This window comes from Pantoea sp. MQR6, from assembly GCF_022761075.1.
GTDB classification, from domain to species: Bacteria; Pseudomonadota; Gammaproteobacteria; order Enterobacterales; family Enterobacteriaceae; genus Pantoea; species Pantoea phytostimulans.
The window spans coordinates 1-57671 of record NZ_JAKYXB010000003.1 but is presented as its reverse complement, the minus strand read 5'-3'; the positions used below and the strand labels follow the sequence as shown (position 1 = coordinate 57671).

The 57671-nt window shown below is 50.9% G+C and carries 51 protein-coding genes and 3 tRNA genes (1 of these 54 running past the window's edge); 24 read left to right on the top strand and 30 right to left on the bottom strand.

Annotation, left to right across the window (positions count from 1 at the left end; genetic code table 11):
- The 12 genes from nsrR to nnr all read right to left on the bottom strand — a co-directional run.
- Positions 1-395, bottom strand: partial view of a nitric oxide-sensing transcriptional repressor NsrR gene (nsrR, locus tag MUG06_RS13025; protein WP_215845479.1) — the 5' portion only. It extends 49 nt beyond the left edge of the window; 395 of the gene's 444 nt are visible here — the first part of the coding sequence; the start codon lies at positions 393-395; its stop codon lies beyond the left edge, outside the window.
- 224 nt (positions 396-619) lie between these two features.
- A complete protein-coding gene (locus MUG06_RS13020) occupies positions 620-1918 on the bottom strand; it encodes an adenylosuccinate synthase (RefSeq protein ID WP_215845478.1) in 1299 nt (432 codons plus the stop codon).
- Positions 1919-2084: 166 nt separating this feature from the next.
- Complete coding sequence (locus MUG06_RS13015) at positions 2085-2285, bottom strand: DUF2065 family protein (protein WP_243078843.1); 201 nt, start codon at positions 2283-2285, stop codon at positions 2085-2087.
- Between the two features lie 57 nt (positions 2286-2342).
- Positions 2343-3347, bottom strand: a complete 1005-nt coding sequence (hflC, locus tag MUG06_RS13010; RefSeq protein WP_215845476.1) for a protease modulator HflC — start codon at positions 3345-3347, stop codon at positions 2343-2345.
- Between the two features lie 3 nt (positions 3348-3350).
- A complete protein-coding gene (hflK, locus tag MUG06_RS13005) occupies positions 3351-4586 on the bottom strand; it encodes an FtsH protease activity modulator HflK (RefSeq protein WP_215845475.1) in 1236 nt (411 codons plus the stop codon).
- A 171-nt stretch (positions 4587-4757) separates the two neighbouring features.
- Entirely contained in the window at positions 4758-6038 is a 1281-nt protein-coding gene (gene hflX / locus MUG06_RS13000) for a ribosome rescue GTPase HflX (protein WP_215845474.1), read from the bottom strand.
- A 77-nt stretch (positions 6039-6115) separates the two neighbouring features.
- Positions 6116-6427 (bottom strand): RNA chaperone Hfq, encoded by a 312-nt coding sequence (gene hfq, locus MUG06_RS12995; protein WP_215845473.1) that lies wholly within the window; start codon positions 6425-6427, stop codon positions 6116-6118.
- Between the two features lie 103 nt (positions 6428-6530).
- Complete coding sequence (miaA, locus tag MUG06_RS12990; protein ID WP_243078842.1) at positions 6531-7481, bottom strand: tRNA (adenosine(37)-N6)-dimethylallyltransferase MiaA; 951 nt, start codon at positions 7479-7481, stop codon at positions 6531-6533.
- A complete protein-coding gene (gene mutL / locus MUG06_RS12985) occupies positions 7474-9327 on the bottom strand; it encodes a DNA mismatch repair endonuclease MutL (RefSeq protein WP_243078841.1) in 1854 nt (617 codons plus the stop codon). Before mutL ends, miaA begins: the two co-directional genes overlap by 8 nt.
- 49 nt (positions 9328-9376) lie before the next feature.
- Entirely contained in the window at positions 9377-11038 is a 1662-nt protein-coding gene (gene amiB, locus MUG06_RS12980; RefSeq protein WP_215845472.1) for an N-acetylmuramoyl-L-alanine amidase AmiB, read from the bottom strand.
- Positions 11035-11511 (bottom strand): tRNA (adenosine(37)-N6)-threonylcarbamoyltransferase complex ATPase subunit type 1 TsaE, encoded by a 477-nt coding sequence (gene tsaE, locus MUG06_RS12975; RefSeq protein ID WP_215845471.1) that lies wholly within the window; start codon positions 11509-11511, stop codon positions 11035-11037. Before tsaE ends, amiB begins: the two co-directional genes overlap by 4 nt.
- 6 nt (positions 11512-11517) lie before the next feature.
- Positions 11518-13032 (bottom strand): bifunctional ADP-dependent NAD(P)H-hydrate dehydratase/NAD(P)H-hydrate epimerase, encoded by a 1515-nt coding sequence (gene nnr, locus MUG06_RS12970; RefSeq protein ID WP_243078840.1) that lies wholly within the window; start codon positions 13030-13032, stop codon positions 11518-11520.
- Here nnr and queG point away from each other — a divergent pair.
- Positions 13031-14170: a tRNA epoxyqueuosine(34) reductase QueG gene (gene queG / locus MUG06_RS12965; protein WP_215845470.1), complete on the top strand. Its 1140-nt coding sequence runs from the start codon at positions 13031-13033 to the stop codon at positions 14168-14170. The genes nnr and queG overlap by 2 nt on opposite strands.
- A gap of 352 nt (positions 14171-14522) precedes the next feature.
- On the opposite strand, the gene MUG06_RS12960 is transcribed toward queG, so the two are convergent.
- The 4 genes from MUG06_RS12960 to orn all read right to left on the bottom strand — a co-directional run bounded on the left by MUG06_RS12960 (position 14523) and on the right by orn (position 15515).
- Positions 14523-14598 (bottom strand) — tRNA-Gly (locus tag MUG06_RS12960).
- Between the two features lie 32 nt (positions 14599-14630).
- A tRNA-Gly gene (locus tag MUG06_RS12955) sits at positions 14631-14706 on the bottom strand.
- Positions 14707-14736: 30 nt separating this feature from the next.
- A tRNA-Gly gene (locus MUG06_RS12950) sits at positions 14737-14812 on the bottom strand.
- 154 nt (positions 14813-14966) lie between these two features.
- Positions 14967-15515, bottom strand: coding sequence for an oligoribonuclease (orn, locus tag MUG06_RS12945; RefSeq protein ID WP_215845469.1), 549 nt, complete (start codon positions 15513-15515; stop codon positions 14967-14969).
- A gap of 103 nt (positions 15516-15618) precedes the next feature.
- On the opposite strand from orn, the gene rsgA reads away from it, so the two are divergent.
- The 3 genes from rsgA (at position 15619) to mscM (ending at position 21001) form a co-directional block, all read left to right on the top strand.
- Positions 15619-16665, top strand: a complete 1047-nt coding sequence (rsgA, locus tag MUG06_RS12940) for a small ribosomal subunit biogenesis GTPase RsgA (RefSeq protein WP_215845468.1) — start codon at positions 15619-15621, stop codon at positions 16663-16665.
- Between the two features lie 86 nt (positions 16666-16751).
- On the top strand, positions 16752-17651 hold the full coding sequence (asd, locus tag MUG06_RS12935) for an archaetidylserine decarboxylase (protein WP_243078839.1): 900 nt from the start codon (positions 16752-16754) through the stop codon (positions 17649-17651).
- Positions 17652-17665: 14 nt separating this feature from the next.
- Positions 17666-21001 (top strand): miniconductance mechanosensitive channel MscM, encoded by a 3336-nt coding sequence (mscM, locus tag MUG06_RS12930; RefSeq protein ID WP_243078838.1) that lies wholly within the window; start codon positions 17666-17668, stop codon positions 20999-21001.
- A gap of 78 nt (positions 21002-21079) precedes the next feature.
- Here the strand turns inward: mscM and mdh are convergent, their stop codons facing one another.
- Positions 21080-22018, bottom strand: a complete 939-nt coding sequence (gene mdh, locus MUG06_RS12925) for a malate dehydrogenase (RefSeq protein ID WP_215845465.1) — start codon at positions 22016-22018, stop codon at positions 21080-21082.
- A gap of 430 nt (positions 22019-22448) precedes the next feature.
- On the opposite strand from mdh, the gene argR reads away from it, so the two are divergent.
- The 4 genes from argR to yhcN (MUG06_RS12905) all read left to right on the top strand — a co-directional run bounded on the left by argR (position 22449) and on the right by yhcN (MUG06_RS12905) (position 24389).
- Positions 22449-22919, top strand: coding sequence for a transcriptional regulator ArgR (argR, locus tag MUG06_RS12920; protein ID WP_215845464.1), 471 nt, complete (start codon positions 22449-22451; stop codon positions 22917-22919).
- A 486-nt stretch (positions 22920-23405) separates the two neighbouring features.
- Positions 23406-23669, top strand: coding sequence for a peroxide/acid stress response protein YhcN (gene yhcN, locus MUG06_RS12915; protein ID WP_215845463.1), 264 nt, complete (start codon positions 23406-23408; stop codon positions 23667-23669).
- A gap of 92 nt (positions 23670-23761) precedes the next feature.
- Positions 23762-24028, top strand: a complete 267-nt coding sequence (locus MUG06_RS12910; RefSeq protein ID WP_215845462.1) for a YdgH/BhsA/McbA-like domain containing protein — start codon at positions 23762-23764, stop codon at positions 24026-24028.
- 97 nt (positions 24029-24125) lie between these two features.
- Positions 24126-24389 carry a peroxide/acid stress response protein YhcN gene (gene yhcN / locus MUG06_RS12905; protein WP_215845461.1) on the top strand — a complete coding sequence of 88 codons (264 nt, stop codon included), beginning with the start codon at positions 24126-24128 and terminating at the stop codon, positions 24387-24389.
- 59 nt (positions 24390-24448) lie between these two features.
- Here yhcN (MUG06_RS12905) and MUG06_RS12900 read toward each other — a convergent pair whose 3' ends face one another.
- The 5 genes from MUG06_RS12900 to aaeX form a co-directional block, all read right to left on the bottom strand.
- Positions 24449-24718, bottom strand: coding sequence for a hypothetical protein (locus tag MUG06_RS12900; RefSeq protein ID WP_215845460.1), 270 nt, complete (start codon positions 24716-24718; stop codon positions 24449-24451).
- A gap of 59 nt (positions 24719-24777) precedes the next feature.
- On the bottom strand, positions 24778-26232 hold the full coding sequence (locus MUG06_RS12895) for an NAD-dependent succinate-semialdehyde dehydrogenase (RefSeq protein WP_243078837.1): 1455 nt from the start codon (positions 26230-26232) through the stop codon (positions 24778-24780).
- Between the two features lie 112 nt (positions 26233-26344).
- On the bottom strand, positions 26345-28297 hold the full coding sequence (aaeB, locus tag MUG06_RS12890) for a p-hydroxybenzoic acid efflux pump subunit AaeB (protein WP_243078836.1): 1953 nt from the start codon (positions 28295-28297) through the stop codon (positions 26345-26347).
- A 5-nt stretch (positions 28298-28302) separates the two neighbouring features.
- A complete protein-coding gene (gene aaeA, locus MUG06_RS12885) occupies positions 28303-29235 on the bottom strand; it encodes a p-hydroxybenzoic acid efflux pump subunit AaeA (RefSeq protein ID WP_215845458.1) in 933 nt (310 codons plus the stop codon).
- A 7-nt stretch (positions 29236-29242) separates the two neighbouring features.
- Positions 29243-29446 (bottom strand): p-hydroxybenzoic acid efflux pump operon protein AaeX, encoded by a 204-nt coding sequence (gene aaeX / locus MUG06_RS12880; protein WP_031375118.1) that lies wholly within the window; start codon positions 29444-29446, stop codon positions 29243-29245.
- Positions 29447-29691: 245 nt separating this feature from the next.
- Between aaeX and aaeR the strand changes: the two genes are divergently transcribed.
- Positions 29692-30609, top strand: coding sequence for an HTH-type transcriptional activator AaeR (gene aaeR / locus MUG06_RS12875; RefSeq protein WP_215845457.1), 918 nt, complete (start codon positions 29692-29694; stop codon positions 30607-30609).
- A 33-nt stretch (positions 30610-30642) separates the two neighbouring features.
- Here the strand turns inward: aaeR and tldD are convergent, their stop codons facing one another.
- The 8 genes from tldD to csrD all read right to left on the bottom strand — a co-directional run bounded on the left by tldD (position 30643) and on the right by csrD (position 43159).
- Positions 30643-32088, bottom strand: a complete 1446-nt coding sequence (gene tldD / locus MUG06_RS12870; RefSeq protein ID WP_215845456.1) for a metalloprotease TldD — start codon at positions 32086-32088, stop codon at positions 30643-30645.
- A gap of 64 nt (positions 32089-32152) precedes the next feature.
- Positions 32153-35983 carry an AsmA2 domain-containing protein YhdP gene (gene yhdP / locus MUG06_RS12865; RefSeq protein WP_243078835.1) on the bottom strand — a complete coding sequence of 1277 codons (3831 nt, stop codon included), beginning with the start codon at positions 35981-35983 and terminating at the stop codon, positions 32153-32155.
- A gap of 154 nt (positions 35984-36137) precedes the next feature.
- Complete coding sequence (gene rng, locus MUG06_RS12860) at positions 36138-37607, bottom strand: ribonuclease G (protein WP_215845455.1); 1470 nt, start codon at positions 37605-37607, stop codon at positions 36138-36140.
- On the bottom strand, positions 37604-38191 hold the full coding sequence (locus MUG06_RS12855; RefSeq protein ID WP_215845454.1) for a Maf family protein: 588 nt from the start codon (positions 38189-38191) through the stop codon (positions 37604-37606). Before MUG06_RS12855 ends, rng begins: the two co-directional genes overlap by 4 nt.
- A gap of 8 nt (positions 38192-38199) precedes the next feature.
- Positions 38200-38688: a rod shape-determining protein MreD gene (gene mreD / locus MUG06_RS12850; protein WP_215845453.1), complete on the bottom strand. Its 489-nt coding sequence runs from the start codon at positions 38686-38688 to the stop codon at positions 38200-38202.
- The gene (mreC, locus tag MUG06_RS12845) at positions 38685-39707 is read right to left on the bottom strand and encodes a rod shape-determining protein MreC (protein ID WP_243078834.1); all 1023 of its coding nucleotides are present in this window, start codon (positions 39705-39707) and stop codon (positions 38685-38687) included. Before mreC ends, mreD begins: the two co-directional genes overlap by 4 nt.
- A gap of 148 nt (positions 39708-39855) precedes the next feature.
- On the bottom strand, positions 39856-40899 hold the full coding sequence (mreB, locus tag MUG06_RS12840; RefSeq protein ID WP_003855260.1) for a rod shape-determining protein MreB: 1044 nt from the start codon (positions 40897-40899) through the stop codon (positions 39856-39858).
- Positions 40900-41209: 310 nt separating this feature from the next.
- Positions 41210-43159 carry an RNase E specificity factor CsrD gene (gene csrD / locus MUG06_RS12835; protein WP_243078833.1) on the bottom strand — a complete coding sequence of 650 codons (1950 nt, stop codon included), beginning with the start codon at positions 43157-43159 and terminating at the stop codon, positions 41210-41212.
- Between the two features lie 288 nt (positions 43160-43447).
- Between csrD and msrP the strand changes: the two genes are divergently transcribed.
- From msrP to MUG06_RS12760, 15 genes are all read left to right on the top strand, one after another.
- Complete coding sequence (msrP, locus tag MUG06_RS12830) at positions 43448-44452, top strand: protein-methionine-sulfoxide reductase catalytic subunit MsrP (RefSeq protein ID WP_243078832.1); 1005 nt, start codon at positions 43448-43450, stop codon at positions 44450-44452.
- On the top strand, positions 44453-45055 hold the full coding sequence (gene msrQ / locus MUG06_RS12825) for a protein-methionine-sulfoxide reductase heme-binding subunit MsrQ (RefSeq protein ID WP_243078831.1): 603 nt from the start codon (positions 44453-44455) through the stop codon (positions 45053-45055).
- Positions 45056-45287: 232 nt separating this feature from the next.
- Positions 45288-45740: a type II 3-dehydroquinate dehydratase gene (gene aroQ, locus MUG06_RS12820; protein ID WP_215845450.1), complete on the top strand. Its 453-nt coding sequence runs from the start codon at positions 45288-45290 to the stop codon at positions 45738-45740.
- 25 nt (positions 45741-45765) lie between these two features.
- Entirely contained in the window at positions 45766-46227 is a 462-nt protein-coding gene (accB, locus tag MUG06_RS12815; protein WP_215845449.1) for an acetyl-CoA carboxylase biotin carboxyl carrier protein, read from the top strand.
- An 11-nt stretch (positions 46228-46238) separates the two neighbouring features.
- The gene (gene accC, locus MUG06_RS12810; protein WP_243078830.1) at positions 46239-47588 is read left to right on the top strand and encodes an acetyl-CoA carboxylase biotin carboxylase subunit; all 1350 of its coding nucleotides are present in this window, start codon (positions 46239-46241) and stop codon (positions 47586-47588) included.
- A 71-nt stretch (positions 47589-47659) separates the two neighbouring features.
- On the top strand, positions 47660-47902 hold the full coding sequence (locus tag MUG06_RS12805; protein ID WP_243079094.1) for a YhdT family protein: 243 nt from the start codon (positions 47660-47662) through the stop codon (positions 47900-47902).
- On the top strand, positions 47892-49337 hold the full coding sequence (gene panF / locus MUG06_RS12800) for a sodium/pantothenate symporter (RefSeq protein ID WP_243078829.1): 1446 nt from the start codon (positions 47892-47894) through the stop codon (positions 49335-49337). The genes MUG06_RS12805 and panF overlap by 11 nt, the downstream gene beginning before the upstream one ends.
- Before the next feature lie 16 nt (positions 49338-49353).
- Complete coding sequence (gene prmA / locus MUG06_RS12795; protein WP_243078828.1) at positions 49354-50241, top strand: 50S ribosomal protein L11 methyltransferase; 888 nt, start codon at positions 49354-49356, stop codon at positions 50239-50241.
- Positions 50242-50908: 667 nt separating this feature from the next.
- Positions 50909-51139 carry a carbonic anhydrase family protein gene (locus MUG06_RS12790; protein ID WP_243078827.1) on the top strand — a complete coding sequence of 77 codons (231 nt, stop codon included), beginning with the start codon at positions 50909-50911 and terminating at the stop codon, positions 51137-51139.
- A 327-nt stretch (positions 51140-51466) separates the two neighbouring features.
- On the top strand, positions 51467-52432 hold the full coding sequence (gene dusB, locus MUG06_RS12785; protein ID WP_215848212.1) for a tRNA dihydrouridine synthase DusB: 966 nt from the start codon (positions 51467-51469) through the stop codon (positions 52430-52432).
- Between the two features lie 23 nt (positions 52433-52455).
- Positions 52456-52752, top strand: a complete 297-nt coding sequence (gene fis / locus MUG06_RS12780) for a DNA-binding transcriptional regulator Fis (RefSeq protein WP_003855228.1) — start codon at positions 52456-52458, stop codon at positions 52750-52752.
- Positions 52753-53287: 535 nt separating this feature from the next.
- On the top strand, positions 53288-54313 hold the full coding sequence (locus MUG06_RS12775; RefSeq protein ID WP_215845444.1) for an amino acid ABC transporter substrate-binding protein: 1026 nt from the start codon (positions 53288-53290) through the stop codon (positions 54311-54313).
- Between the two features lie 69 nt (positions 54314-54382).
- The gene (locus tag MUG06_RS12770; RefSeq protein WP_215845443.1) at positions 54383-55561 is read left to right on the top strand and encodes an amino acid ABC transporter permease; all 1179 of its coding nucleotides are present in this window, start codon (positions 54383-54385) and stop codon (positions 55559-55561) included.
- Positions 55562-55576: 15 nt separating this feature from the next.
- Positions 55577-56677: an amino acid ABC transporter permease gene (locus MUG06_RS12765; protein ID WP_215845442.1), complete on the top strand. Its 1101-nt coding sequence runs from the start codon at positions 55577-55579 to the stop codon at positions 56675-56677.
- Positions 56678-56687: 10 nt separating this feature from the next.
- Entirely contained in the window at positions 56688-57449 is a 762-nt protein-coding gene (locus MUG06_RS12760; protein ID WP_279234001.1) for an amino acid ABC transporter ATP-binding protein, read from the top strand.
- The last annotated feature ends 222 nt before the right edge of the window (positions 57450-57671 follow it).

The following is a 57671-nucleotide window of genomic DNA, read 5'->3' as shown; positions in this document are numbered from 1 at the left end:
AAAGGTGTATTTCCTTCAACGAGATCCGCCAGGGTATAGCTATCCAGTTCCCGTAAGAATACCTGCACCGCAGCATGGAGTGCATTCCTTAAACGGCAAGCTGGCGTAATGGCACACGCGCTGCAATCTACTAATTGTAGCGGTTCCATCTTACGAACGACTTCACCAATGACGATTTGATTGGCTTTCATGCCTAAACGAATGCCGCCATTTTTACCGCGCGTAGCTGCCACAAACCCAGCACGGCTTAATTGATTGATGATTTTGACCATATGATTACGCGATACGCCATAGGTATTGGTTACTTCGGTAATGTTAGTCAACTTGCCTTCCGGCAAGGTAGCCATATATATCAAGGCCCGCAGACCATAATCAGTAAAACTTGTCAGCTGCACATTAACCTCGGTGAATCATCAAAAGTGGCATTGATTCGTGTGTTCGCCTTGCGATTAATTTCAATTGTTAACCGGTTCGCTTTTTAATTAAGTAAGATGATAAACCAGAGTCTGGGCAGCTGTGCGTTTTTTTAAGCCAGAGGGTGATTTGATAAGCGAAGGGATATTCAGGGGCGTCAAAGCGCGGAAAAACAAAGGCCGGAGATTGTCCGGCCTCAATGTGATTATGCGTCGAACGGATCGCGCAGAATCATCGTTTCACTACGATCAGGGCCAGTAGAGATGATATCAACCGGCACGCCAGTGATCTCTTCTACGCGTTTGATGTAGTTACGGGCAGCTTGTGGCAAGCCTTCCAGTGTTTTCACACCAAAAGTCGTTTCGCTCCAGCCTGGCATTGATTCGTAAATCGGCTCAATGCCTTCCCAGTTTTCTGCCGCCAGCGGTGTGGTGGTTGCTTCACTGCCATCTGGCATGCGATACGCTACGCAGATTTTCACTTCTTTCAGGCCATCCAGCACGTCCAGCTTGGTCATGCAGAAACCTGATAAAGAGTTGATCTGAACGGCACGACGAACAGCAACAGCGTCCAGCCAACCAGTACGACGACGACGACCCGTGGTAGCACCAAATTCGTTGCCTTGCTTACACAGGAACTCACCCGTTTCATCAAACAGTTCCGTTGGGAACGGGCCTGCACCTACGCGAGTAGAGTAAGCTTTAACGATGCCCAGCACATAATCAACGTAACGAGGACCAATACCTGAACCGGTGGCAACGCCGCCTGCGGTGGTGTTTGATGAGGTTACATACGGATAAGTACCGTGATCGATGTCCAACAACGTACCTTGTGCGCCTTCGAACATGATCAGGTCGCCACGCTTACGCGCGCCGTCCAATAGTTCAGACACATCAACAACCATGCTGGTCAGGATGTCGGCAACCGCCATCACATCACTCAGCACTTTGTCGAAATCGACAGCTTCTTCTTTGTAGTAATGCACCAGCTGGAAGTTGTAGTAATCGACCACTTCTTTCAGTTTGGCTGCGAAAGTTTCTTTGTTGAAGAGATCGCTAACACGCAGAGCACGGCGAGCCACTTTATCTTCATAAGCCGGGCCAATACCACGGCCGGTGGTGCCGATCGCTTTGGCACCACGCGCTTTTTCGCGCGCCATGTCCATCGCAACGTGATATTGCAGAATCAGCGGACAAGCTTCAGAAATCAGCAGACGTTCGCGTACCGGAATCCCACGCGCTTCCAGGCCTTTCATCTCTTTCATCAATGCTTCAGGAGAGAGAACCACGCCATTACCAATAATACTGGTAACGTTTTCGCGCAGAATGCCAGAAGGGATCAAGTGGAGAACGGTTTTTTCACCGTTGATGACAAGTGTGTGGCCCGCATTGTGGCCGCCTTGATAACGCACAACGTAATTCGCGCGTTCAGTCAGAAGGTCTACAATCTTACCTTTACCTTCGTCACCCCATTGGGTGCCCAGTACGACGACGTTCTTACCCATTTCTCAAAATCACCGATTGCTTAAAAATGGATTCTACCATCTGATCGGGTCGCTTTCAGCACTTTTAGCATACGATTGCGCGCTTTTTTGCCTGAGTTTTGATCACTACAACATGTGGGGGGAAACGCGCCTTAAAACCACAATTTAGGCTGTGAGCGATCGCGCATCAGATATTGCCGTGCATGCTTAACATGCAATAAATCACTACACCCGCGACCACTAAGCCGCCGCCAAAACGATGCAGCAGGCGATCGGGCAGTTGCGTCATGGTTTGAATTAACCGCCGCCAGGCACGTGGCATAAACATCGGTCCTAAGCCTTCCAGCACCAATACCAACGCTAATGCCATCCAGATACTCGTGTTCATTCCTGTAATCCAAAAAAAAGGCCGACAAAAGTGTCGGCCCGTAGGTTATATCAGTTCTTATCGCGTTGCGTTAGAGGGCGCTTTCATATATCGGAAGAAATCGCTGTCTGGACTCAACACCATGATGTCCTGATTTTCGTTGAAGCTATTTTCATAAGCGCGCAGGCTGCGGATGAAAGCATAGAAATCCGGGTCCTGACTAAACGCATTTGCAAATAACTTCGCCGTTTCAGCATCACCATCACCGCGGGTAATCAACGCTTCACGCTGTGCTTCTGCGATGGTACGTGTTACCTGATAATCGGCCTGAGCGCGCAATTTCTCCGCCTCTTCCTGACCTTGTGAACGCTGACTACGCGCTACCGCTTCACGTTCTGCACGCATACGGTTAAAGATGGCGTCAGACACTTCGGTCGGCAAGTTAATTTGCTTAATACGCACATCAACAACCTGAATACCTAACGCCGCCATGCTGTTCGGGTTTGGCGCAGGTTCACTGCTGTTGGTTTCACGCTCAACGCGCGCTGCCGCGTTAGCAATCGCATCATCAGCGGCGGGTGTCGCAATTTCGTCGTCGTTGCCCGCGCTACCGGTATTCAGTGCATCACGCACGTCAGTGGTTAAGCGGCCACGCGAATCCGTCACGATGTCTTTCACATCCAGACGACCCATTTCAGAACGCAAACGGTCACTGAACTTACGTTTCAGCAGCACTTCAGCCTGTGAAACGTCACCGCCGCCGGTTGCCAGGTAATAACGGCTAAAATCACTGATGCGCCATTTGATATAAGAGTCAACGATCAGGTCTTTTTTCTCTTTGGTTACAAAGCGATCGGCTTGGTTATCCATGGTCTGAATACGTGCATCCAACGATTTAACCGTTTCGATAAACGGAATCTTGAAATGCAGACCCGGTGAAAACACCTGTGGTTTGTTTTCATCATCGCGCAACACTTTACCGAAACGCAGCACAATGCCCCGCTGGCCTTCTTGCACAACAAACAGCGATGCGTAAAGCGCCACCAGCACAACAATAAGTAAAAAGATTATGGGCTTACGCATCGATTACTCTCTCCCTTCGCGCTGGGTATCGTTGCGCTGAGCATTCACTCGACGCTGATCCAGGACGCTGTCTGGACTGTATGACGAACTTTCACTGCGGCTGGTATTACGGTCTGAAAGGGGTGGCAGCGTTGATGAACTCGTGCCTTTTTTACCACTCTGACCGGAAGAATCCATGCCACGCATCAGTTGATCAAGCGGCAGCACCATCAGGCTATTACCACGATCATTAACCAGCACCTTACGAGTGTGACTCAACACGCGTTCCATGGTTTCGATATACAGACGCTCTTTGGTGATCTCTGGCGCGGCTTTATACTCCGGCAGAATCTTGGCAAAACGCGCTACTTCACCTTGTGCTTCCAGAACAGTACGCTCTTTATAAGCACGTGCTTCTTCAAGCAGACGTTGCGCCTGGCCATTGGCTCGCGGCTGAACTTCGTTGGCGTAAGCTTCCGCTTCACGTACGTATTGCTCGCGGTTTTCACGCGCTGCAATTGCATCATCAAACGCTGACTTCACCTCTTCCGGCGGACGTGCTGCCTGGAAGTTGACGTCAAGCACCGCAATACCCATGTTGTATGGACGAATGGTTTCATCGATTTCACGTTGGGTATCGCTACGCACCACGGTACGGCCTTCAGTCAGAATGCGGTCCATGGTTGAACGACCAATAACGCCACGCAGCGCACTGTCAGTTGCCTGACGCAGGCTGTCATCGGCGCTGGTCACTGCATAGAGATAGCGCTCTGGATCGGTCACGCGGTACTGCACGTTCATTTCTACGCGCACCACGTTCTCATCAGACGTTAACATCACGCCAGAAGCCGCCAGTTCACGTACCGCTTCAACGTTAACCGCGCGGACCTGATCGATAAATGTCGGCTTCCAGTTAAGGCCCGGCTCAACCAGATGGCTGAATTTACCGAAGCGTGTAACCACGCCGCGTTCCGCTTCTTTGATGGTGTAGAATCCGCTGGCGGCCCAGATGACCACAGCAGCAACAGCTACAATGCCAACAATTTTTCCACCGCTGCCGGAGCCGCGCTGACCGTTGTCACTCTGTTTGCCACCGCCCAGTCCACCGAGCTTCTTGCTCAGCTTACGGAAGATATCATCCAGATCAGGTGGCCCTTTATCTCGACCTCCTTTATTTCCCCCAGAGTTGCCGCCTTGATTATTGCTGCTTCCCCACGGGTCGCGGTCCTGTCCGTTATTTCCGGGCTGATTCCACGCCATGTCTCTACTCCATTTATTGTATTTGCGGCTTACCTTCATCTTTCATGCTGGCGCGACGTTAGCTGCTCTCGCTTACCCCAATGACTTACCGCAGTATGCTTTATGGGATTCGCTCAATGACTGCCTTGCTACAACCTGAAATCTATTGGGTAAGTTCGATTGGGCAACATGTCAAACAATGTAACTGGTTAGTGACGGCTCTTGTTTACATAAACGACGCCAGTCAACAATTGGCATCCTGATCTGTAAACCGACACTGCCGTCTTCTTCATTCCACTCTTTTTCAATCGCCTGCAACTGATAGAAACGGCTGCGCAAGCGCCCCGCATCTGGTGGCAGACGCAAATCATATTGGGCAATTTCACCCGACAGGCGCTCTGACAACGCTTGCCACAACAAAGGGATACCCACGCCAGTCTGGGCTGAAAGCCAGACACGAATCGGCAGGTTTTCTTCGTTGCGATCAATACGCGGTTCAAAATTATCGAGCATATCGATTTTATTCATGATCAGAAGCTTCGGTATTTCGTCCGCTTCAATCTCTTCAAGAACCGTATCTACGGCTTCGATATTCTCATTCAGTCGCACGTCTGCACCGTCAATGACGTGAAGCAGCAATGCTGCCTGACGCGTTTCTTGCAGTGTAGCTTTAAACGCAGCGACAAGGTCATGCGGGAGATGGCGAATAAACCCAACAGTATCCGCTAATACCACCTCGCCAACATCAGCCACATTCAAGCGACGTAAAGTAGGATCAAGGGTCGCAAAGAGTTGATCCGCAGCGTACACATTGGCAGAGGTAATGGCGTTAAACAGAGTGGATTTTCCGGCGTTGGTGTAGCCTACCAGAGAAACGGTGGGTACATCGGCTTTAGCGCGCGCCTGACGTCCCTGCTCGCGCTGTTTTTCAACACGCTCAAGACGGGAAAGAATCTGGCTTATGCGGCCACGTAATAAACGGCGGTCAGTCTCTAGCTGCGTTTCACCCGGGCCACGCAGGCCAATACCGCCTTTTTGGCGTTCAAGGTGCGTCCAACCACGCACAAGACGCGTAGCAAGATGACGTAGCTGAGCCAACTCGACCTGCAATTTACCTTCGTGGGTGCGGGCGCGCTGGGCAAAGATATCAAGGATTAAGCCTGTGCGATCAATCACACGGCATTCGCATAACCGCTCCAGGTTTCTTTCCTGAGCGGGCGTTAAGGCATGATCGAATAATACGACCGATGCTCCACTTGATTTTACCGCATCGGCAATTTCAACGGCCTTTCCTTCACCGACAAAATACTTCGGGTGTGGCGCTTTACGACTGCCGGTAATGACTTGCAGCGCTTCGACGCCAGCAGAAGAAACCAGGGTTTCAAATTCCTGTAGATCTTCTACCTCTTTGTCTTGGGAGAACCAGATGTGTACCAGTACGGCCTGCTCACCGGCATCATAACGGTCAAACAAGCTATAACCTCGCTAAAAATAAAAGACCAGGACGGAAAACGATTAACGTTCTCCAGTCCTGGCTGAACGGCGGCGCCTTATTCTGCGCTATCACCGTCTTGTTGTGGCTGCGGCTGCGCTGATGGCGTGCTGCCGCTATGATGGTAATTATTCGTGCTGCCGCCGGTATTATTGCTATGGTGAGAAACCGGACGTGAAGGCACTACGGTAGAAATGGCATGCTTGTACACCATCTGACTGACCGTGTTCTTCAACAAAATCACAAACTGATCAAATGACTCAATCTGACCTTGCAGCTTAATACCGTTAACCAAATAAATCGAAACCGGAACACGTTCACGACGCAATGCGTTCAAAAACGGGTCTTGTAATGATTGCCCCTTAGCCATTCTATCTTTTCCTTATATGCTTGTTGTTTGTTGCTTTTAGAACCTAGAGTTCTGAAAAAACTGCGTAAAAATTTGCGCACGATAACCAGCCAATTGTACACAATCACCCATGCTTCGCACTAAGAACCTGTAACACCGTTTCGCGGGCTAATTGGGGTTCGTCGCTGTCTAACCAGTGAACGTTTTCCCAACCACGTAGCCATGTCATTTGGCGCTTAGCGAGCTGCCGGGTCGCGCAAATTCCCCGATAAACCATCTCGTTGTAATCAATTTCGCCAGATAAGTAAGACCACATCTGACGATATCCCACACAACGAATGGAAGGCATGTCCGTATGCAAATCACCTCGTGCAAACAGGGCCCGAGACTCCGCTTCAAATCCTGACGCTAACATCTGTTCGAAACGTAAAGCGATGCGCTGGTGTATCAGCTCGCGGCTCGCGGGGGCGATGGCAAACTGGTACACGTCGTAGGGTAACGCTTCGCCGGACGTTTTTGTCAGTTCCGTTAAAGTTTTACCCGAAATAAAAAAAACTTCCAGTGCTCGCGAAATTCTCTGCGGATCATTCGGATGAATACGACTGCCGGCAACCGGATCGATTTCACACAGTTGGCGGTGTAAGGCTTCCCATCCATCATCACGCGCCATTTGCTCTATACGCTGACGAACCTCCGGATCGGCCGAGGGCAGCGGCGACAATCCTTCAAGTAACGCCTTGAAGTAGAGCATAGTTCCACCAACAAGCAACGGAATACGTCCGCTTCGGACAATATCCGCCATTTCTGCTAAAGCATCGCGACGAAATTCCGCAGCCGAATAGGCCTCTGCGGGATCGCGTATGTCTAACAAACGATGGGGTGCCAACGCTAACTCTTCAGCCGACGGTTTCGCCGTGCCAATATCCATCTGACGATAGATTAAGGCAGAATCCACGCTGATAAGTTCCACAGGCAACTGCTTGCGCAGCTCAATCGCTAAGGCGGTTTTGCCCGAAGCGGTGGGTCCCATCAAAAAAATAGCCTTGGGCCGGCCAGCCTGGTTTAGTTCACTCATGCTTCAACGCGTTGATCGCGCTCTCAGTTTCAAGGGCTTGTAATAAGCCTGAAGGCGGCGATTTTAATAGCTGTGGGCAAAGCCGTTCCAGCTCAGCCAACAATGTAATCGCCTGCGAGTGATTCCAGTTTTGAGACTCTGCATCTTCGCGTCGTGCCAGCCATTGAGCCAGCTGCGCGGCAGAATTCTCTTGCTGTCGGGCCAAATAGCCTAACAGCTCAGGAATCAAGATTTGTAAATTTTGTGTTCGTAACGGTAAAGGCACTGCGCGTAAGGTCACATGGTCGCCTTGTGGCTGCAAATCAATTGCCATCTGATTGAGTAAGCTGGCATTTTCTTGCGCCGCCTTGCGCTCAACCTGTGCAATTTTCAGCCGGACCGGAATCAACAATGGTTGCGGTTTCAATCCCGCTTCGCCAGGCTGAAGCTGGGCCTGTTTCAACCAGCGAGATGCAACCGGTAGCGCCATAAGCATCAGGGTTTCATTTTGTTCCAGCAGCGCATATTGGCCCTGTATTACCGTTAATACGCGACCAAAACTTTGTGCATGCGCTGCCAGCGGAGCTTCTTTTACCGCTGGACGAAGCGTGGTTTCTGGCGCGCTAACCTGCGGCGTTTTCAGCAATTGCTGATACACCGAGCCTTCACGCTTACTGTAACTGTTCTCTTTCGTTTGCCACGCGGGAACCTGAGCTGGAGCTGGAGCTGGAGCTGGAGCTGGAGCTGAGACACTTTCACTGCGGCGCGGCGCGGGCTGGGCAAAATGGTTGCCTCCCGCCGCCTGGCGGTTTTCGGGCTGCCAGCGCGGAGCCGGTTCTTCAGCTTGCAACGTAGGCAACGTTGGCGCGGCACTCGCCTGTAAAGCGCTGATTACGCCTTGATAAATAAAATCATGCACCAGTCGCGACTGATGAAAGCGCACTTCATGTTTTGCCGGATGAACGTTCACATCGACCTGATGTGGGTCGATCTCCAGATAAAGCACATAAGCGGGTTGTTGGTCGTCCTGCAGCTGCGTTTGAAAAGCCTGGCGAATGGCATGATTGATCAACTTGTCACGCATCATGCGGCCATTAACATAGCAATATTGCAGCTCGCTAACCTGACGTGAACCGGCGGGATCGGCGACCCATCCGCGTAAAGAGAGATCATCATGTTGCCAGTCAATACGCATCGCATGTTGCATAAAGGTGGTGCCGCAAATCGCGCCCAGACGGCGTTCGCGCTGCCCTTCATCAGTGACAGCACGATATTGGCGCATCAATTTGCCGTTGTGGCTAAGTGAAATAGCCACGTCAAAACGCGCCAGCGCAATGCGACGGACAACTTCATCGATATGCGTAAATTCGGTTTTTTCGGTACGCATAAACTTGCGGCGTGCAGGCGTGTTGTAGAACAGGTCGAGCACCTCAAGCGTGGTGCCGCAAGGATGTGCCGCCGGTTTGACTGTGACCGCCATATCGCGCCCTTCTGCATAGGCCTGCCAGGCTTCATTTTGCTCAGCAGTACGTGAAGTCAATGTCAGACGCGAAACGGAACTGATACTCGCCAGCGCTTCGCCACGAAAGCCCAGGCTCATAATGGCTTCAAGATCGTCAAGTGAGGCGATTTTACTGGTGGCATGACGTGCCAGCGCCATCGCCAGTTCTGCCTTGTTAATGCCGCAGCCATTATCGCGGATGCGGATCAGCTTGGCACCCCCCTTTTCAATATCCACATCAATGCGTGTCGCACCAGCGTCGAGGCTGTTTTCCACCAGCTCTTTTACAACCGATGCGGGACGCTCAACCACTTCGCCTGCGGCAATTTGATTAGCCAGCTGCGGCGGTAAAATTTGAATCGGCATGATGGATATCCTTTTAGCGGGTAGCCCGGCGCAGTGGCCGGGCAAACAATCAGGACGTTGGAATCTTCAGATTTTGACCTAGCATCACATTGGTCGATTTCAAATTATTCGCCTGCATAATCGCTTTCGGGCTAACACCGTAATGCGCAGCAATGCCCGTTAATGAATCACCTCGAACCACTTTATGACGTACCGGTTTTTGTGCGGCCGTCGTGCGGCTGGCTGCGGCGCTGGCGGGCACTTTTAAACGTTGGCCAACCCAAACTACATCACGCTTCAGGGTATTCATCTCACGCAACGTCGCCATGCTAACGCCATATTTTTCCGCAATCCCGGAAAGCGTTTCACCGCGTGTCACCGTATGACGCTGGGTAACGCCCGTGTACTGCGTTACGCCCGTGGCCGGATTACTGGCAACACTAATCGTCGGCTGCGAGCCGACTGGGCGGTTTTCCTCCTTTGGGACCGATTGTAGCGGGTGCGCCAGGAAATAAGTGCGCAGACCTTTATAGATCGACTGCGCAATTTTTTCCTGGTGTGCGCTACTGCCAAGCAGTCGCTCCTCCGAGGTATTACTGATAAAACCGGTTTCCACTAACAGTGAGGGAATATCCGGCGAACGCAGCACGCCAAGGCTGGCATGCTCAGGTAGACGCTTGTGAAGGGTTGCGACACCCCGCATCTGTTGCAATACTTTTACCGCGATGTCATATCCCACGCGTTGCGAATGACCAAATTGCAGATCAAGCACCGCCTGGCTGAGATAAGGATCGGCCTGACTGTTTGCCAGCAAATCGCCCGCGCCGCCGAGCAGTTCAGATTGCTTCTCTTTCTGTTCCAGCCAGTTCGCCATTTCGCTGTTAGCACGCCGATTCGACAACACCCAAACTGACGCACCGGTCGCCGCATGGCTTGGTGCCGCATCGGCGTGAATCGAAACCAGCACGTTAGCATTGGCTTTACGCGCTACATCCGAGCGCCCCATGACCGAAATAAAATAGTCACCGTCACGTGTCAGCACACCTTTGAACATCGGGTCATTGTTCAATAACACTTTCAGCTTGCGAGCGATCGCAATGGTGACATTCTTCTCTTTTAAGCCATTCTGCCCCATCGCGCCGGGATCCTGACCGCCATGCCCGGCATCAATCGCCACAATTACCGTATCGTTAAGACTGGATGCGGAGCCAGGCCGAACCGTGCTTGCAGTACTGGTTACAGCGGTCACCGGACTCGCATCGAAAGGATTGCGGGTTGAGGTGCTTTGTGTCGGAACGCGAGAAGGTGTTAGCGTGCGGGAAGGTGTGCTTCGTGTTGCAGGCCGCGTACCGTTGATGGTAAACACCACGTTGTAATTGTTGCCATTGCGCTGCGTCACTGCACGCGTTTTGCCTGGCTGCGTTAGCTCAAGCACCAACCGAACGCTTTGCTTATCTTTCGGCGTGCTGGTGCGGATGCGTTTAACGATGTTTTCGCCACTGAAATTCAGCGGTAAACCTTGAATAACGCCGCTTTGACGAATATCCAACACCACGCGATCGGGATTACGCAGCGGGAAGAAACCGTAAACCGGTTGGCCGGCAAAGCTAAGTGTCACCGTTGCCTGACTGTCGCCATTCGCCACTTTAATATCAGAAAGATTCGCGGCAAACAGCGGTGTGGCAACCAATAACAACAGTGTTACCAGCGCGATTTTCATCCGTGACATCATGCTTGATTCCTGCCTTGCTCAATCTCATCAATCCATGTTTGACCCAATGGCGATTGCGCCACCAGCTCAGCTTCACGTGCAGTGTCAACGTAGCGCAGCGTCAGTGCCAAATCGGGCGGCGGCAAAACGCCTGCGCCCTGCTGCGGCCATTCCACCAGGCAAATTGCGTCTCCCGTGAAATAATCACGAATTCCCATGAACTCAAGTTCCTCGGGATCGGCAAGACGATAAAGGTCGAAATGGTAAAGTGAGCGATCGCCCAAGATGTAAGGCTCAACCAGCGTATAGGTTGGACTTTTTACATTGCCTTGATGGCCTAACGCCTGCAGAAAACCACGGCTAAAGGTGGTTTTACCCGCCCCGAGATCGCCATACAAATAGATAACCGCCGCGCGGTGACATGCGCGAGCGAGTTGTGCACCCAATTCCAGCGTTGCCGCTTCGTCAGGCAGAGAAATAACACAGGTTTTCATGCTTTATTATTGATTCATCTCTGGATTAACAAACTGCCACAGCAGATCGAATAAGTCTGTCGCTAACATGCCGCGGGTGCCGCGTTTCGCTGCCACCGCATCGGCTGCAGCGCCATGCGCCACACAACCCGCACATGCCGCATCGAACAGCGCCAATTTTTGCCCCATCAGCGAGGCGATAATACCGCTCAGCACATCGCCCATTCCGCCTGAAGCCATCCCTGCGTTTCCTACATCGGCAAAAGCCATTTCACCCGCTTCGCTGGCGATAATCGTTCCCGCGCCTTTTAATACCACAACACCACCATAGCGATTTGCTAAAGCTTGCGCGGCATGTAAGCGGTCACTCTCAATTTCGCTGGTCTTTATTCCCAGCAGGCGAGCCGCTTCACCTGGATGTGGCGTAATGATGCGATTCTGACGTTTCTCCGCACTGATTGCCAGCAGGTTAAGAGCATCAGCATCCCAAAGCATCGGCTTTTCGCTTTCAGCGACGCTTTTCAGTGCCTTCTTACCCCAATCTCGCTGTCCTAAACCTGGGCCAATGGCAATCACATCTGCCCATTCCAGCGCCTCGCTCAACCGTTCATCGGTTAATTCATCTACCATAATTTCTGGCCGTGCAGTCAGAATCGGCGCGATGTTATCTTTGTGAGTGAGTACTCGCACTAAACCACTGCCGGTGCGCAGTGCAGCTTCTGAAGTCATGCGAATAGCGCCTGCGGTTCCTGCATCGCCACCCACGACCAGCAAACGTCCCTGATTGCCTTTATGTGAGGTAGGTTTACGTGGTTTCAACCAGTGTGACAAAAAGCAGGCGTCAAAACGTGCCATAGGTGCTGTTTCACCGGACAAATAGGCGCTCAAGCCTAAATCTGCATAATTCAGCTCGCCAATGTAATCGCGGGCTTTACCGGTGATTTGACCCGGTTTCAGCGCAATAAAGCTCAACGTATGGGTTGCATCAATGACATCGCCAGGCGCACTGCCGGTGGCGGCAGACAGACCGGACGGCATATCAATGGATAAAACCGGCGCAGCATGCCTGTTTGCCTGCTGAATCAAAGTGGCATAAGGTTCCGCTGGCGCCCGATTGATTCCAGTGCCCAATAGCGCATCAATAATGAGATCAACTTTTTCGGGCCAGCTCGCATCGGCCGCATGGATTTCTCCCCCCGCCTCAAGCCAGGCGTCACGCGCGGATTGTGCTTCTTCAGGAAGCGGCTTTTTCCCTTCACAGGCCAGCAGCGTAACCTGTTTTCCCGCCGCTTGTGCCAGCCGCGCCACCACATAACCATCACCACCATTGTTACCGTGACCGCACAAAATTAACCAGCTCTGCGCCTCAGGCCAATGGGTTTGACTGTGCTCATAGGCAGCCTGACCGGCGCGCAGCATCAGTTCATATAAGGTAATCCCGAGCGTATCGGCGCCTTCACGCTCTAGCTGCGCCAGTGCCTGCGCAGGCCAGACAGAATATGGTAAACTGCCCCTGTTTTTCTTCGAATCCTGGTTACTCATGTCATACCCTCTCGATCTTCATCAACTCGCTCAACACATTAAACAGTGGGGATTAGATCTCGGCTTTCAGCAGGTCGGCATTACCGATACCGATCTCAGCGCGGAAGAGCCGCGTCTGCAAGAGTGGCTGGATAAGCAATATCATGGCGAAATGGATTGGATGGCGCGCCACGGTATGATGCGTGCCCGGCCGCACGAGCTGTTGCCCGGGACACTGCGCGTCATCAGTGTTCGCATGAATTATCTTCCGGCAAAAGCCGCCTTTGCCAGTACGCTGAAAAATCCCCAACTGGGCTACGTCAGTCGTTATGCTTTGGGACGTGATTACCACAAAGTATTGCGCAATCGACTGAAAAAGCTCGGAGAAATGATCCAGGCACACTGCGGCGAGCTTAACTTCCGCCCGTTTGTTGATTCTGCGCCGCTGCTTGAACGCCCGCTCGCCGCCAAAGCGGGCTTGGGCTGGACCGGCAAACATTCACTGATTCTCAACCGGGAAGCGGGCTCATGGTTTTTCCTTGGCGAATTATTAATTGATCTGCCGTTGCCGATTGATGCGCCACAGGAAGAAAACTGCGGACGCTGCGTAGCCTGCATGACCATTTGCCCAACCAATGCGATTGTCGAACCCTACGTAGTGGATGCACGCCGCTGTATTTCCTATCTCACCATTGAGTTGGAAGGGGCGATCCCGGAAGAGTTCCGTCCGTTAATGGGCAACAGAATTTATGGCTGTGACGATTGCCAGCTGATCTGCCCATGGAATCGCTACGGGCAATTAAGTGATGAACCCGATTTTTCACCGCGAGCAGCGCTGCATGCGCCTGAGTTGATCGATCTTTTTGGCTGGGATGAAGCAAAATTTCTGCGTATTACCGAAGGTTCTGCCATTCGCCGGATTGGGCATTCCCGCTGGCTGCGTAATATTGCTGTCGCGTTAGGCAATGCACCCTGGTCAACGGAAGTGGTAGCAGCGTTACAACAGCGTCGGGGAGAACAGGCTTTGTTAGATGAGCATATTGAATGGGCATTACTACAGCAGCAGCAGAAACGTGAGCAGCTGGCTATTGAAGTGCAGCCGGCTCAACAAAAACGGCTGGTTCGTGCAGTGGAGAAAGGATTACCGCGTGATGCATGATTGAGCAACATGCTAGTCAAAAAAGTTTTTCCACACCTTGTGAATAAAAATAAAAAGCTGTTGTCATTCAAACGACATAACATTATCAAGTCGCTTAAATAACAAATTGAAATATTTTCATTAACTTATTATTCAATAGGTTACGCTGAAATTGTGTTTATTTAAGAATTGAGCTATCGCTTGGCTTGCTAATCAAAGCTGTGGATAACTCTGTTTAAAAGAGTTTTGTAGATCGCTGTGAATGGCATAGATGACGGCGTGTAGCGCTGTGGATAACCTTTAGAAAAGCATCGACAGCAATAACAATCAACGTGTTATATAACTGGCTGATTTTATGTCATCAAAAAAAATTTGGAGCGGGAAACGAGACTCGAACTCGCGACCCCGACCTTGGCAAGGTCGTGCTCTACCAACTGAGCTATTCCCGCATAGAAGGGTACTGCAACTGCTAAACACATTTTGGAGCGGGAAACGAGACTCGAACTCGCGACCCCGACCTTGGCAAGGTCGTGCTCTACCAACTGAGCTATTCCCGCAAAGAGGATACTGCTACTGCTAAAAAAATTTGGAGCGGGAAACGAGACTCGAACTCGCGACCCCGACCTTGGCAAGGTCGTGCTCTACCAACTGAGCTATTCCCGCGCCTTGTACCGTTAATAAATTCTTCACCGGTACGGGGTGCGCATTATACGAGAAATCGTTGCTGCTGCAAGTGCCTGAAAGCAAAATTTTTCGCTTTCGATGCGTTTGCTGATTAAATCAACAAACTGGCGATTTCCTGCGCACCGCCTGACGCTTAAAGCTGCAAAAAGTGCTCGCGGTAATAAACCAGCTCGGCAATGGATTCACGAATATCATCCAGCGCCTGATGCGTTCCGGTTTTTTTGAAGCCTGGCAAAATACCCGGCTTCCAGCGACGCGCTAACTCTTTCAGGGTGCTGACATCCAGATAGCGGTAATGGAAGTAGGCTTCCAGTTCCGGCATGTATTTGAACAGGAAGCGACGATCCTGCCCAATGCTGTTACCACAAATAGGCGAAGTATTGGCTGGCACCCATTTTTTCAAAAACTCAATGGTCGCCAACTCTGCCGACCGATCGTCAAATTCGCTGGCTTTTACGCGCTCAACCAAACCGCTGTTGGTATGGGTACGCACGTTCCACTCATCCATCAGCGCCAGTTGTGCATCAGACTGACGCACCGCCATCACCGGGCCTTCTGCCAGGATGTTCAAATCGGCATCGGTCACGATGGTCGCGATTTCAATAATACGATCGCGTTCCGGATCGAGGCCGGTCATCTCAAGATCAATCCAGATCAGATTGTTTTCATTTCCAGTAGCCATGCTGTTACCTGCCGTTGCTGTAGTCGTCATTAACTGTGATTAGGGTGTATCATAGACGTTTTGCCCAGCGGGGCGAAACCAGGCGAAAGCCGTGTGAGGGTTAGTGAGCAAAAATAAACTGTCGAAAGGTCAACAACGTCGCGTAAGTGCTAACCACGATCGTCGTCTTAATCAGCGGAAAGATCGCCCGGAAGCTGACGACAATCTGTTTGGTGAAGCTGCTGATGGCGTGGTGGTCAGCCGTTTCGGGATGCATGCCGACGTCGAAGACAGTGCGGGCATCGCCCATCGTTGTAACATTCGCCGCACCATCCGTTCATTAGTGACCGGCGATCGCGTTTTATGGCGTCCTGCCCACAGCGGTGGCAAAGGGATCGTCGAAGCGGTGCATGAACGCACCAGCGTATTGACCCGTCCCGATTTTTACGATGGCGTAAAACCCATCGCTGCCAATATCGATCAAATCATTATTGTTTCGGCGATTCTGCCAGAGCTGTCGCTTAACATTATCGATCGTTATCTGGTCGCCAGTGAAACGCTGGATATTGAGCCGCTGTTGGTGCTGAACAAAACCGACCTGCTGGACGAAAAGGCACGCGCCTTTGTTGATGAGCAGATGGATATCTATCGCCAGATTGGCTACCGCGTGTTGATGGTGTCCAGTCGGGCAAAAAACGGCCTTGATGAACTGCAGGAAGCGCTGAACGATCGCGTCAGCATTTTTGCCGGCCAATCGGGTGTGGGTAAATCCAGCCTGCTGAATGCGCTGCTCGGCCTTGATCGCGAAGAGCAAACGGCCATTCTGACCAAAGATGTTTCAGATGCCTCCGGCCTCGGCCAGCACACCACCACCGCTTCACGTATGTATCACTTTCCCAATGGCGGCGATGTGATCGATTCACCGGGCGTGCGCGAGTTTGGTTTATGGCATCTTGAGCCGGAACAAATCACCCGTGGGTTTGTCGAATTCCGTGAGTTTCTTGGCGATTGCAAATTCCGTGATTGCAAGCATGACACCGATCCGGGTTGCGCTATCCGCGAAGCGGTAGAAGCAGGTAAAATTAACATTTCCCGTTTCGAGAACTATCACCGCATTTTGGAAAGCATGGCGCAGGTAAAGACGCGTAAAAACTTCGCCAGCGAAGAATAACGGCCGGTATTCGCCATCTGACCGGGGCGCTGCTACAATCCGCCCCCATTTTTCTTAACGTCACGATAAATAGCCAGGAGGCTAAGGTGTTTGATCGTTTAAAACTCGGCTTGAATCATGTTCTCCCGAAAAAATGGCTGACTGAACTTGCCGGTTGGGGCGCCAGTCGCCGCGGTGGTTGGTTGACCAAACTGGTCATCGACATCTTCGTCTGGTTCTACAAAGTTGACATGGCGGAAGCGCGCAAAACTGATACCGCTAGCTACCGCACTTTCAACGATTTCTTTGTTCGCCCGTTGAAAGATGACGCGCGCCCGATTGACCTTGATGCAAACCTGATCGCCCTGCCCGCCGATGGCGCAATTAGCCAGCTTGGCCATATTGATGGCAATCAGATTTTTCAGGCTAAAGGCCATCATTACACCCTCGAAGCACTGCTGGCCGGTAATGAGCAGATGGCGGCGAAGTTCCGCGATGGCGAGTTTGTAACGACTTATCTGGCACCGCGTGATTATCACCGTGTACATATGCCGTGCAATGGCATCCTGCGCGAAATGATTTACGTGCCAGGCGATCTCTATTCAGTAAACCCGCTTACCGCGCGCAACATTACCAATCTTTTTGCTCGCAACGAGCGCGTCATCTGCTATTTCGAGACGGATATTGGCCCAATGGTGCAGATCCTGGTGGGTGCCACCATTGTCGGCAGCATTGAAACTGTGTGGGCAGGTACCATTACGCCGCCGCGTGAAGGTGTGATTAAACGTTGGCACTATCCTGCGGCTGATGATGAAGGCGCAGTGGTGTTATTGAAAGGTCAGGAAATGGGCCGCTTCAAGCTGGGCTCGACGGTCATTAACTTGTTCGCACCAGGCCGCATAAAACTGGCAGAAAGCCTGGAAGCTGAAAGTAAAACACGTTTGGGCCAACCGCTGGCGATGACGCTACCGATGGCGCCCCACGTTTCTGACGTTATCGTCGACTAAATTGAGTGTTCCCTTTGCGTTCGATCCTCTTCTTGCTGCTGAGCCTGTGGCTCAGCACCTCAGCCTTGGCGGCCAGCGTTCCGGAAGCCAGTTCTTTAAAACAGCAGCTGGAAGAGGCGAAAGCCGCTAAAAGCTCTCCGGCACAGGCGGAACAGATTCAGTCGCTTGAAGCTGCGCTAAATTCCCTTTCTGAACGTGATGAATCACTGGAACGGGCCCGGCAGTATCAGCAAGTTATTGATGACTTCCCGCGCCTTTCCCGTGAAATACGCCAGCAAATTGCCTCGCTAAACGACAGTCCTAAAACTCTTCGAACGACGATGAGCAGCGCTGAATTGGATCAAGAGATCCTGCAGGTCAGCAGCCAGTTGCTGGAAGAGGGACGGCAAGCTCAGCAGGAGCAAGATCGCGCGCGTGAAATCAGTGACTCCCTCTCTCAACTGCCGCAGGATCAGACAGAAGCGCGTCGCGCCATGACTGAAAGTGAGCGTCGTTTGCAAAGCGCAGGCAACGGCGGCACCACGCCGCAATCACAGACGCAATTGGCCGCACGTCAGGCAGAAAATGCCGCGAACAAAGCGCGCGTTGATGAGATAGAGCTGGCACAGCTGTCAGCCAATAATCGCCAGGAGCTGGCACGCATGCGCGCGGATGCGCATCAACGCAAAGCCGCGCAGTTAGATAACTATCTTCAGTTACTGCGTAATCAGCTCAACGACCAGCGCCAGCGCGAAGCTGAACTGGCGTTAGCGCGGACAGAGCAGTTGGCGGAAAACAGTGGCGATCTCCCGCCATCAATCAGCGATCAGTTCCGGGTTAACCGCGATCTTTCCGGTGCGCTGAATCAGCAGGCGCAGCGTATGGATTTGGTGGCTTCGCAACAGCGACTGGCTACCAATCAAATTATTCAGGTGCGTCAGGCGCTCACCACGTTACGCGAGCAGTCGCAATGGCTGGGTGCATCGAGCTTACTGGGCGAAGCGTTGCGGGCTCAGGTTGCCCGCTTACCGGAGATGCCGAAGTCTCAACAGATTGATAACGAGATGGCGCAGCTGCGGGTGCAGCGCCTCTATTATGAAGATTTGCTGGAACGTCAGGATGCGTTGCGTAAAGCGCATCAGGCCGATGGACAGCCTTTCACCAATGATCAAAAACGTATTCTTGATGCGCAGCTGAAAACCCAGCGCGAACTGCTGAATTCGCTGATCTCCGGCTGCGATACCTTGATCCTTGAAATCACCAAGCTGAAGGTCGCTAACACGCAGCTTCAGGATGCGTTAACAGAAGTCAAAGACGCGACACATCGCTACCTTTTCTGGACTGCCGACGTCAGCCCCATTAGTTTGAGTTATCCGCTGGAGCTGGCTAAGGATCTGTCGCGTCTGCTGTCGCTCGACACCTTAGGCCAGCTCGGCAAAGCGCTGGCGATGATGTTTACCAGCCGTGCCACGGTGCTGCCTATTATCGGCGCGTTTTTATTGGTGGGTTTCAGTATTAGTTCACGCCGTCATTTCAACGGCTTCCTTGATCGCTCTGCCAGCAAAGTCGGCAAGGTAACGCAGGATCGTTTTCGCCTGACGATTCGCACCGTGTTTTGGTCGATTCTGGTGGCGTTACCGCTGCCGGTATTATGGGGCGCGCTGGGATATGGTTTGCAAAATGCCTGGCCTTATCCGATCGCAGTTGCGATTGGCGATGGCATTACCGCCACACTGCCGCTGCTGTGGGCGTTTATGATCAGCGCTGCGTTTGCACGTAAAAACGGTTTGTTTATTGTGCACTTCCGCTGGCCCCAGAGCCGCGTGGCGCGCGCAATGCGTTATTACTCGCTGAGTATCGGCCTGATTGTGCCGCTGATTATGCTGCTGATCGCCTTTAGCAACCTCGAGGATCGCCAGTTCTCCTCCTCGCTAGGCCGCCTCTGTTTTATCCTGATCTGTGGTGCAATCAGCCTGGTTACCGTTAGCCTGAAACGCGCCGGTATTCCGTTACATCTGGATAAAGAAGGCAACGGCGAAAACATCATTAACCGCGTGTTGTGGAATTTGATGATTGCGATCCCCCTGCTCGCTGCCCTCGCCTCGGCGATTGGTTATCTGGCGACCGCGCAGGCGCTGTTGGCACGTCTGGAAACCTCAGTAGCGATCTGGTTCCTGTTGCTGATCATTTACCACATTATTCGTCGCTGGATGTTGATTCAGCGCCGTCGCCTCGGCTTTGATCGTGCCCGCGCACGCCGTGCCGATATACTGGCAAACCGCGCGCGCAGCGAAGAAGAGAAAGAGCAAGGCGCGCAAAATGTGGATGCGATTGAGATAGAAGAACCGGTCATTGATCTTGATGCCATTAGTGCGCAATCGTTGCGGCTGGTGCGTTCTATTCTCACCTTGATTGCTTTGGTTTCGGTGATTGTCCTGTGGTCAGAAATTCATTCGGCCTTCGGCTTCCTTGAGAATATCCGTCTGTGGGATGTGAACACGTCTATACAAGGCGTCGAGAGCATTCAACCGATCACGCTTGGCTCAGTATTGATTGCGATCCTGGTGTTTATTATCACCACGCAGCTGGTACGTAATATGCCCGCACTGTTGGAGTTGGCTCTGCTACAACACCTTGATCTTACGCCTGGCACCGGTTACGCCATTACCACGCTAACCAAATATGTGTTGCTGTTAATTGGTGGCCTGCTGGGTTTCTCATTGATTGGTATTGAGTGGTCGAAACTGCAGTGGCTGGTCGCCGCACTCGGTGTTGGATTGGGCTTTGGTTTGCAGGAGATTTTCGCCAACTTTATTTCTGGCCTGATTATTCTGTTTGAAAAACCTATTCGCATCGGTGATACCGTGACAATTCGCGATCTCACCGGCAGCATCACCCGAATCAATACCCGCGCGACCACCATTACCGATTGGGACCGCAAAGAGATTATCGTGCCTAACAAAGCGTTCATTACCGAGCAGTTTGTTAACTGGTCCTTGTCAGATTCAGTAACACGTGTGGTGTTAACCATTCCAGCGCCTGCGAAAGTGAGCAGTGAAGAGGTTACGACCATTTTGAAACAGGCCGCCGAGCGCTGCAGTTATGTTCTGGATACTCCGCCACCAGAAGCATTCCTGGTTGATTTACAACAGGGAATTCAACTGTTTGAATTGCGTGTTCATGCCGCTGAGATGGGGCATCGCATGCCGCTGCGCCATGAATTGCATCAGCTCATCCTGCAAGGCTTTGACCAGCACGGCATTGAAATGCCCTTCCCTCCATTCCAGATGCGAATGGAAACGTTGGGCAAGAAAGCGCCAGCGACCAATGGCGCGCCCGCGTCACGTAATTTCAAATCAGGTGGTTTGTAGAAAAAGATTTGTAGCGACAAAGTATAAAAAAAACGCCCGGTTAAGCCGGGCGTTTTCCTGTTTATCTCACGCTTACGCTTACTGCTTCACAAACTCTTCACCCTGCGCGATATCTTTCTTCAGGGTTTCTAACATGCCATCCAGTGCCTGCTGTTCAAAACTGCTTAAGTTACCCAATGGCTTGCGTTCAGCGACGCCATTTTTCCCCAGCAGCAGCGGTTGTGAGAAAAAGCGCGCATATTCCCCATCGCCTTCGACATAGGCACATTCCACCACGTTCTCTTCGCCTTGTAAGGCGCGTACCAGTGACAAGCCAAGGCGCGCTGCCGCTTGTCCCATTGATAACGTTGCTGAACCACCACCCGCTTTGGCTTCTACCACTTCAGTACCTGCATTCTGAATGCGTTTGGTTAAGTCCCTGACTTCCTGATCGCTAAAGCTGACGCCTTTAACCTGTGACAGCAGCGGCAGAATAGTCACGCCCGAATGCCCACCGATGACCGGAACTTCGATATCGCCCGGCGATTTGCCTTTTAGTTCAGCAACAAAAGTATTGGCGCGAATGATATCGAGCGTAGTGACACCAAACAGGCGGTTTTTATCATACACGCCATGTTTTTTAAGCACTTCAGCGGCAATGGCTACCGTAGTGTTGACGGGATTAGTGATGACGCCAATTAACGCTTTAGGTGCAGTTTGAGCAACCTGATCAATCAGGTTACGGACAATGCCCGCGTTGACGTTAAACAGGTCAGCGCGATCCATGCCAGGCTTACGTGCCACACCTGCAGAAATTAATACTACGTCAGCGCCTGTCAGGGCTGGCGTGGCATCTTCTCCACTGAAACCTTGAATTTTTACCGCAGTAGGAATATGGCTGAGATCGACAGCGACGCCAGGCGTAACCGCGGCGATATCATAAAGGGTGAGTTCTGAACCCGCAGGAAGCTGCGTTTTGAGTAAGAGTGCGAGCGCTTGGCCAATGCCACCTGCAGCACCGAGGACGGCAACTTTCATTCGTGACTCCTTATTAAGGTGGGGCAGAGAAGAGCCGAAATTCCATCTGAGTCAGACCTTAATCAACAGCTCAGGCGATGACGATTATCCGCGCTCATTCTACGTGCTAACGCGCTTAATCTCCGGATTCAATAATTACTTATCATCTCATTACCTGAATGACCGACAACTTCGCCGTCTGCAGACAGAGAACGGCTGTGTTCGTTATCTGTTGCTACATCTCCAATAGTATAACAACTTTGCAACCTTTGCCCTGATGCGTCATAAAGCGCGGTTTTGGTCTGAACAAAAATCTTTGCTATTATCCACGCCCGCTGGCCGCTTCAGATAGCTCACTTGCCAACCAATTGAATAAAAATTCATTTAAATGCATAATCATCGCTCTGCCGTGGGCTGAATCCCGGTTATTCCCCTTTTTTATTGGTAACCTATGCGAAACCCATCCAAACAAGACGATCTGATTAAGGCCTTTAAAGCCTTATTAAAAGAAGAAAAGTTCAGTTCCCAAGGCGAGATTGTTCAGGCGCTGCAGGATGAAGGCTTCGAGAATATTAACCAGTCAAAGGTTTCTCGTATGCTCACCAAGTTTGGCGCAGTGCGTACTCGCAACGCCAAAATGGAGATGGTTTACTGTTTACCTGCAGAATTAGGCGTGCCCACCACCACCAGTCCACTGAAAAATTTGGTGCTGGATATCGATTACAACGATGCGCTGGTGGTGATTCATACCAGTCCCGGCGCGGCTCAGTTGATTGCACGCTTGCTGGACTCCTTAGGAAAATCAGAAGGTATTCTTGGCACTATTGCAGGTGATGACACCATCTTTATCACCCCTGCCCGCGCCTTCACAGTTAAACAACTGCACGACGCTATTCTGGTTTTATTCGAACAAGAGCTTTAAACCCCGCTTTGGCTGCCGGCAGTTAACCTGCCGGTTACGCGTTCTTTTCTCTCTGTTACACAAGAAACTCAAATTTTTTATTAAAATTCAATATATTGACATTAAAGCGCTTCATATTTAGCGCTGCGCGAAAATGGTTAAACCTTTGCGCCAACTTACCCTTTTGCGCTATTTTACACTGCTTTACATCACAGACTTAGCGTCATTACCCAGATCTAAATCAACCTGCAGCCATATCGACCACTACTTTTCGCACAAAAAGATAAAGTGATGCATGTCACTGTTTTAACATGAAATTAACCACCCAAGCTCATTTTATAACCACTTTTTATAACTTAAGGTTATTAAAATATGTCATAAGGATAAAGAATCGCAAAAAAACATTATTAGCAGAGTATTAATTTCTTCCGTTATTAGTTCTATACTTGTTTTCGTGATGCGAATCACACAAACAAAAAGATAAAAACAGACGACGAGGAAATATATATGAACGTTAAAACCACTATCGCCACCCTGAGTATTCTATCTGCCCTGTCATTTGGTGCTGTTGCAGCTGATTCTATCAATACTTCGCAAGCGCAAAATTTGCAGTCCGTTGGCACCATAAGTGTTAGCGGTGTCGCTGGCTCGCCAATGGATATCAACCAGAAGCTGAGTGATAAAGCCGATCAGCAAGGCGCAAAAGCCTATCGTGTGATTGAGGCTTACAACAACGGCAACTACCACGCGACGGCTGAACTTTACAACTAAGTTCAGGCGACAAGACAACAGATAACGGGCGGCCTTTTTGAAGCGCGCATATGCACTTCGGGTTGCCACCTCAAATTTCAGGAGAGTGAATCATGAAAACCAAATTAACCCTTGCCGTATTAAGTCTGGCTTCTGTTCTGTCATTTGGCGCTAGCGCTGCCAGCTTGGTTTCAAATCAACAGGCGCAGACTCTACAGCCTATGAATCAAACCATTACCGTAAGTGGTCGTGATGGTGATCAGACGAATATCCGTGAAGTGCTTTCTGAGAAAGCCGATGCGCAAGGTGCCAGCCACTATCGTGTTATCGAGAACAATCAAGACAACACCTATCACGTGACAGCTGAGCTGTATAAATAATTAACCGAACCGGTGTTTAAACGACACCTGACACATATCAACGACCCGCTTCATCTTTGAATTCCGCAGGTTGTTGATTGTAATGAGGAGACGAATTATGAAAATCAAAGCAACCATCGCTACAGTGAGCCTGCTTTCAGTTATCGCTTTTGGCGCATCTGCTGCCCAGCTAGTGACTGAACAGCAAGCACAAAATATGCAGCCTGCGGGAACCATCACCATTAGTGGTACGGCTGGCGCACCAATGGATTATCGTGCGCAGCTTTCTCAGAAAGCCGATGAGCAAGGTGCCAGCGCTTATAAAGTGATTGAAGCACGTACCGGTGATAATTATCACCTCACCGCTGAGCTCTATAAATAATTCCTCGTCAGTTTCTTGACGAACCCTTTGGCCCCGCTCGTCGGGGCCCTTTTTCGTTGTTATTTGACATTGAAATGGAGTTGACCTTCCAGCTCCTCTTCTGCTTCATCAAATAATAAAATTAGCGCGCCGTAGCGTCTTTTCTGTCCCTTGCCTAAGTTTACAAATTCGATGTGTAGCGGCATAGGCAATATTTCACCCGTGACAACTTCCCATAATCCATCCAGATCACAGATACGCCGATCTTCCAAAGCAAAACGTTCGCTGAACTGGCGAAAGAAATGGGCTTGATCAACGATCTCATTAAAGTCAAAACACTCGTTTTTCATGCGGACATCTCCCATCCTCCCACTACGGACGACCGCTTTCGTCGTCCGTAGTGATGAAACTAGTTCAGACCGCCCAGATGCAGCGCTTTGATTTCCAGGTATTCTTCCATGCCAAGCACCGATCCTTCGCGCCCTAATCCAGACTCTTTAACGCCGCCAAACGGCGCCAGTTCAGTTGATACCGCGCATTCATTAATACCAATCATGCCGCTTTCCAGCGCGGCTGAAACGCGGAAAACGCGCTGCAAATTCTGCGTATAGAAGTAGGCAGCCAGGCCAAACTCTGTGTCATTAGCGCGGCGAATAACGTCATCTTCATCATCAAAGCGGAAGCATGCTGCCACAGGACCAAACGTCTCTTCCTGTGCCAGTTTCATCCCTTCATGCGCCTCAGTAATGACCGTGGGTTGCCAGAAATTGCCACCCAATGCGTGACGTTCTCCTCCCACCAGTACTTTGCCGCCTTTAGCTATCGCGTCTTTAACATGCTGTTCTACTTTTTCTACTGCTGAAGACTCAATCAACGGTCCAACAATCACACCCTCTTCCATACCATTGCCTACTTTAAGTTTTTTCACTTCGTCGGCGAGTTGGTTAACAAAGCGGTCGTAAACGGCATTATGGATATAAAAGCGATTGACGCTGACGCAGACCTGCCCGGCATTGCGAAACTTATTGGCAATCGCGCCCTGTACCGCTGCATCAATATCTGCATCATCAAACACGATGTAAGGCGCGTTGCCGCCCAGCTCCATCGACACTTTTTTCATGGTTTCGGCGGCGTTACGCATCAGCAGCTTGCCGACTTCCGTGGAGCCGGTGAAAGAGATCTTGCGCACCACTTTGCTGGCCATGATCGCGTCGCTGATAGCATGTGTGTCGCCAGCGACAGCATTCAATACGCCATCCGGCACGCCCGCTTTTTTTGCCAACGCCAGCAAGGCAAACGCACTCAACGGCGTGTTATTTGCGGGTTTAATAATACCGGTACAGCCCGCTGCCAGTGCGGGTCCCAGCTTGCGCGTCAGCATTGCCATGGGGAAATTCCATGGCGTGATAGCGGCCACCACACCAATCGGTTCACGTGTAGCAAGAATGCGCGATCCCGCTTTGGCCGGAGGAATAATTTCACCATTTGCACGCTTGGCCTGCTCAGCAAACCACTGAATAAAACTGGCGGCATATTCCACTTCGCCTTCGGCTTCTTTTACAGGCTTACCTTGTTCAGCCGTCATTAGCTGACCAAGCCAGTGTTTGTTCTCAATCATCAGCTGATACCAGCGATTAAGAATGTCTGCGCGGGCTTTAGCCGTTTGCGCTCGCCAGGCAGGAAAGGCGCGTTCAGCCGCAGCAATCGCCTGTTCGGTTTCGCTTTTCCCTGCTTTTGCGACCTGCGCTATTACCTCGCCTGTAGCGGGATTGGTCACGTCAAAGGTGGCGGCAGCGTGATGCCATTTGCCATCAGCCAGGTAGCCGGTCTGAAACAGTTCGCTGTCTTGTAGTGAAGTACTCATTGATTCGCTCCTGTCAGTTTCACTTTCCGTTAAGAAAGTATAGTTGGCAAAAGCGACAGGTTTTATGAAGGAATGGCATTGCGCAGGCCGCTGCGGTACGCAGCGGCCAGTTTCAGATTTGGATGAGCGTATTCTGGTATTTACTTAACATCAGCGCCAGCCGTTTTACCGGCTCAGTGACGCTAGCTGGCGCTTCGTACTGCTGCAATTTTTCTTGATATACATCCAGTTCTTGCAGCAAACGCTCAAAGTAATAACGCCGCTTGTCATCGCTGCTGGCAGAGATCACCCGATCAGCGGTATAGCGAAGCTGGCGATGATAGGCCGATAAGTCAGCATTAACCGGCACTTCTGCATTACGTAGACGCTGATGACCGATAATCAACGTGAGCGCGATGCGGTACTTATCTATATCGCCAGGAAACAGATTCAACAGTAGAAAGAGTTGCTGATAGAGCGCAGGCAGGTGGTTTTCACGACGTCGTGCCTGATTGGTGGTCATCGCTGATACGGCTGCATACATGAAGCGGTTCAACAATTTGCGACCGGTGCGCTCTTTTGATTTATCGCGAATCAGCAGAATTACCATCATCGCCACAAAACAACCAATGACCTGGCCCAGCACGTTATCGAGGAAAACGTTGAACTCGAACTGCATCGGATTATCCAGCACCAGCACGTTGATGGTGCCGATCAGCGCACCCAGCGTACCCAACTGGCGTCGCTGAACAAAGATACCGCCGATGAAACCCAGCAATCCAATGGCAATACACAACAGGAGCGCGCTTTGCTGGGTGCCCGGCAACACATACATAAAGTAGAGTGCACCCAATGGCACCGCCACCGTCATGCCATACAGAAAGTCTTTGGCCATCATCAACGGATTTGGCATACGCATCGCCAGCGCGGTAATGACTGCCAGCATCACCATGCAGCCGCTACCAGAAGTCCATCCGGTATAGAGCCAAAACAACGAGCCCAGCGCCGTTGCTACAAAGGTACGGATACCGTTGATCATTGCATGATGCGTTTCTGCTGATCGTGCCTGAATCACTACCTCACGCTGTAAAATCTCCTCTTCCAGCGCGGTGATACGACTATTACTTCTGATGCCGTTGATCAACAGCAAATATTCTGTGGCTGCGCCGACCCAGCTCGCCAGCGTGAGCGGCGAGGTTTTACTGCTGACGCCCAGCACCCGACGCATAATCTTCATACGCTGGTGCACGTCTTCGACGCTTTCAACCTCTTTTTCAATCAGCAAACGATACTGCGGCGCGATGTAATCTGGTCGGGCGTTTTGTATCAAAAACGTTTCCGCCGCTTGGGTAATCAGCGTCAGCGATAAGGTATTCAGCATTTGCAGGCGGCGATTAGCGTTCTGCCAGCGCGAAGATTCCATCATCAGCTGGCTGCGCATGCTGTTAAGTGCAGTGGTACGACGCACCAAGGCGGCCCACGCTTTATCCACTTCTTCTTTATCACCATGTGCAACGCAGAGTTGCAGCAATTTGTAGTGCGCCACCAGCAGTGAATCAACTTCCTGATCGATCACTTTTTTAATCGATCGCGGTGAGAAGATCATGTCGGCGAGGATCGCACACAAGATCCCTAAAACGATTTCGCTGCAACGCTCTACGGCATATTGCGGTGCTAACGTCAGGCCGCCGCTGGCATCCGCAGTAACCACGATAATCAACGCGGTATACCCGGCTAATCCCAGCGCATAAGAATTTTCAACTTTAATCAGCGAGGAGAGCCAAACGCATAAACCGGCCCAGATGCAGCACAGTAGTAGCATCACCACCGGCGCACGCACGGTCGCAATCATGATGGTTAGCGCAGCGATACAACCAATGAAAGTACCGATAATACGGAGGATGCCGCGATAGCGCAGCGCGCCAGAATAGGGATCGCCACCTGCAGCAAAGGCGGTGCCGCCAGCGACAATCCCTGCGGTCATCACCGCCCAGCGTGGCGTTTCAAGATTGAGGTGAAAGCCGATCATCAACGCTGCGACCAGCGCGAAACTGAGCTTTACCGGGAAACGCAGAAACTCAATCATAACCCTTAACCGAACTCACGCAGGCGATTGAACAGCTTGCTCATCGGCGAGGCATTGGTATGTTGGCGATCCTCTTTTCCGGTGATAACCACTGTTGCGGTGGTGCCCGCCGGGAAACGATTACCGGGCTGCTGATCGAGACGAATACGTACCGGCACACGTTGTGCCAAACGTACCCATTCAAGATTTGAATCCACGGTTGCCATACCTTTGGTATCTACCGAACTGCTGCTGTTTGTCACACCCGCGGCAACGCTGTCTACCGTGCCGCGTAACACCACGTTACTGCCTAAAGGTGTGACTTCTGCGCGGAAACCTTGCTGAACGCCGTGCAGCTTGGTCTCTTCCAGATATGCCAGCACATAGAACGAATGTTGCTGCACCAGCGCCACCGCGACTGAGCCGCGCGTGATGTATTCACCTTCAAAAACGTTAAGGTTGGTTACCCAACCGTCAGACGGTGCCTTGATCGTGGTGCGGTCGAGATCAATTTTCGCCAGATCGCGCGTAGCAATGGATTTCGCTAACTGATGCTCGCTGGTTTGCAGATCGTTGTTGGCTTGATCAATCGCTTCACGCGACATCGCAGAAGTGCCCAGCTGATTACGTCGTCCAGCTTCACGGCGTTTTTCGCTGACCAACGCCTGATAATACTCAACATCCGCCTGGGATTGATCCAACGCCTTTTGATAGCGCGGGCGATCCACCACAAACAGCGTGTCACCCTTCTTCACTAACTGGTTGTCGTGAATCGGGACATCTGTGATCAAACCAGTGACATCGGGTGAGATCGCTACGATATCGGCTGAGAATTTGGCATCACGCGTCCACGGCGATTCGGTGTAAAACACCCAAGCGCGAAAAATGATGATGACTGCGATGATGACTAACAGAATGGTAATCGCGTAACGCGCGATTTTTCTTATGAGCGTTTTCACTTAAACCTCAGACAAATAGACGGGATACAAGGTAAAACACACAGCAGTAAAGTGCTGTATTAAAAAGTGCCGGATGCCAGACAAGATCGTAAATACCGCTGGGCGTCAGCACACGCTTCACCAACCAGAACAGCATCAGTGAAATAATCAGTTCAATGAAAACGGGCGGAAAAGAGAGCCCAAACATGACAAATACCGGAAGCACACTCATCAGAAATCCTTAGTTCGACCTTGCCGGGATAATCCGTTGCCTAATTGAACCCATTAATGTTATCGAAGATAACAAACAGCTGAACACCACATCCGAACCACGGATGGCTTAATAATAGCGTATCATCGGGTGATATCAGGCAATGAAGAATCACCGGGTAATACCCCGGCGCGCATATAGTAACGCGCTTGACTATACGTTTTCTACCGAATGTGATCTAAATCACTTTTTAGCCAGAGTAAACAATGGAACGACTAAAAGGCATGTCCATTTTCGCCAAAGTGGTTGAAATGGGTTCTTTTACCGCCGCTGCACGTCAACTTCATCTTAGCGTTTCGTCTATCAGTCAAATTGTTGCGAAACTGGAAGATGAGCTGCAGGTTAAACTTCTTAATCGCAGCACGCGCAGTATTGGACTGACTGAAGCAGGAAAAATTTATTATCAAGGCTGTCGCCGTATGCTGGCAGAAGCGATGCAGGTTCATGAGCAGCTTTATGCCTTCAATAATACGCCCATTGGTGTACTGCGCATCGGCAGTTCATCCACCATGGCGCAGAACGTTCTCGCCGGCATGACCAGCGATATGCTGCGTGAATATCCCGGGCTTAGCGTTAATTTGGTCACCGGTATTCCCGCGCCAGACTTAATAGCGGATGGGCTGGACTTAGTGATTCGTGTCGGTGCATTGAAAGATTCCAGCCTGTTCTCCCGCCGCCTTGGCGCTATGCCAATGGTGGTCTGTGCAGCAAAAAGTTATCTGGCGCAGCAGGGAACGCCGGAAAAACCCAGCGATATCGATAACTTTGCCTGGCTGGAATACAGCGTGCGGCCTGACAACAATTTCGAGTTAATCGCCCCGGAAGGTTTGGTTACGCGGTTATCACCGCAGGGACGTTTCGTCACTAATGATTCACTGACGTTGATTCGCTGGTTAAAAGCGGGCAATGGCATCGCTTACGTGCCAATGATGTGGGTAATTGAAGAGATTAAAGCAGGCGAGATCGATATTTTATTTCCGCAGTATCAATCCGATCCGCGTCCGGTTTATGCGTTATATACCGAAAAAGATAAACTGCCGCTTAAGGTACAGGTCTGTATCGATTATCTGACAGAGTATTTTGAACAGGTCGCCGAGCAGTATCAGCAGCACCGTAAAAGCTAACAACCCGCCGGGTGGCGGGTTGTTTTTAACACATCAGGCGGTGCCGCCGATGGTGAGCTTGTCGAGTTTCAACGTGGGCTGACCTACGCCAACAGGCAGGCTTTGGCCTTCTTTACCGCAAACGCCAACACCTTTATCCAGTGCCAGATCATTACCGACCATGGAAATCTGCTGCATAGCTTCAATGCCAGAACCGATCAGCGTCGCGCCTTTCACCGGTTTAGTCACTTTACCCTTTTCAATCAGATAGGCTTCCGACGTTGAGAACACAAATTTCCCGGACGTGATATCGACCTGACCACCACCGAAGTTTGGCGCATACAAGCCGTACTCAACGCTTTCAATGATCTCTTGCGGGGTCGATTTACCCGCCAGCATGTAGGTGTTTGTCATACGCGGCATAGGCAGATGCGCATAGGATTCACGTCGACCATTGCCGGTTGGCTTCACACCCATTAAGCGCGCATTGAGCTTGTCCTGCATGTAACCTTTCAGCACGCCGTTTTCGATCAGCACATTGTATTGGCCAGGCACACCTTCATCGTCAATTGCCAGCGAACCGCGCAGGCCATCAATCGTGCCGTCATCAACCACGGTACAGAGATCGGAGGCGACCAGTTGCCCCATTTTACCGCTGAACACAGACGTACCGCGGCGGTTGAAATCACCTTCCAGACCATGTCCAACAGCTTCGTGTAACAGCACGCCCGGCCAGCCTGCGCCCAACACCACCGGCAAGGTGCCAGCAGGTGCGGCGACGGCAGAAAGATTAACTAACGCCATGCGTACCGCTTCACGTGCCCAGGCATCAGCACGTACGTCACCGTTTTCATCGGCGAGGAAAAATTCATAACCTGTGCGACCACCGCCACCGCTTGAGCCACGCTCGCGCTTGCCGTTGTCTTCCACCTGAACACTGATAGAAAGACGGACCAGCGGACGGACATCCGCCGCCAGCGTGCCGTCGGTTGCGGCCACCAACACTTGCTCGTAAACACCACTCAGGCTGGCGCTGACTTCCTGCACGCGCGCATCGGCAGCACGCGCAACCTGGTCAACACGGTGCAGCAGTGCAATTTTGTCTTCACGCGTCAGACTATCCAACGGATTAGTCGGTGCATAGAGCGAGCGGTTTATCACCGCTGACAGCGTATGCGCTTTGCCATCACCTTGCTCACGCACGATACTGCGTGCTGCTTCAGACGACAGACGCAGCGCATTCAAAGTGATTTGATCAGCATAGGCGAAACCGGTTTTCTCACCGCTAACCGCGCGCACGCCAACACCTTGATCAATATGGTAGGAGCCATCTTTAATGATTTTGTCTTCCAGCACCCAGGATTCGTGGAAACTGGACTGAAAATAGAGATCGGCATAATCCAGACGACGTTCTGAAAGCTGCCCTAACAGGGAAAAAAGGTCCTGCTGATTAATGCTGTTAGCAGTTAGCAACTGCTCACTTACCAGGTTCAGAGTCATCGTTTCTCACTCATTATGTGCTCGGATAATCATAGCCTGCGGCAATTCCGGTACGGCGTCAAATTCACTTGGTGCCGTTTTCACGCGGTTTGCGCAGCACTTCATTGATTTCCGGTTTATCCAGCGGTCCGCTGATGTGATAACGCAGCAGCGATATTTTGTTCCACAGTGGTCCCAATACCTTACTGGCGGCAAATACCGCGGCACCCACCACCGGATTCACGACAAATGCCGCCGCAACGCCGACCGAGGCGGAAATTTCCGGCGCAACCACCGCTTCCATATCAATGCGACGCTGCACTAAATCCATCTTGCCTTGCATGGCAATGTCCGCTTCAAGCCCGTCCACCAGCAGGTTATCCGTTCTCATCACGCCATTTTCAATCCATGCGGTGCCATTAATTGAATCGAAATAGAATCCCTGATTGAAGGTGTCATTGAAATCAAAGCGGAGCTTGCGTAGCAGCGCGTCAAAGCTGAACAGCCGCAGAATTTGACCGGCGGTACCGGTATTCACATCAGCGATTTGGCCTTTGCCGAAATGCGTTTTTAACGTGCCGCTCAGCGTTTTCTCTGAAGGCTGCCACGGCGCTGAACGCCAGTGCAGATCGTAATCGATGTTAAACGGTGCGTCGCGCAGCGGCGTGTTCATCCCAAACCAGTTGGTCGCATTATTGATGTTTTGGCCTTTCAGGGTGCCTTTTAGTGAAGTGCGCTGGTCGTTAGGTCGGTTTACCCATTCACCCTGAATGTTGAGTTTTGAGCTACCCGTGTCCACTGAACCGTTAGTAAGCGCTAACGTATCACCTTTAGGTTGCAACGTGGCCTGCATGCGGCCATATTTTTGCCCCATTAACCAGCACTCGCTGCAGCGAAGTTGTAACGCCGGCCAGCCACTGAAATTAATTTGGCTGGATTGCTGCGACAACGGTGACGCGCTTTTCGCCTGACTATCACCCCACTGTGGATTGTAATAAAGGTAATCGAGTGCAATCTGCCATGGCGCAGAAGGTGATATGGCCAGTTGCCCTTGGATTTCTTTACCTTTTACTGAAACCTGCGTATTACCGTTGGCATTTTCTGCCAGCGTCGCATCAATATCGTGCCACTGCTGTCCCGCCAGCTTGACCGCTGGGCTACGTAGAATGATGTTGCCAGGAATAGTCGCACCGCCAACTTGTCGCGCACTTTGCGTCGTTTTAGTGCCGCCATTACCGTCGCTGCTACCGGCCATCAACGCCGTCCAGGCTTCGCCATCCAGCGCCGGTAAGTTCAACACCATGCCGGTGTTTTCAGGCAGCGCGGGTGTACGTTTCGCATCATTCAGCCAGATGCCGCGATCAACGCGCAACTGCGGTTCCAGCAACCACCGGCTGTTAAAGCGATGGCGCTCATCAATGCTGCCACTGAGTTCAAAACGCTTCAGATCACCGCTGGCTTTGATAGTGATCGGCATCGCTTCGCCGCCTTTTTTATCCAGCGGCGCAGGTAAGCGACTACTTACTTCTTTCGCTTCGCCTTTAATCCCAATCTCATAACGTGCGCCGCCTTTATGCGGCAGCGTAATATCAACATTGCCTTGCCATGGCAAATGACCGCCAAGCTGGCTGCGAAATTGCTGTGGGATTTGCGTGATTTTGCCCGGCTGCCAGTCGCCCAACAGTTTGACGTTCACACCAAAATCGTCTGGATTTTCTTTGGTGCTGAAAGTGACGCCCAGCGGCTGACCAAACCAGTTCGCCTGCATTTCCTCACTGTCTAAATTACCGTTGTTGTAACGGAATCGGCCCGTCAGGTTGGTCAATGTCGTGTTGAGCGGCTTGATATGTAGCGAGTTATTATTCATTACCACGTTACCGCTGGCATGCACCAGTTTGCCATTCAGCGGGATATCCAGATTAAGGTGGCCGCGTGTATTGCCGCCAATCTGTAACTGCTCTAATGCCGCGCCCAAAGAGCTTTTCAACGGCGTTTGCTGGAAGTAGTCAGCAATTTGGCTGCCCTCGCCGCTTACGTCGCCATCAATAATCAGCTTCTCTTTGAGATAATCAGGAATAATAGCGCTGATATTGCGAACATTAACGTCGCCCAGCTTTGCGGCTGGCGCATTCATCCACAAACCGTCATTGATGAAGTTGAGATCGATGTCGAGATTATTGATAGCTGGCCATTTAGGCTGGAAAGCATACGTTGCCTGACGCAGCGGCACCCAAACCTGGAACATGCCATCGTTATGTTTGAACGGGAACAGTTTGGGATTACCGGCAAACAGCAGCGTGGCATTGTCCACCTTGCCGCCTTTAATCGCACCGCTGAGATAATGGGTTAAGTTATGCCCCATCAGCGGAACCGGGAAATAGCGCCATGCATCTCCGGCATTGGTCAGGTTAATGCCAGCAAGGATATCCAGGCGTGGCTCGCTGCCCCTGTTCTGTTGATAACGGAAACCGCCGCGCGCCCAGAGCGAACGTGCCTGTACGTCGAGATCTTTGCCATCCAGGGTCAATCCATGATCATCACGTAGCCAGCTCATTGACCCCGTGATTTGATCAATTTCCAGCGGAGCCTGGAACATGTCGCCATACGGCACATCGGCACGGCCCATATCCACTTTCACTTGACCATTCACCAGGCTGCCGCGTGCTTCACCGTTCAGCTTGCTGATCCCTGGCAACAGCTTCCAGTGTTGCCAGCTAAAATCGCGCCATTTTACCTGCATGCGGGTATTTTCTGGCTGCTGTAACGGGATATCCAGTGCCAGCCCTTCAATGGTGCCTTGCGGTCGCACGGCGCGCCAGTTATCGAACAAGGCTGGCGATAACGGCGCAAAAAGCGGCACCAGCGGCGCAATGTGCTCTAAATTTAACTGCGTCGCACGGACGCGCACTTCAGCCTGCTGATTCGCTCCCAGCAATTGTTTGTCTTCAGGTCGCCACAGCAACGCGAAATGTCCCGCGGGCCAGGCTATACCATCGGTGCTGAGTTTGGTTTGCGGCACATTCACCGCCCAGCCATTTTGATAACGTGAAAGATGTGCAGTCAGGCCATCAACCTGCAGCTGATGCGGCCCCCCCTCGCCCTGCCAGCGCGCGCCGCCTTTGCGCAACAATAAATCACCTGCATAGATTTCGCCTTCACGCAAATTAACCCATGCCGCAAGGCTAAAGCGCGCGCTGTCGAGACGCGTGTTATCGCGCATCCAGCGTCCTAACCATGGCCGTACATCTACGTCGTCCGCCTGCATCCAGATGCGCCCGTCGTTAAGTAAACCTTCGCTATCGTTGAGATTGAGGCGCACCTGCACCACGCCATGTTGGCCGGTAAAACTGGAAAGACTGACTTCACCTTCGGCGCGGTGACGCGTTTTTTCGTTTACCCAGGTGAGCTTAGGGATCGCCAGTTCGGCGTGTTGGCCTGAAGGGGTGAGAAAGCGTATTGAGCTGTCGCGCAGATCGAAGTGATCAAACTGGCGCAAAAAGAGTTCGTTGATTTGGGCTGGCTTGAAGCTATTTTTCTGTTCATCACTCGCCAGCAGCGGGCGGTTGCTGTCGAGATGCAGCTGCCAGAAGGTCAGATCGCGGAACTGCCAGCGCCAATGCAGCAAAGATTGCCACACATCCAGCGCCAGATTAACCCGGGCAATGGTCAGCTTGTCGCTGTCCTTCATTTCTACGTTGAGGTCGTGAATTTCCAGCGTTGGGCCGAAGTTCTCCCATTTGCCCTGCAGCTTGCTCGCCTTTATCGGCATGCCGCTGGTATTGGAAGCAAACTGCAAAATGTTACTGCGATAGCTGTCGAGATGCGGCATCGCCAGACGCAGCCCACTGACAAGCAGCGCGACAATCACGATGACTGTCGCGACCAGCAGTAACAAGATCCTCGGCAACTGCCTCACTCACACTTCTCCTTGCCTTCCGCGAATGACGGAGGATTCATTCTCATACCCAACCGTCATCAGACAAAAATAAGCGGTATGAATGTGCATTTTAACCCAAACATGGGCGCTTTTTTAGCCCGACCAACTTGGTCGGGCCAGCGTTAGCAAGACGCTACATCATCACAACATCAAACTGCTCTTGGGTGTAAAGCGCTTCGACATGCACCTTAACCTGTTTCCCGACGAAAATTTCCACCTCGGCCAATGCATGTGACTCATCGGTTTTTAAAGCTTCACCGACGGTTGGCGAGACGTAGACCAGGAAACGATCGGCGTCGTAAGCATGGTGAACGCGGACTATCTCACGCATGACTTCGTAGCAGACGGTTTCGACGGTTTTCAAGGTGCCGCGCCCTTTGCACACCGGGCAATCTTCACAGAGTACGTGTTCAATGCTTTCGCGCGTGCGCTTACGCGTCATCTCCACCAGCCCCAACGCGGAGAAACCGCTGATGCCGGTCTTCACCCGGTCTTTATTTAGCGCACTTTCCAGCGAATGTAGAACGCGGCGGCGATGATCTTCATTACTCATATCAATAAAGTCGATGATGATGATGCCGCCGAGATTACGCAGCCGCAGCTGGCGAGCAATAGCCTGCGTTGCCTCTACATTGGTATTAAAAATGGTTTCGTCGAGATTACGATGGCCGACAAAGGCACCGGTATTAATGTCAATGGTGGTCATCGCTTCGGTTTGATCGATGATCAGATAACCGCCAGACTTCAACTCGACCTTGCGATCCAGTGAACGCTGAATCTCATTCTCTACGTCAAACAGATCGAAGATTGGCTGTTTGCCGTTGTAGAGCTCCAACTTACGGGCCATTTCTGGAATATATTCGCTGGTAAATTCCAACAGCAAATCGCAAGTCAGACGTGAATCAACACGAATGCGATCCAACGCGGCATCCGTGAAATCACGCAAAATACGCTGCGCCAGCGCCAGCTCACCGTAAAGCAGGCAGCGTGTTTGGTTGCGCTTTTTACGCTCGCTGACTTTGGTCCACAAACGTTTTAAAAAGGCGGCGTCTTGCGCCAGCTCTTCGTTGCCGATGCCTTCTGCAGCAGTACGAATAATGAAGCCACCGAGATCGTCACAATAATCAGCCACTACAGCTTTCAGCCGTTCGCGCTCGCTTTCGCTTTCAATGCGTTGTGAGACACCTACATGCGACGCACCAGGCATGAACACCAGATAACGCGACGGCAGTGTGATATCAGTAGTCAGACGTGCACCTTTGGTGCCCAGCGGATCTTTCACCACTTGCACCATCAGATCCTGGCCAGGACGTACCAGTTCAGCAATATCGCGTACGATAAAATTCTTTTTCTCATCGCCGGCTACGCATTCGGTGTGCGGCATGATATCGGAAGCATGTAAGAAGGCTGCTTTTTCCAATCCAATATCGACAAAAGCGGCCTGCATGCCAGGCAATACGCGACTAACGCGTCCTTTATAGATATTACCAACGATACCGCGGCGCGCTTCGCGCTCGATATGGATTTCCTGCAGAATGCCGCCGTCAATATAAGCGACGCGCGTTTCGGATGGCGTGACGTTTACCAGCAGTTCAGCCGTCATTGTTGTCCCCTTAAGGCACGCAGTGACTGAAAATGGCTGAATAACTCTCCTGTCTCAACCAAAGGTAATCCGACAACCGCGTGATAGCTTCCATTGATTTTACGGACAAAGTTTCCACCTATGCCCTGAATGCCGTATGCCCCGGCTTTATCCATCGGCTCGCCGGTCGTAATGTACTCGCGAATATCTGATGCGGTTAAGTTTCGAAACGTGACATCAGTTGTAACCAGACAATCCAGCGCTTGCTGACGATCAACCAGCGCGACGGCGGTCATCACTTGATGCGTTTGCCCTGAAAGTTTGCCCAGCATTTCTGCCGCATGTTCTGCGTTGCGCGGTTTTTCGAGCACTTCGCCGTTTAACACCACGATCGTGTCCGCGCCCAGCACGGGTAAATCATGCTCAGCCAACATAACGCCCGCGCGAGCTTTGTCATTTGCCAGACGGCGAACATAGGCGTCAGCCGCTTCATTCGGCTGACGCTGCTCTTCTACATCGGTAATGAGACGTTCAAATGTGAGGCCAAGCTGAGTCAACAGCTCACGCCGACGCGGTGAACCGGAAGCCAAATAAAGGGATACCATAAATTTCCTTATTGAACAGCGAACTGACGACGAATCTTTCTCATTAATAAGAATAGCCAAGGCCAGAGAATACCGTCGACGACACTGCTCCAGAAAATCTCGGGTCGAAATGAGACGTTGATCACTAAGAATTCCGCCCAGAATACAATCACATCCATCGCCAGCGACAGCACCATAACCATTAACGCCTGCTGCCACAACGCTAAGTTACGGAAAAGCTGGAATTTAAAGGCTACAAGGTAGGCGATGATGCTTAGCGCTAACGCGCGTACACCGAGTGTCGAACCGGCAATCAAATCCATGATTGCACCCATCAAAAATCCACTACCTACGTTTACCCGATGCGGTAGTGCTAAAACCCAATAGATGAGAATTAACAAAAGCCATGAAGGCCGGAACATATAGAGCTGGTCCGGCCATGGCATGATTTGCAAGATGAGAGCAACCAGAAAAGACAGCCAGATAACCCAACGTCCCTGGCTGCGATATCGACTCAAGGCTGACCTCCGCGTGAGCGGGCTGGCGTACCTTGTGTGTTGCCTTCGTTACGCGTTGGTGCTGGAGGTCCCATCTGCACAGCAGGTGCCGGTGGACCCATTTCTCCCGCAGGCGGTAAAACTTGCGGCATCATCTGCATCAATCGTTCGTTAGCAACACGATGGACATCTGCCGGCGCCATAGGCATATCCCCATTGCGATCGGCTCCCCACAGCAGCAGCAAATAGCGCAGACGCTGCAAACCTGCGGCTGGACGCGCCTGAATCACAGTGTAAGCACGTTGCGTATCCACTTTCACGGAAGAGACCACACCAACCGGATAACCTTCCGGGAAGCGCCCGCCTAATCCTGATGTGACTAACACATCACCTACACGGATATCAGTATTACCTGGCAGATGCTCAAGTTGCAGATCTTCGGTGCAGCCATTTCCGGCCGCAATAACACGAATATCGTTACGCAACACCTGGATAGGTAACGCATGCGATGCATCACAAATCAGCAACACGCGGCTGGAGACTTGCCCTACGGCAATCACTTGCCCTACTACGCCTTTATCACTGATAACGGGCTGACCTTCATAAACACCGTTAACACTGCCTTTATCGATGACCACTTGATCGGTATAAGGATCGGTGCCGGTGGAGATCACCTGCGTCACCATTTTTTGCTCATCCTGACGTAGCGGTGAACCCAACAGTTCACGCAGACGTGCGTTTTCCTGCTTATATTGCCCCAGCATTAACAGGTCACTATTTTTCAGGAAGAGTTCGCGACGTAAGGCTTTGTTTTCCAGCTCAAGCTGCTGACGCGATGCCAGCGTTTCTGACACGCCGTCTAAAAGCTGGCGTGGCCCGTTAGCCAGAAAGTAAAACGGACTGACCGACGTATCCAGATAGTTGCGTATTTGATTGAATGAACTCACACGGCTGTCGGCAATAATGATAGCTATTGCCACAATCACCGCCAAAAAAAGACGCAACTGCAGGGAAGGCCCCCTGCTAAAAATCGGCTTCATATAATCTGCGTGTTCCTCGACAACAGGTAAGGAAGCACGGTAATGACCGTACTCCCTTGGGCTGGACGTATCTAACCGACGCGTGCCGCGCCGGTTTACACGCTATTCCCTGCGCATGATAATTCACGGTCTCAGCCGGTTGAGGCGATTATTCTTCGCTGAACAGATCGCCGCCATGCATGTCGATCATTTCCAGTGCTTTACCGCCGCCGCGTGCTACGCAAGTTAATGGATCTTCTGCGACAACCACCGGAATACCGGTTTCTTCCATCAGCAGACGATCCAAATTACGCAGCAACGCACCACCGCCGGTCAATACCATGCCGCGTTCGGAAATATCAGAAGCCAGTTCTGGCGGACATTGTTCCAACGCAACCATTACCGCACTAACGATACCGGTCAGTGGCTCTTGCAACGCTTCAAGAATTTCATTGGAGTTCAGCGTAAAGCCGCGCGGTACACCTTCAGCAAGGTTACGACCACGCACTTCAATTTCACGCACTTCATCGCCCGGATAGGCTGAACCGATCTCATGCTTGATACGTTCTGCGGTCGCTTCACCAATCAATGAACCGTAGTTACGACGCACATAATTAATAATAGCTTCATCGAAGCGGTCACCACCGATGCGCACGGAAGAGGAATAAACCACACCGTTCAGGGAGATCACAGCCACTTCTGTCGTACCGCCACCGATATCAACCACCATTGAACCGGTTGCTTCAGAGACAGGCAGGCCAGCACCGATTGCCGCAGCCATTGGCTCTTCAATCAGGAACACTTCACGCGCACCAGCACCTTGAGCAGATTCACGGATGGCACGACGTTCTACCTGCGTCGCCCCCACCGGCACGCAGACCAGCACGCGTGGGCTGGGACGCATAAAGCTGTTGCTATGCACTTGTTTAATAAAGTGTTGCAGCATTTTTTCGGTGACGAAGAAATCAGCGATAACGCCGTCTTTCATCGGGCGAATGGCTGCAATATTACCTGGCGTACGGCCAAGCATCTGTTTTGCGTCATGACCGACGGCCGCAACACTTTTCGGTGAACCGGCTCGATCCTGGCGGATAGCAACCACGGAGGGCTCGTTCAGCACGATGCCTTGTCCTTTCACATAAATCAGGGTATTCGCGGTACCCAGGTCAATGGACAAGTCATTGGAAAACATGCCACGAAATTTTTTAAACATACTAAGGGATAATCCTGCAAGCTGGGGGCGGAAAATAAAATCCGCTTACTTTACCAACCACACGAAGCTGCCACAAGGCGCAAAAACGTTCTGCTTCGGTGAAAAAACACGCCAAATTGCGTTTAAGTTATCTGTACGAGGCTTCTGCACCAGCGGAATGGCGAAATGACGCCCTGTTAGCCGCTTTTAGCTGCAATGTTTCAGAAGAGCTTCGACATAAACTTTAACATTTCCGGCCAGATATTCTGGACTCTGCGTTAGGTTCATTGGCAAAAAAGCGAGTGTAAAGCCTATAAAGCGGCGCAATGGGCTAAATACGATAACGTTGAGAATACTTTTTAACGTTACTGTTTACCGGTTGAGATGGCGCAAATAGGTCGCCTTGCCCCCCTGCTACACCTAAGCCCACCAGCGTTTGCCATTCGGCGCGCGTTCGTACGCCTGTGGCAAAAACTTGGGTCTGCGTCGATTTACACACTTCCATCAAATTCTGCACAAAAAGCTGGTTTTCAGTTCGGTGCTCAATGTTGCGAACTAAGCCGGGATCAAGCTTGATCAATTCCACCGGTAATTGCTTGATATAGGCGCTGCTTACCACCGTCAATCCAGCCTGGCTTACCGCAATCCGGCAACCAAAAGCTTTTAACGCACGAAAAACTGGCGTTAAACGGTTGATGTGTTGACATACATCTGCCTCGGCAAGTTCAAATAAAAATCGTTTTCTTTGTCCTTTTGGACATTGCAGCAGCATATTCTGCAGCCAGAGCACAAAAGAACGCTGTAACAAAGAGTCTATATTCACGGGCATGACCAGCGTTTCTTCCGGCCACCATTCTGATAAAGCCGCGATTCGCGTCACTAATTGGCGGTCCCAAACCTCTGCCATGCCGAGCTGCTGTACCAGCGGCATATACTCTGCCGCTTGCACCTCTTTATCGCCATCAAAGATGCGCGTCAGCATTGTCCGGTGCTGCACTTTGCCTTCTCTGTTCACTGCAGGTTTTTGATATAAGCGTGGCCCACCGCGGCTCAGCGTATTTTCCAATAAAGTGCGCCAGCGCACGCTACCTCGCCCGGCATCAAGAGGATTGCCTTCGCCATTCGACCAGTTATTCCCGCCAAGTAGCGTTGCCCGCCGTGTCGCCATTTCGACATTTTCCATTACCTGCGGCACGCTTTGTCCGCTGTGCCAGGCGCTGATACCGATATGTATCAGATCGTCACGATTCACCATGCGCATGGGTGGCAGCGAATCGACAGCATTAATCAATTTATCGGCAATGCCATTCGCCTCTTTTAAGCTACGATGCGGCAGTAATACGGCAAAATCACTGCGGAAATAACGGGCCAGCAGCGCGCCTGGATAGCGCAACACAAAAGTCGACAACATGTTGACCAGATCGAAAAGATATTCTTCGACTAAGGAGGGACCCAGTGTTTCATTCAGGATATCGAAATCGGGCAGGCGCACCATCATAACCACCCCGTGCGTGCCGACAGCCTCCTGATCTTCAAGCAGCGTAGCCAGCTGGTTATCGAAAAACAGACGATTATTCAAACCTGTGCGGCCATCCTGAGCGGCAAATGTGCGAATCAGGGTATCGATGCGAAGCCGCTGCTCACCCGCTTCCTGTAAATCTGTCAGCAGCACGTCCAGCGCACGACTGGCTTTGGGTGGCCACTCGTCGATATGGCTGTTGCGCATTATCTGGCGCTCACCTTCAATAATTGCATCTGCACGTACTTCTAAATGTTCCATGCCTCGCCATTGTCGGGTTAACCAGCGATGCATAATGAACAACAGTAGACTCATCACCAGCACAACGGAGAGTAAGGCACCAAGCGTATAAGCCGCGGTAATAGAACGCAGCCAGGTTTTCGCCGGATCGAGCATCAGGACACGTAAACTCACGCCTGTTTGGTGCATTAATGGCACATCAAATTGAATAAAACGATTGGGTTGATCTTCAATCATTTGATGTTCGTGGCGAGAGAGTGTGAGCAGCGTGTGACTACCGCTGTGCAAGGTGAGTTGCTCGGCATTCATGACCGGCATCAAGCGAGATAGCCAGCCGTTGAGTTGATCGGGTGTTTGGTTAAAAAGTGATTTATCCACTTCGGTCGCCAGCACTTGTACTCTGTTTTCAACCCGCTGATGGCTCAGCCAAAAAACGCTGAAAGCACAGCCTACCAGCATAAGTAACATCGCCAGTACGCTGAGAAATGTAATAAACGCGGATAGTTTGGTGGTTAATCGCATCCCTGTGCCTGTATTACTGCGGTGATAACCAGATCACGTTCCTGTATGGCATCGCCGAGCCGATGAAAACGCGAGCAAAATAGCATAATTTGCGTCAGGCGGCAGCGTTGCAATGTGTGAGCGATCAGTATACCGCCGGCAGATGACCGCTGAACTTTATCGCGAAACTTTTCGGTGTATTCTGATTGGCAAGGCTTGCCAGGAAATTTCACATTTTCGCGGCGAAATTCGCCAGCATCAGGGTTTTTAGCCATGCTGGAAGACAAAATCGAGTCTGGAGAATAGAGCATGAAAACAACCAAAAGCCTGACTGAAAACGACGTTACCCCTGAAAGTATTTTTAATATGCAGCGCCGTCAGGTCTTGAAAACTTTAGGATTGAGTGCTGCGGCCATGAGCGTACCCAGTATGGCGAATGCAGATATCCTCAGTTGGTTTAAAGGCAACGATCGTCCTGCAGCACCGGCTGGCCGCCCTCTGGATTTCAGTAAACCCGAGCAATATCAAAATAATCTGACATTAACGCCAGAAGATAAAGTGTCGGGTTATAACAATTTCTATGAATTTGGTCTGGATAAGACTGATCCTGCCGCTAACGCTGGCACGCTGAAAACCGATCCCTGGAAACTGACGATAGACGGTGAAGTGGCTAAACCCATTACGTTAGACATGGATGAGATTTTTAAACGCTTTGCTATGGAGCAGCGTATCTATCGCATGCGCTGTGTCGAAGCCTGGTCGATGGTCGTTCCATGGGTTGGTTTTGAGTTAAACAAACTCATTAGTCTTGCGGAGCCCACCAGCAATGCGCGTTTTGTCGCTTTTCAAACACTTTATGCACCAGACCAGATGCCGGGCCAAAAAGATCGGTTTATTGGCGGCGGGCTGAACTATCCCTATGTTGAAGGATTACGCTTAGATGAAGCCATGCATCCGCTGACCCTTCTCAGTACTGGCGTCTATGGCAAGGCGTTGCCCCCTCAAAACGGTGCGCCAATTCGCCTGACCGTGCCGTGGAAATATGGATTCAAAGGGATTAAATCGATCGTCAAAATTACGTTAACGCGTGAGCAGCCACCGACAACCTGGAACCAGATCGCCAACAACGAATATGGCTTTTATGCCAATGTGAACCCGCATGTAAATCATCCACGCTGGTCGCAGGCCACCGAGCGTTTTATTGGTCCCGGCGGATCCTTGAAAGTCGAGCGTCAGCCAACACTGCTGTTTAATGGTTATGCGGATCAAGTCGCCTCGCTCTATCGTGGACTCGATCTGCGGGAGAATTATTGAGTGCGCCTTTCTATTAAGCAGATTATCTGGCTAAAGGTAATGCTGCATTTAGTGGCATTTTTACCGCTGGTTTATCTTTTCCTGGCAGCCAGCCAGGGAGGATTGAGCGCTGACCCAGCCAAGGATATCCAACATTTTACTGGCCGTATGGCGCTTAAATTGCTGCTGGCAACGCTGTTGGTCTCACCCTTGACTCGCTACGCTAAACAGCCGCTGTTGATCCGCACACGCCGCCTGCTTGGCGTCTGGACCTTTGTGTGGGCCTGCCTTCACTTACTGAGCTACTACCTGCTGGAACTTGGCGTTGATAATCTCCGTTTGTTGGGGAGCGAATTAATTTCCCGTCCTTATCTTACGCTGGGAATTATTTGTTGGTTGATACTGCTGGCACTTACTGTTACATCATTTCAACGTATGCAGCGCAAGCTCGGCAAACGCTGGCAAACTTTGCATAACTGCATCTATATCGTGGCCATACTGGCACCTATTCACTACATTTGGTCAGTGAAAACTGTGTCGCCGCAACCGTTGATTTATGCCGGTATTGCTGCACTGCTATTAGCGTGGCGTTACAAAAAATTCATTAAATGGTGGCCTTTTTAACCCTTCCTGCGTTGTTTTCTGCCTCTACTCTCTGATAAAAGATGTGGCCCTTGGGCCACGTCCAATCATCTTCGCAGATAAGACCAGTATTTTGCTGCGAAATGCTACGAAACGGATATAATGCCCGGCTTTATTGCAAGCCATGTCTTCTTTTTTACCCTGACGGGTGACAAACGAAGAGAGGCAAGGTATTTTACGCGATGCCTCAATGATTGCGGGAGATGGCAGCAAGATGGCGCATAAATTACACATTCTGCTCTTAAACGGTCCCAACCTTAATTTGCTGGGAACGCGCGAGCCTGAGAAATACGGTCACACCACGCTAAATCAGATTGTCACCGATCTGACGCAGCAAGCAAACCAATTGAATGTGACGTTAAGCCACTTGCAATCCAATGCTGAATTCCAGCTTATTGATCGCATTCATGAGGCCAAAGGCAATGTGGATTACATCATTATTAATCCTGCCGCGTTTACGCATACCAGCGTAGCACTGCGTGATGCACTGTTGGCGGTAGATATTCCGTTCATCGAAGTGCATCTCTCAAACGTGCATGCTCGCGAGCCCTTCCGTCATCATTCCTATCTTTCTGATGTTTCTGCTGGCGTGATTTGTGGACTTGGCGCTGACGGCTACGCATGGGCTTTACAAACGGCAGTAAAACGCCTGTCTCAAACAAATTAATCAAACTGAGTACGGAACCCCACTCATGGATATTCGTAAAATTAAAAAACTGATCGAACTGGTTGAAGAGTCTGGCATCTCCGAGCTGGAAATCTCCGAGGGCGAAGAGTCCGTTCGCATCAGTCGTGCACCTGCAAATGTTGGTTATCCGATGATGCAGCAGGCTTATGCTGTTCCTGCTCCGCAACCTGCCCTGGCTAACGCTATTGCACCGGTTGCTACCGTGGCGGAAGCCGCACCAGCGGAAATCAGCGGCCACATCGTGCGTTCTCCTATGGTCGGTACTTTCTACCGCACCCCGAGCCCAGATGCCAAAGCCTTCATCGAAGTGGGTCAGAAAGTGAATGCCGGCGATACGCTGTGCATCGTTGAAGCCATGAAAATGATGAACCAGATCGAAGCCGATAAGTCTGGTGTGGTGAAAGCGATCCTGGTGGAAAGCGGTCAACCGGTTGAATTCGACGAGCCGCTGGTCGTCATCGAATAACGAGGCGAACCATGCTGGATAAAATTGTAATTGCTAACCGTGGTGAGATCGCGCTGCGTATTCTGCGTGCCTGTAAAGAACTGGGCATCAAGACCGTAGCGGTGCACTCTAGCGCGGATCGTGACCTCAAGCACGTGCTGCTGGCGGACGAAACCGTCTGTATCGGCCCGGCTCAGTCGGTCAAAAGTTACCTGAACATCCCGGCCCTGATCTCCGCAGCGGAAATCACCGGCGCCGTGGCGATCCATCCCGGCTACGGCTTCCTCTCTGAGAACGCCGATTTTGCCGAGCAGGTTGAACGCTCAGGCTTTATCTTCATAGGCCCGAAAGCGGACACTATCCGCCTGATGGGAGACAAAGTCTCCGCTATCAACGCGATGAAGAAAGCTGGCGTGCCAACCGTACCAGGCTCTGACGGTTCGCTGACCGACGACATGGAAAAGAACCGTGCCTTCGCGAAGCGCATCGGCTATCCGGTGATCATCAAAGCCTCCGGCGGCGGCGGCGGTCGCGGCATGCGCGTCGTGCGCAGTGACAAAGATCTGGAAGAGTCCATTAACATGACAAAAGCGGAAGCCAAAGCGGCTTTCAACAATGACATGGTTTATATGGAGAAGTTTCTGGAGAATCCGCGCCACATCGAGATTCAGGTACTGGCCGATGGTCAGGGCAACGCCATCTATCTCGGCGAGCGCGACTGCTCTATGCAGCGCCGTCACCAGAAAGTCGTTGAAGAAGCGCCAGCGCCGGGCATCACGCCTGAAATGCGCAGCTTTATCGGCGAACGCTGCTCTAAAGCCTGTATCGAAATTGGCTATCGTGGCGCAGGTACTTTCGAGTTCCTGTATGAAAACGGTGAATTCTACTTCATTGAAATGAATACCCGTATTCAGGTTGAGCATCCGGTTACCGAGATGATCACTGGCGTCGATCTGATCAAAGAGCAGCTGCGTATCGCTGCCGGTCAACCGCTGTCGATCAAGCAGTCTGACGTAGAGATTCGCGGTCACGCAGTTGAGTGCCGAATCAACGCCGAAGATCCCAATACCTTCCTGCCGAGTCCGGGTAAAATTACCCGCTTCCACGCGCCGGGCGGTTTTGGCGTACGTTGGGAATCGCACATCTACGCTGGCTATAGTGTGCCGCCGTACTACGATTCTATGATCGGTAAACTGATCACTTACGGTGAAACCCGTGACGTGGCCATTGCGCGCATGAAAAACGCGCTGGCGGAACTGATCATTGACGGCATCAAGACTAACGTCGAGCTGCAGATGAAGATCATGTCCGACGAAAACTTCCAGCACGGTGGTACCAACATCCACTATCTGGAGAAAAAACTCGGCCTGCACGATAAATAAACGCAACGCTGAGACAATGAGAGGCCGGTTAATCCGGCCTTTTTCTTTTGCCGCTGGGATTGGGGTGAATGATGGATCCTCGCTTTTTACAGGCACATAAAGAAGCGCGCTGGTCGCTGTATTTGACGTTGGCCTGGCTAGTCGTTTGGGGCTTATCTGCCTGGCTGGGCGGTAATCAAATCGGCATTATTGGCTTGCCTCGCTGGTTCGAACTTTCCTGCGTTTTTGCGCCGCTGCTGTTCATTTTTTTATGCTGGTTGATGGTGCGGCTGATATTCCGCAATATGTCGCTGGAGGATGAAAATGGAAACTGAAATTGTCCTTCCTTTATTAGCCTACCTGGTGGGGATCGCCGCTCTGTCGGTGTTTGCCGCGCGTAAACAGCGCCAAGGCAATTTCCTTACTGAATATTTCCTCGGTAACCGCTCGATGGGCGGCTTTGTCTTGGCGATGACCATTACGACTACGTATATCAGTGCCAGCTCATTTATCGGTGGCCCCGGCGCAGCCTATAAATATGGTTTAGGCTGGGTGCTGCTGGCGATGGTGCAAGTTCCAGCGGTATGGCTTTCGTTAGGCGTATTAGGCAAAAAATTCGCTATCCTGGCGCGACGATACAACGCAGTAACCCTGAATGACATGCTCTATGCGCGTTATGGCAGCACACTGCTTATTTGGTTAGCCAGCCTGAGCCTTCTTATTGCTTTTATTGGGGCGATGACAGTCCAGTTTATTGGTGGTGCACGCCTGCTCGAAACAGCGGCCGGCATTCCTTATGACACTGGATTGCTCATTTTTGGCGGCACCGTTGCGCTCTATACCGCTTTTGGTGGTTTTCGCGCCAGTGTACTCAACGACGCTATGCAAGGCGTAGTGATGCTAATTGGTACCTTTCTGCTGCTGTTTGCCGTTATTCATCAGGCGGGTGGCTTACACGCAGCGGTAGAAAAACTTCATGCCATCGATCCTAAACTGCTGTCGCCGGAAGGGCCGGGCGATATTATTAACCCCACCTTTCTTACGTCGTTTACCGTGCTGGTCTGCTTTGGCGTTATTGGCCTGCCGCACACCGCGGTACGCTGTATCTCCTATAAAGACAGCAAAGCAGTACATCGTGCGATTATTCTTGGCACCATCGTAGTGGTGATCTTGATGCTTGGCATGCATCTGGCGGGTGCCTTTGGTCGAGCCGTTTTGCCCAATCTCACGGTACCCGATAGCGTTATTCCAACATTGATGATTACTGTGCTTCCACCGTTAGCCGCTGGACTTTTTCTGGCAGCGCCCATGGCGGCCATCATGTCGACGATTAATGCACAGCTGTTACAAGCTTCAGCGACGCTGGTAAAAGATCTTTATTTGCGCGTTGCGCCGCACCAAATGGAAAATGAAGCGCGACTGCGCGCCTTGTCTGGCACCATCACTTTTGTGCTCGGTATTCTGCTGCTGGTCGCCGCCTGGAATCCGCCCGATATGATCATCTGGCTCAATCTGCTGGCCTTTGGTGGCCTGGAAGCGGTGTTCTTGTGGCCTCTGGTTTTGGGTCTGTATTGGGAACGCGCAAATGCCGCAGGTGCGATCAGCGGTATGGTGGTTGGTGGCAGCTGCTACGCTTTTCTGGCGAGCCTGAACTGGCAAATAGGGGGATTTCATCCCATCGTACCTGCCCTGCTTTTAAGTCTGCTGGCATTTTTAGTCGGCAATCTATTTGGACGTGTCCCGCAACCGGTTGATGCGCCACAACACTGAATTTAAGAGAGACATTATGCCGTGGATTCAAATTAAAATTAATAGCGCAGGTGAACATGCGGAGACGCTGAGCGATGCGTTAATAGAAACAGGCGCGGTGTCAGTGACTTTTCAGGACACCAATGACACACCCGTCTACGAACCGTTACCGGGCGAAACGCGCCTGTGGGGCGATACCGACGTGATTGGTTTGTTTGACGCAGAAACGGATATGAAAGCGGTCGTCGCTGAGCTGTCACAACATCCGGTATTAGCAGCTGATTTCCGCCACAAGATCGAACAGATTGAAGATAAAGACTGGGAACGTGAATGGATGGAGAACTTCCACCCAATGCGTTTTGGCGAGCGTTTGTGGATTTGCCCAAGCTGGCGCGATGTGCCGGATCCCAACGCAGTCAATGTGATGCTTGACCCCGGTTTGGCTTTTGGCACCGGAACACACCCAACAACCGCGCTATGCTTGGCTTGGCTGGATGGATTGGATCTAACCGGTAAAACTGTGATCGATTTCGGTTGTGGTTCAGGGATCCTGGCGATTGCTGCCTTGAAATTAGGTGCAGCGCAGGCGATTGGTGTTGATATCGATCCGCAAGCGATTCAAGCCAGCCGCGATAATGCGGAGCGTAATGGCGTTTCTGAACGACTTTCTCTTTATCTGCCGCATCAACAGCCAGAGAATCTTCAGGCTGACGTTGTGGTCGCGAATATCCTTGCGGGTCCGCTGCGTGAATTAGCGCCGCTGATCAGTGTGCTGCCAAAACAAGGAGGCCATTTGGGCTTATCGGGTGTTTTGGAAAGCCAAGCTGAAGGTGTGTGTGAAGCTTATATAGAGCAGTTCGATTTGGATCCGGTTGCCGTTAAAGAAGAGTGGTGTCGAATTACCGGCGTAAAACGCAACGCTTAATAATTTAGGCTCATTATCAAGTCAGTTAGCAGTGATAATAAGACCCTTTTCAAAACGCCTTGGTAATAAATTCCAGGGCGTTTCCTTACAATTTCTCCATTAAACTCCCCGCACAGGTACAGCGCCATCACTATTTATAGGGCCATCAACCGGCACCGCAATCTCAGTTTTTTATTCAATTAAAATAAGAAATTTAAATTGAGCATGGCTGCGCTATTACTGGTTCTGGCACCGTTAACCTATGCCCATAATATTCACTCCCCTGAGCATTAGGGTGATTTAGGTGCTGCTTATTGAACCTGTAAAACCACGGTAAATCAGTTGCCTGTTGATATTATCAGCGTGGTTAACGGCACGCTGAATCCTCTGAATTTGGACTATTATGCCAAAAAAACATTGTTAATAATGGTCATACTATTCAGGTTTGTATTAAAGGTGGCGGCACAATTAAATGAGATAGAGAGACTTTTACATTACGCCCATTCCATTTCCATGCGGCAAGTGAAAAGCGCATCCAGAGTAAATCTCTCCCGTTAGAAGTGCATTTTTTTATGCAAGCGAGCAAGGTCAATTGCCCGTTATCAGTGTCATGTTCGAAGCAGGTCAAGCAAAACCTGCTGTTGAGGCGGTTTAAAAGCATGTTCCTTCTAAAGTGAATCAAGAGAAAATGCTTAATAAACCATTGAGTCTCGCTGAACTGATTCCAGATAATAAATATTACTATCGCTTCAATGGCTCACTGACCACATTTCCTTGTTCAGAAGGCGTACGCTGGATAATAATGAAAAATTCAGTAAGCGCTTCGCCTGCGCAATTACCGCCCTTTGTCCGCTTATTAGGCGATCACGGCAATAACCGTCTGGTTCAGCCACTGGACGGTCGCCTTATAGTTGAGTAAATCGTTGACGTCGCTTGACTGCATCCTGACATGCGAGATGACCGAACCCTCTTCTAAACCCTTTTCTTCCGCCACATGTATCGTTAATCACGCTAAGTGACGTTTAATATCTGGCATTTTGTTGAACTTTATCGGAAAAACGTTTGTTCACAATTCCAGCATAAATCAGTAACTGGTTGAATTTAAATAATAAAAGTTAATGTAAGCTTACAACATCCCGATTCGCTTGATCTTTCCATGCTTATTGTTCAAAGTTTGGCCTTTCATCTTCCTGAAAAAATGCGTAATATACGCCGCCTTGCAGACACAGTATGGCATCCCGACTTCATGCGTATTGGAAACCTTCAGCTGAGAAATCGATTGATTGCAGCGCCTATGGCCGGTATTACCGACAGGCCTTTCAGGACGCTCTGTCATGAGATGGGTGCAGGCATGGCGGTTTCTGAGATGCTGTCATCAAACCCTGAAGTTTGGGCGAGTGACAAATCTCGGTTACGTATGGTGCACAGCGATGAGCCAGGCATTCGTGCCGTACAAATTGCCGGTTGCGATCCCAGCGAAATGGCCCAAGCTGCACGTGTTAACGTTAATGCCGGTGCACAGGTCATTGACATTAATATGGGCTGCCCTGCAAAGAAAGTTAACCGTAAAATGGCGGGTTCGGCCTTACTGCAATACCCCGAGACAGTGGAATCTATCCTCTCCGCGGTGGTTAATGCAGTGGATGTGCCGGTAACGCTTAAAATTCGTACTGGTTGGGATCCTGAAAACAGGAACTGTGTCGCGATTGCCCAATTGGCTGAACGCTGTGGCATTCAAGCCCTGACGATACATGGCCGCACTCGTGCCTGCCTGTTCAACGGGGAAGCTGAATACGACAGCATTCGGACAGTTAAGCAGAGTGTCTCTATTCCGATTATCGCGAATGGAGACATAACTGACCCGCATAAAGCCCGAGCGGTGCTCGACTACACCGGAGCCGATGCTCTGATGATAGGACGTGCTGCTCAGGGAAGACCGTGGATCTTCCGGGAAATCCAGCATTATCTGGACACTGGGGAGCTGCTTGCTCCGCTGCCCTTGGCAGAGGTGAAGCGCTTGCTTGTTTCGCATATACGTGAGCTGCACGACTTTTACGGTTCAGGCAAGGGATACCGTATAGCGCGAAAGCACGTCTCTTGGTATCTCCAGGAGCATGCCCCGAATGACCAGTTTCGGCGCACATTCAACGCCATTGAGGATGCCAGCGAACAGCTGGAGGCGTTGGAGGCATACTTCGAAAATCTTGCGTAACGAAATAAAGAGCTGAAAGAACTATGTTCGAACAACGCGTAAATTCTGACGTACTGACTGTTTCTACCGTTAACTCACAAGATCAGGTAACGCAAAAGCCGTTACGTGATTCGGTAAAACAAGCACTGAAGAACTATTTTGCTCAACTGAATGGTCAAGACGTTAGTGACCTGTATGAGCTGGTTTTGGCTGAAGTCGAGCAGCCTCTGTTGGACATGGTGATGCAGTATACCCGTGGCAACCAGACTCGCGCTGCCTTGATGATGGGTATCAACCGCGGTACGCTGCGTAAGAAATTGAAAAAATACGGTATGAACTGATTTTTAGTTCAACCTGCTAATCACGCCAACCTTCGGGTTGGCGTTTTTATTTGTGCTTTATGCAACAAAGCCAAATAAAAACGCGTGAAACGATCAAGCGCCTAATGGTAACGAGTGTTGCAATCGCAAACGTAATATTTTCTCATCGCCTTGCTTGCCTCCCCTTTCTGTTTCTTCCCCTATGTTGCCGCTTATTGCGCGGTCTATGAGCTTTTGTGATCCCTCCCGACCTTATTAGCAACAAGTCCTGTCTGTACATTTTATCCTGAGGCTCTTCTCACACTGCTTCCATATAGTGAAACTAATTGCACTAAATGTGATCGAGTCGGCTCGCTATGCTTCCTTTTGGTGCGCGATATTAGCGGAACTTTCTAAGTGCTTCGGAGTATTAACAGATCTTTCTAAGGAATTCATGATTCTGCAAACCTGGCATCAGCTTTGCAAAGTCGTGAATGGCTGACTGCCGCAGACAGGAAAAAACGCACAAAAAAGTGCGCAATACATAACAACACGATTCCGCCACACAGGATGCTTTATGAAAAAGATGATGCTCTCCACTTTGGTCGCTGCTGCTTCTCTCTTTGCCGTTGCTCAGCAAGCGCATGCAGGAACCACATTGGATGCGATTAAAAAGAAAGGGTTTGTTCAGTGCGGTATCAGTGACGGCCTGCCGGGCTTTTCCTACGCTGATTCCAACGGCAAATTCACGGGAATTGATGTCGACGTCTGCCGTGCAGCGGCGGCGGCAGTCTTTGGGGATTCCACTAAAGTGAAATATACCCCGCTGACGGCTAAAGAGCGCTTCACAGCGCTGCAATCAGGTGAAGTGGATATCCTTTCACGTAATACGACCTGGACCTCCGCGCGTGATGGCGGCATGGGCTTTTTGTTTGCTGGTGTGAATTATTATGATGGCATCGGCTTCCTGACACATCAGAAAGCGGGTCTCAAAAGCGCTAAAGAGCTGGATGGCGCTACCGTATGTATTCAGGCAGGCACCGATACCGAGCTGAACGTGGCGGACTTCTTTAAAGCCAATAAAATGCAGTACACACCTGTCACCTTTGATCGTTCTGACGAATCAGCTAAAGCGCTCGACAGCGGCCGCTGCGATACGCTGGCTTCTGATCAGTCTCAACTCTATGCATTGCGCATTAAGCTGGGTAAACCAGACGAATTCATCGTGCTTCCTGAAGTCATTTCAAAAGAGCCGTTGGGACCGGTGGTACGCCGTGGTGATGATGACTGGTTCACCATCGTGAAATGGTCGCTTTACGCAATGCTAAATGCTGAAGAGATGGGCATCACTTCTAAAAACGTTGATCAGATGACGGCCAAACCTACCACGCCGGATATGGCGCACTTGCTGGGTGCTGAAGGCGACTTTGGCAAGGATTTGAAGCTTGATAACAAATGGGCTTACAACATCATTAAGCAGGTTGGTAACTATCAGGAAAGTTTTGACCGTAACGTTGGTAAAGACAGTGCGCTGAAAATCGCACGTGGTCAGAATGCGCTTTGGAACAACGGCGGTATTCAATACGCGCCACCGGTACGTTAATTACACCTCGCCAATCGGGCACCGTATTCTTCGGTGCCCCACCAAAGCTTTTGTCATTGAGGTTTCAACATGTCGCAACGCCCAATCGTGAAAAGGGATTTTTCATTCGGTAATCCCAAAGTTCGCGCCTGGCTTTACCAAACAATCGCGATAGTAGCGGTCATTGCGGTGGTGGGGTATCTCATCCACAACACAGTGATCAACCTGTCTAATCGTGGGATAACATCCGGTTTTGGTTTTCTGGAACGTAATGCTGGCTTCGGTATCGTCCAACATCTTATTGCTTATACAGAAGCAGATACCTATGCGCGTGTCTTTCTGGTTGGTTTAACTAACACTCTGCTGGTCTCCGCCCTTTGCATCGTGTTTGCCTCTTTTTTAGGTTTTTTTATTGGCCTTGCTCGCCTGTCTGAAAACTGGCTGCTGCGTAAAATCTCTAATATCTATATCGAGACCTTCCGTAATATTCCGCCACTGCTGCAAATTTTCTTTTGGTATTTTGCTGTGTTGCGTAATTTGCCGGGACCGCGCCAGGCGTTAAGTGCATTTGATATGGCTTTTGTTAGTAATCGAGGTTTATACGTTCCCTGGCCTACGTACGCAGCGGGAACCTGGCCTTTTGTTATCGCATTGCTGCTAGCCGTTGCCGCTAGCTATGGGATGTTTCGTTTTAATCGGACGCATCAGCGCAAAACCGGCCAATTGCGTCGTACCTGGCCCGTAGCGATCGCTATGCTAGTCATTTTTCCATTCATTGCACATTTGGGATTTGGGGCCGCTACCCATTGGGATTTACCACAACTGCGTGGATTTAACTTCCGCGGTGGCTTCGTGATGATTCCTGAACTGGCCGCGTTAACGCTGGCATTGTCGATTTATACATCGTCATTTATCGCTGAAGTTATACGCTCTGGTATTCAGTCAGTACCGTATGGACAGCATGAGGCTGCGCGTTCGCTGGGCTTACCGCATCCAGTCACGTTACGTCAGGTCATTATTCCACAGGCGATGCGCGTCATCATTCCACCGCTGACCAGCCAATACCTCAACATAGTGAAAAACTCCTCTCTGGCCGCAGCTATCGGTTATCCCGATATGGTGTCGTTGTTTGCCGGGACCGTGCTCAACCAAACTGGCCAGGCGATCGAGACCATTGCGATAACTATGGGCGTTTACCTGATTATCAGCTTGTTGATTTCATTATTGATGAACCTCTACAACCGCAAAATTGCGCTGGTTGAGCGTTAAGAGAACGGGATAACTATGTCTGTTACTACACATGAAACACCGCCCGTACCTACCACGCCAATAAGTCGCGCCTGGAGTTGGGCACGTAAGAATCTGTTTTCAGGTTGGGTGAACTCCCTGCTTACCCTCTTTTGCATCTGGGTGATGTGGAGTGTGATTCCACCGGCATTGAATTGGTTAATCTTTCAGGCTAACTGGTTTGGCACAACCCGTGCTGACTGCACGAAAGAAGGCGCATGTTGGGTATTTATCCATTCGCGCTTTGGTCAGTTTATGTATGGGCTTTACCCACATGAGCAGCGCTGGCGTATTAACCTGACGCTGATTATTGGCCTGCTTTCAATTGTTCCGATGTTCATCAAGAATTTGCCATACAGAGGGCGCTATATCGCTGCCTGGGCGGTTACTTATCCCATTATCGTCTGGTTCATGTTGTATGGTGGATATTTTGGTCTTGAGCGCGTGGAAACGCGTCAATGGGGTGGTTTAACGCTCACGTTAATTATCGCTGCTGTTGGGATCGCCGGTGCATTGCCATTGGGTATTTTGTTAGCGCTAGGACGCCGTTCACACATGCCAGTTGTACGCTCGCTTTCAGTAATATTTATTGAATTCTGGCGTGGTGTTCCGCTAATTACTGTGCTGTTTATGTCTTCGGTGATGTTGCCGCTGTTCATGGCCGAGGGCACCACGATCGATAAGTTAGTGCGCGCATTGGTTGGCGTCATACTTTTCCAATCGGCGTATGTCGCAGAAGTGGTAAGAGGCGGGTTACAAGCGCTGCCGAAAGGCCAATATGAAGCTGCGGAGTCGCTAGCGTTAGGATACTGGAAGACTCAGATGCTGGTTATATTACCTCAAGCATTGAAGCTAACTATTCCCGGCCTGGTGAATACTATCATTGCGCTATTTAAAGACACTAGCCTGGTAATCATTATTGGCCTTTTCGATCTCTTCAGCAGCGTTCAGCAGGCAACTGTCGATCCAGCATGGCTAGGCATGTCCACTGAAGGCTACGTATTTGCCGCGCTTGTTTATTGGATTTTTTGTTTCAGCATGTCGCGTTATAGCCAGTATCTGGAAAAGCGCTTTCACACCGGGCGTAAATCGCACTGAGGTTTTTTAAATGACACAAATTATCACTCCATCTGCCAATGCTATGATGATTACGCTCGAAAATGTGAATAAATGGTACGGACAATTCCATGTTCTCAAAGATATTAATCTTCATGTAAAACCGCGTGAGCGCATTGTATTGTGCGGCCCTTCCGGTTCAGGTAAGTCGACGACTATTCGTTGTATCAATCATTTGGAAGAACATCAGCAAGGTCGAATTGTGGTAGATGGCATCCATCTCAACGATGATGTCCGCAATATTGAGAAAGTTCGAACAGAAGTAGGTATGGTATTTCAGCACTTCAATTTATTTCCCCATCTGACAGTTTTGCAGAACTGTACGTTGGCTCCTTCATGGGTACGTAAAATGCCAAAGAAGGAAGCTGACGAGCTGGCTATGCATTATCTAGAGCGAGTCCGTATTGCTGAGCATGCCCACAAATTTCCGGGTCAGCTTTCAGGTGGCCAGCAACAGCGTGTGGCCATTGCTCGCTCTCTGTGTATGAAACCGAAAATTATGCTTTTTGATGAACCTACCTCAGCACTCGATCCCGAAATGGTAAAAGAGGTTCTCGATACCATGATCGGTTTGGCTGAAGATGGTATGACAATGCTATGCGTCACGCATGAGATGGGGTTTGCTCGTACCGTGGCTGATCGAGTGATCTTTATGGATCGTGGTGAAATCGTTGAGGTTGCTCCACCGCAGGAGTTCTTTGCGAACCCTAAATCGGAACGCACGCGCGCTTTCCTGTCGCAGGTTATCCATTAACAGGATGACAATTATGCCGTTCACACCCGGCTACACGCCGGGTTTTTTATGGGTATTTTTGCGGTGTCTCGGTCACGTCAATCTTTCCATCCCATTGATTAAATAGACGTTATTTTACCGTAGAATTTATAGACGCAAGGACAGGAAAGGATTAAAAATGTTGTTTTTATTAACGTACAAAACGAAAAAAGCCCTTTGCAGATGCAAAGGGCTTTTTCTTAT

Bases quoted from the DNA above. Each gene is read 5' to 3' on its own strand.
- MUG06_RS13020 (WP_215845478.1), bottom strand. From the start codon at position 1,918: ATGGGTAAGAACGTCGTCGTACTGGGCACCCAATGGGGTGACGAAGGT.
- MUG06_RS13015 (WP_243078843.1), bottom strand. From the start codon at position 2,285: ATGAACACGAGTATCTGGATGGCATTAGCGTTGGTATTGGTGCTGGAA.
- hflC (WP_215845476.1), bottom strand. From the start codon at position 3,347: ATGCGTAAGCCCATAATCTTTTTACTTATTGTTGTGCTGGTGGCGCTT.
- hflK (WP_215845475.1), bottom strand. From the start codon at position 4,586: ATGGCGTGGAATCAGCCCGGAAATAACGGACAGGACCGCGACCCGTGG.
- hfq (WP_215845473.1), bottom strand. From the start codon at position 6,427: ATGGCTAAGGGGCAATCATTACAAGACCCGTTTTTGAACGCATTGCGT.
- miaA (WP_243078842.1), bottom strand. From the start codon at position 7,481: ATGAGTGAACTAAACCAGGCTGGCCGGCCCAAGGCTATTTTTTTGATG.
- mutL (WP_243078841.1), bottom strand. From the start codon at position 9,327: ATGCCGATTCAAATTTTACCGCCGCAGCTGGCTAATCAAATTGCCGCA.
- amiB (WP_215845472.1), bottom strand. From the start codon at position 11,038: ATGATGTCACGGATGAAAATCGCGCTGGTAACACTGTTGTTATTGGTT.
- tsaE (WP_215845471.1), bottom strand. From the start codon at position 11,511: ATGAAAACCTGTGTTATTTCTCTGCCTGACGAAGCGGCAACGCTGGAA.
- queG (WP_215845470.1), top strand. From the start codon at position 13,031: ATGTCATACCCTCTCGATCTTCATCAACTCGCTCAACACATTAAACAG.
- nnr (WP_243078840.1), bottom strand. From the start codon at position 13,032: ATGAGTAACCAGGATTCGAAGAAAAACAGGGGCAGTTTACCATATTCT.
- orn (WP_215845469.1), bottom strand. From the start codon at position 15,515: ATGGCTACTGGAAATGAAAACAATCTGATCTGGATTGATCTTGAGATG.
- mdh (WP_215845465.1), bottom strand. From the start codon at position 22,018: ATGAAAGTTGCCGTCCTCGGTGCTGCAGGTGGCATTGGCCAAGCGCTC.
- argR (WP_215845464.1), top strand. From the start codon at position 22,449: ATGCGAAACCCATCCAAACAAGACGATCTGATTAAGGCCTTTAAAGCC.
- yhcN (WP_215845463.1), top strand. From the start codon at position 23,406: ATGAACGTTAAAACCACTATCGCCACCCTGAGTATTCTATCTGCCCTG.
- MUG06_RS12910 (WP_215845462.1), top strand. From the start codon at position 23,762: ATGAAAACCAAATTAACCCTTGCCGTATTAAGTCTGGCTTCTGTTCTG.
- yhcN (WP_215845461.1), top strand. From the start codon at position 24,126: ATGAAAATCAAAGCAACCATCGCTACAGTGAGCCTGCTTTCAGTTATC.
- MUG06_RS12900 (WP_215845460.1), bottom strand. From the start codon at position 24,718: ATGAAAAACGAGTGTTTTGACTTTAATGAGATCGTTGATCAAGCCCAT.
- MUG06_RS12895 (WP_243078837.1), bottom strand. From the start codon at position 26,232: ATGAGTACTTCACTACAAGACAGCGAACTGTTTCAGACCGGCTACCTG.
- aaeB (WP_243078836.1), bottom strand. From the start codon at position 28,297: ATGATTGAGTTTCTGCGTTTCCCGGTAAAGCTCAGTTTCGCGCTGGTC.
- aaeX (WP_031375118.1), bottom strand. From the start codon at position 29,446: ATGAGTGTGCTTCCGGTATTTGTCATGTTTGGGCTCTCTTTTCCGCCC.
- aaeR (WP_215845457.1), top strand. From the start codon at position 29,692: ATGGAACGACTAAAAGGCATGTCCATTTTCGCCAAAGTGGTTGAAATG.
- tldD (WP_215845456.1), bottom strand. From the start codon at position 32,088: ATGACTCTGAACCTGGTAAGTGAGCAGTTGCTAACTGCTAACAGCATT.
- rng (WP_215845455.1), bottom strand. From the start codon at position 37,607: ATGACGGCTGAACTGCTGGTAAACGTCACGCCATCCGAAACGCGCGTC.
- MUG06_RS12855 (WP_215845454.1), bottom strand. From the start codon at position 38,191: ATGGTATCCCTTTATTTGGCTTCCGGTTCACCGCGTCGGCGTGAGCTG.
- mreC (WP_243078834.1), bottom strand. From the start codon at position 39,707: ATGAAGCCGATTTTTAGCAGGGGGCCTTCCCTGCAGTTGCGTCTTTTT.
- mreB (WP_003855260.1), bottom strand. From the start codon at position 40,899: ATGTTTAAAAAATTTCGTGGCATGTTTTCCAATGACTTGTCCATTGAC.
- csrD (WP_243078833.1), bottom strand. From the start codon at position 43,159: ATGCGATTAACCACCAAACTATCCGCGTTTATTACATTTCTCAGCGTA.
- msrP (WP_243078832.1), top strand. From the start codon at position 43,448: ATGAAAACAACCAAAAGCCTGACTGAAAACGACGTTACCCCTGAAAGT.
- aroQ (WP_215845450.1), top strand. From the start codon at position 45,288: ATGGCGCATAAATTACACATTCTGCTCTTAAACGGTCCCAACCTTAAT.
- accB (WP_215845449.1), top strand. From the start codon at position 45,766: ATGGATATTCGTAAAATTAAAAAACTGATCGAACTGGTTGAAGAGTCT.
- accC (WP_243078830.1), top strand. From the start codon at position 46,239: ATGCTGGATAAAATTGTAATTGCTAACCGTGGTGAGATCGCGCTGCGT.
- MUG06_RS12805 (WP_243079094.1), top strand. From the start codon at position 47,660: ATGGATCCTCGCTTTTTACAGGCACATAAAGAAGCGCGCTGGTCGCTG.
- panF (WP_243078829.1), top strand. From the start codon at position 47,892: ATGGAAACTGAAATTGTCCTTCCTTTATTAGCCTACCTGGTGGGGATC.
- prmA (WP_243078828.1), top strand. From the start codon at position 49,354: ATGCCGTGGATTCAAATTAAAATTAATAGCGCAGGTGAACATGCGGAG.
- MUG06_RS12790 (WP_243078827.1), top strand. From the start codon at position 50,909: ATGCTTAATAAACCATTGAGTCTCGCTGAACTGATTCCAGATAATAAA.
- dusB (WP_215848212.1), top strand. From the start codon at position 51,467: ATGCGTATTGGAAACCTTCAGCTGAGAAATCGATTGATTGCAGCGCCT.
- fis (WP_003855228.1), top strand. From the start codon at position 52,456: ATGTTCGAACAACGCGTAAATTCTGACGTACTGACTGTTTCTACCGTT.
- MUG06_RS12775 (WP_215845444.1), top strand. From the start codon at position 53,288: ATGAAAAAGATGATGCTCTCCACTTTGGTCGCTGCTGCTTCTCTCTTT.
- MUG06_RS12770 (WP_215845443.1), top strand. From the start codon at position 54,383: ATGTCGCAACGCCCAATCGTGAAAAGGGATTTTTCATTCGGTAATCCC.
- MUG06_RS12765 (WP_215845442.1), top strand. From the start codon at position 55,577: ATGTCTGTTACTACACATGAAACACCGCCCGTACCTACCACGCCAATA.
- MUG06_RS12760 (WP_279234001.1), top strand. From the start codon at position 56,688: ATGACACAAATTATCACTCCATCTGCCAATGCTATGATGATTACGCTC.